Origin of the sequence: Facklamia lactis (assembly GCF_015863205.1) — a bacterium.
In the GTDB taxonomy this organism is placed as follows: Bacteria; Bacillota; Bacilli; order Lactobacillales; family Aerococcaceae; genus Facklamia; species Facklamia lactis.
Genome location: NZ_JACBXQ010000002.1, coordinates 346,028 through 403,698, shown reverse-complemented (window position 1 = coordinate 403,698; position 57,671 = coordinate 346,028). Strand labels below are relative to the sequence as shown.

Here is a 57,671-nt window from a genome sequence, read left to right as displayed (position 1 = left end):
ATGGCGACGATTAATTGTTATTCCCTTTGAGGCAAAGATTGAAGGAAACAGTGATATTAAAAACTACGCGGATTTTCTTTATCAAGAAGCCGGCGAAGCTATCTTAGCTTGGGTAGTTGAAGGGGCACAGAAGGTCATTGCTGAAGATTATAAAATTTCGCAGCCTCAAAAGGTAAAAGATGCGGTTGCTTTTTATAAGGAAACGAATGACTGGTTCCATCATTTCATAATGGATTGCTGTGATGTTAAAGAAGGGCTCATAGAAAAATCAGGAAGAGTCTACGAGGAATATAGAGCCTATTGTCACCGTTCTGGAGAATTCCCTAGAAGCACGACTGATTTTTATACAGCTCTTGCCTCAGCGGGATTTGAACGGAAGAAGACCAATCGTGGTACTTTCATCCATGGATTGAAATTACAAAGTGAATTTTTATAAAGCTTGATACAAAGGGAAAGTGACACCCAGTGACGGCTATTTCTATACCTATTTTATATAGAGCAAAAATTAAAATTATATATAAATAAGAATAGATACAGCCATCACTCACCGTCACTTTATTGATTTATCAAACTATTGAGGGGGTAACATGAGAGAGAAGGAAATTGAACAGCAATTAATTAGAGCAGTCAGATGTCTTGGAGGATGGTGTTTAAAGTGGACGAGTCCAAGTTTAACTGGGATTCCTGACCGAATAGTATTGCTTCCAGGAGGCAAGCTGGCTTTTGTTGAAGTGAAAGCACCCGGTCATAAACCACGTAAACTTCAACAGAAACGGATTAACCAACTTCAATCCTTAGATTTTAAATGCTTTGTATTAGATAGCAGAGAAGATATATCAAGAATACTTGAGGAGGTGATTCGTGATGGAGTTTAAACCACATGGTTATCAACAACAGATGATTGAATACATTGATACTCATCCTGTCGCGGCTCTGTTTTTAGATATGGGACTTGGAAAGACAGTCATTACTTTGACAGCAATTAAGAATTTGATGTACGACTCTTTTGAAGTAAAGAAAGTCTTGGTGATAGCTCCGTTGAGGGTAGCAAGAGATACTTGGCCCAATGAAATAGAAAAGTGGAACCATCTACAGGATCTTCGTTATTCTGTCGTAGTTGGTAATCAAATAGAAAGACAGTCAGCCCTTAAACAAGAGGTCGAAATATATATCATTAATCGTGAGAATGTCACATGGTTGATCGAAAAGAGTGGTTATCAATTTGATTTTGATATGGTCATCATTGATGAACTCTCTAGTTTTAAGTCACATGCCGCAAAACGTTTTAAATCATTGCTAAAAGTTAGACCTTTTATCGAACGAATTGTCGGATTAACTGGGACGCCATCGAGTAATGGTTTAATGGATTTATGGGCACAATTTCGAATCTTAGATAAGGGAGAGCGTCTTGGACGGTTTATCACTCACTACCGCCAGCGTTACTTTGAACCCGATCAACGGAATGGCATGGTCATTTATTCTTATAAACCTAAGCCTGAAGCAGAAGAAGCAATCTACAATCAAATTGAAGACATTACAGTTTCCATGAAGGCAGAGGACTATTTAGATATGCCAGACTTTATAACCAATGAAGTAGTTGTTAGGCTATCAGATAAGGAACGCAAAGTTTATGACGAGATGCGAAAAGAAATGATTGTGGAAGTAAAAGACAAAGAAATTGATGCGATTAATGCCGCCAGTCTTTCCAATAAGTTACTCCAAATGGCCAGTGGATCCGTTTACGATGAGCAAAAAGAGAGTGTCTGGATTCATGACCGTAAGTTAGATGCCCTAGAAGATCTTGTCGAGGCTGCGAATGGAAAACCACTTTTGGTAGTCTATTGGTTCAAACATGACTTAACTCGTATCACCCAACGATTTGATGTGAAGGTATTAAAGACGCAACAAGACTTTCAAGATTGGAATAAAGGATTAATCCCAATCGCTTTGATTCATCCAGCTAGTGCTGGTCATGGTTTAAACTTACAAGCAGGAGGCTCTACTTTAGTTTGGTTTTCATTAACTTGGTCCTTAGAACTTTATCAACAAACGAATGCTCGGCTCTATCGGCAAGGACAAAAGGAGTCAGTTGTAGTCCATCACATTATCACTGAGGATACGATTGATGAGGATGTTATGAAAGCATTAAGGTTAAAAGATAAATTTCAAAATCAATTAATGGAAGCTGTTAAAGCGGAATTGGAGGTAAGTTAGATTGAATGCTAAAGAATATTTACAACAAGCTTTTTACTTAGATCAACGTATTAATTCAAAACTAGAACAAGTCGACCAATTAAGACTTTTAGCGACTAAAGCAACGTCTACTTTATCAGACATGCCAAAGCATCCTCATTCCAAGCAGTCTAGCTTAGAAGAAACCGTTATCAAAATAATGAGCCTCCAAGAAGAAATCAATATCGATATAGATAAGCTAGTGGACTTGAAACGAGATATCATGGTGAGGATAAAGTTAGTAAAAGATTCAGAAGAACAAATGGTACTAGAGAAACGTTATCTATGCTTTCTCCCTTTTGAACAAATTGCTATCGACTTAAATTATAATATCCGCCATATCTATCGGTTACATAATAAAGGATTAGATGATGTGACTAAACAATTTAAATCTTAGCAGTAAATGTCATTGAATGTCAGTTAACTCTTTTGTTAATGTTAAGCTAGGAAAAAAAGATAAGACACGAGCCTATGCAAGCTGAAAACTTGTATGGGCTTTTTCTATGTGGAGGTGAAAGACTGTGCCAAGACAACCTAAGAAACCTTGTTCTTATCCAGGGTGTCCAGAGTTAGTAGATGGGCGGTACTGTGATACACATCAAAAGGAAAGCCATCAAACTTACAATCGATATCAGAGAGACCCTGAAAGTAACAAACGCTATGGAAGACAGTGGCGAAGGATACGACAATTGTATCTGCATCAGAATCCTTTGTGTGAGCAGTGCCAAGCAGAGGGAAGACTGACTGCTGGTCAGGAAGTACATCACATCTTACCGCTGGGACGAGGTGGAACGAATGACTTCTCTAACCTTCAAACATTGTGCAAACCCTGCCACTCCAAGCAATCAATATTAGATGGGGACCGATTTCCAAAGGGAGTTGAGTATAAATATTAGAAATAGGTTTTAGCGACGTCAATATGGTGGAAATATATGAGGGGAGGGGGAGGTTGAATCTCTCTGAAGGTAAGGCGTTCAGCGGGCGGGGACCCTCGCGTAAATTTTTTTGAATTCAAACAGGGTATTACCCCCTTCCTATTTGCCTGACAGTGGGGTTAGTTGAGATGAGGTGAAAGGTGGTTGGCAAAAGATGGTACTAGGCGCGGTGGCGCACGTATTGGAGCAGGACGAAAGAAGAATGCTTTAGTGGACAAGATAAATGATGACCGGTTGAAGGATACTTATGTTCTACCCACACCAGAAGGTTTGGAAGCGACCGATATGCCACCTATTAATGATTATTTAAAACAAGAACAAAAAAACGGTGAAAAGCTTTATGTGGAAGAAATTTATAAGGAGATGTGGCACTGGCTTAAAATGTATGAATGTGAAGCCTTAGTCAATCAACAATTGATTGAACAATATGCGATGACAGTTTCCAGGTGGATTCAGTGTGAGCAAGCTGTTTCAGAATTTGGTTTTCTGGCAAAACACCCGACGACGGGTAATGCCATTGCTTCGCCTTATGTATCGATGTCAAAAGATTACATGAAGCAAATTAATACATTGTGGTATCAGATTTACCAAATTGTCCGAGAGAATGCAAGTGTATCCTATGATGGGCCAATACCTAAAGATGATTTGATGGAAAAACTACTTAGAAAAAAATCTTAATTGGAGGATAGACAATGACAATAATTAAAACAGCAGAGAGTGTTTGTGAGGGGCATCCTGATAAACTCTGTGATCAAATATCGGATGCTATTTTAGATGAAGCACTATCGCTAGATAATCAATCGCGGGTGGCCTGTGAAGTAATGATTACGAAAGGTCATGTATTTATTGCTGGGGAAATAACTTGTAATACAAAAATAGGTATCCGCCAAGTTATTAGACGCGTATTGGAGTCATGTGGGTATGACGCGCGAAAATTAAAAATCCACATGCATATTCAAAAACAAAGTAAAGACATTCAAGATGGTGTTGATATAGCTCTGGAAGTTCGAGAAGGAAGTCAGCATGATCAGCTGGGTGCCGGAGACCAAGGGACAGTCTATGGTTATGCGACGAATGAAACCTATGACCGCTTACCCATGCCGTTATCTTATGCCCATCAATTATGTCAGCGATTAGATTCAGCAAGATGGTTAGGAACGATTGAAGGAATCCACTCAGATGGCAAGTCCCAGGTCAGTGTTGAATACGAAGGTGGGAAGCCGAAAAGGATTGTTGCCATTGTTATTTCGATTCAACATAATGAGGATAAAAATCTCGACCAATTAAAACAAGAAGTTAAATCGCACGTTATTCTACCAGTTGTTCGTCAAGACTTACTGGATGAAGATACATTGATATTAATTAATCCGTCTGGTCGGTTTGTTATTGGAGGGCCTGACGCAGATACCGGACTAACGGGTCGTAAAATTATGGTGGATACATATGGTGGTTTAGGAGCTCATGGTGGAGGTGCCTTTTCAGGAAAAGACCCCACAAAAGTTGACCGGTCAGGTGCTTATATGGCAAGACATATTGCAAGACAAGTGATTGATGAAAGTCTAGCAGAAGAATGTGAAATCGGCATATCCTATGCGATAGGCAAAGCACAGCCAGTTGCCATTTCAGTAAATACGTTTGGAACCGGTAAATTATCGGACGACAAACTTAAAGCAATCATTTTATTATCCTACGATTTAAGTCCGAAGGGAATTATCGACTATTTAAATTTAAGGCATGTTAAATATCAGCGCACAGCTTGTTATGGGCACTTTAATTCGAGTCGGTTTCCCTGGGAGCAAACAGCTCATAAGAAATTAACAAAGGAGGGGATTATCAATGGAGATGAGAAAGTTATCTCTTAAAGAATTAATTCCTGCTGAGTATAATCCGCGAAAAAATTTACAGCCAGGTGATGCAGAATATGAAAAATTGAAACGTTCGTTAGAAACATTCGGTTACGTTGATCCAATTATTTGGAATCAAAGAACGGAGCGGGTAGTTGGTGGGCACCAGCGACTCAAGGTATTAGAAGATTTAGGTTATGAAACGATCGATTGCGTCGTTGTTGACTTAGATGAAGACAAAGAGAAAGTACTCAATGTTGCTTTAAATAAAATTAGTGGTGATTGGGATAAAGATAAACTCGTCATTTTAATATCGGACCTAGAAGCAACAGACTTTGATGTGTCATTAACAGGATTTGACCCGGATGAATTAGATGATTTATTTAAAGATGATTTAAAAGAAGGGATTCAAGATGATGATTTTGATATGGATGAAGTACTTGGTGAGCCCACCATAACGCAGCAAGGAGATATCTGGCAGTTAGGCCGGCACCGCTTAATTTGCGGTGATAGTACCCAAGCCTCCACTTTTGAATCGTTAATGGGGGACCGTCAAGCAAATTTGGTTGTGACAGATCCCCCCTATAATGTGAACTATGAAGGAAAAGCGGGGAAAATTCAAAATGATAACCAAAGCGATGAAGACTTTTATCAGTTTTTATTAGATGTATTTCAACATTCTCATGATGTCCTAGCAGATGATGGATCCATCTATGTCTTCCATGCTGATACGGAAGGACTCAATTTTAGGAAAGCTTTTAAAGAGGCTGGGTTTTACCTATCAGGCACTTGTATCTGGAAAAAACAATCTCTGGTCTTAGGTCGTTCTCCTTATCAATGGCAACACGAACCGATTCTATTTGGATGGAAGAAGAAAGGGAAGCACCTATGGTATACCGGACGAAAAGAGTCCACAATTTGGGAATTTGATAAACCCAAGAAAAATGGCGACCATCCAACGATGAAACCCGTACCTTTAATTGCATATCCAATTCTAAATTCTTCATTAACCAATGGGATTGTACTGGATCCCTTTGGAGGATCGGGGTCAACGCTCATTGCTTGTGAACAAACGGATCGAGTTTGTTATACGATTGAACTAGATGAGAAATACTGCGATGTGATTGTCAAACGGTATATTGAACAAGTTAAAAATAGTACCGACGTCATTCTTTACAGACAAGACAAGAAATTATCATATGATGAAATAAACTAGATGTTTTGTAAGAAATTTGACTCTGTTAAACTAACCGGTAAATTAACTTCGTATTCATAATTTTTACCAAAACAAACGAGAAATATTTTTCCATTAGTTTGTTCGGCTAGCAAAGGAAGATCGTCATTGAAATTATATCTTAGCCATAGCCTTTGGGCGTTAAAAGGTGCTATTGTAATGGGAAATTCATTAATATAAATAGGCTCATGAAAATTCTTATTAACATTTTTCACAGTAAATAATTGTCGAATGTCGTGTACCTCCCCTTTTTTATTATCAATACACAATTTAGAACCTTGGATAACTACTTCCTTACTTGAATTGTTGGTGATAGAAATTTCAACAAATAACATCTTGGGTGTAAGTCTGTAAATACTATTAATGTGAACACTTAGATTAATTTTACTATTTTTATAAGAAATTGACTTATCAATGATTGTAATTATTAAGGTAAATATTGAAACTATTAATGCGACTATATCTCGATTATTGTTTAACCAAGTTAAGATTATTTGGATTGTTTGCACTATTTTATCTCCTTTCATGTAAAACTAATTATAACAGACTCATAAACAGCTAGATATAACAATAATTAACTGGACTTTCACTCCGTTTAGAGTGATATATGTACATGAAGAAAAGGAGGGGAAGTCATGCAAATAATGTATGAGTTAGAAAGTCGTAAACGTAAAGAACTGTGTGAAGTCATAGCAAAAGCAACTGGTGAGGCGATAAAATATCTTGGCACCCCCACATATGCTTATCAAATTGGGGAAATAAAGGTTGAACGAGATGCGACAGTCATTGGTTTAAACGAAAAAGTCCATCAAGCGATTCTGGAAGCCGGATTTAGTGTGATGAATCAAAAAAATGAAACAGGCTTTAGTGTTTCAGTGCCATTAATTGAAGCCGCAGAATTGGTAAAATTAGAAAAGCTATTAACTGCCAAAAGGGTGCTAATTGAAAAAGCCTTAAATGCAAACAGGGTTTGTTTTGAAGTGAAAAGCGATCATTTAGAATTTCCTTGGTTTGATGAACAACCGGATCAAGAAGTCATACAAGCCGCAGTCATATTCATTGAAAAAACCATTCAGTACGTAAAAGAACGGAAATTTATTTCAGCAAAAGAAACGCAAACGGATAATGACAAATATACTTTTAGAACGTTTTTACTGGCAATTGGGATGATAGGACCGGACTACAAAGACGTAAGAAATATCTTACTTAAAGAGTTATCCGGAAATAGTGCTTTTAGATTTCCAAAGGAGGCTCAAAATGGATAAGCGAATTTTAGAAACTATCAAAAAACAATACCCTATTGGCAGTCGGGTTGAATTAGTTCAAATGGATGATGTTCAAGCTCCTCCTTTGGGCACATTAGGAACCGTTGTAGGAGTCGATGATATTGGTTCCATTATGGTTTCTTGGGATAACGGTTCTTCATTAAACGTACTATATCAAAAGGATAAAGTTAAGAATATATATTAACTTCTATTTTTATACAAGATATAATATATTTATAATAAAAAATCATATATTTCTAGGAGGTTAATATGAATTGTGCAAATTGTGGTAATGATGATCAAGATTGGCTTTGTGATGAAGGTGATACAGTGTACTGTCAAAAATGTTATCATAGGACGCTTCTATCGACCGGTGAGTTGGATGAAATCGAGTGTAAATATTGTCATAATATGAGAGATAGAACAGCCTATTATTGTCGACATTGTAATATGGCTCAATAATTTCTAAAACCAGAGGACTCTTAAAGAGTTTTCTGGTTTTTTTTGGGAGGGAGACGATTGAGAAAACTTAAAAAGTATGTACCTACACAATTCAAGGAAAAGACATCAGTATATGATAAAGAAAAAGCGGATTACGCAGTAGATTTTATTGAATGTTTAACGCACACCAAAGGTCAATGGGCAGGCAAACCATTTGAATTAATTGATTGGCAAGAACAAATTGTTAGAGACTTATTTGGAACCATCAAGCCTAATGGGTATCGCCAATTTAACACAGCTTATGTTGAGATACCTAAAAAACAAGGGAAGTCAGAACTTGCAGCAGCGTTAGCGCTATTACTCACTTGTGGGGATGGGGAAGAACGAGCCGAAATATACGGTTGTGCAGCAGACAGACAACAAGCTTCAATTGTTTTTGAAGTGGCCGCTGATATGGTGCGGATGTGTCCTGCCTTAAATAAACGCGTAAAAATTCTTGCCTCACAAAAAAGAATCGTTTTCCATCCTACTAATAGTTTTTACCAAGTTTTATCGGCAGAAGCCTACTCGAAACATGGGTTTAATATTAGTGGGGTTATTTTTGATGAACTCCATACACAACCTAATCGTAAATTATTTGATGTTATGACGAAAGGTTCTGGGGACGCGAGGACACAACCTTTATATTTTTTAATTACAACAGCAGGTAATGATACTCAAAGTATTGGTTATGAGGTTCATCAAAAAGCGGAGGATATTATAGAAGGCCGCAAAACGGATCCTACTTTTTATCCAGTCATTTATGGAGCGAAGGAAGATGAGGATTGGACCGATCCAGATGTTTGGAAAAAAGCGAATCCCTCCTTAGATATTACTGTAGCTATGGAAAAAGTCGAAGCAGCCTTTGAAAGTGCCAGACAGAATCCGGCGGAGGAAAATTCATTTAGACAGCTTAGATTGAACCAATGGGTGAAACAAGCGGTGCGATGGATGCCAATGGATAAATGGTTAGCCTGTGATTTTCCAGTAGACCCAGAACGCTTGAGAGGTAAGGTATGTTATGGCGGATTAGACTTATCTTCTACGACAGACTTATCGGCATTTGTATTAGTTTTTCCCCCAGAAGATGAAGAAGATAAGTATGCAGTGCTACCTTATTTTTGGATGCCAGAAGATAATGTGGCTTTAAGAGTAAGTCGAGACCATGTTCATTATGACCAATGGATACAAAGTGGGGATTTATTAACGACTGAAGGTAATGTCGTTCATTACGGGTATATTGAAAAATTTATAGAAGAACTAGGCACTCAATTTAATATTCAGGAAATAGCCTTTGACCGTTGGGGAGCAATTCAAATGTCGCAAAACTTGGAAGGAATGGGTTTCACTGTGGTTCCATTTGGACAAGGCTTTAAAGACATGAGTCCACCGACCAAAGAGTTAATGAAGCTAGTTCTTGAAGAAAAAATTGCTCATGGTGGTCATCCAGTTTTACATTGGATGGCGGATAACATCTTTATTAAGAAGGATCCAGCAGGAAATATTAAACCAGATAAGGAAAAATCATCTGAAAAAATTGATGGAATAGTGGCAACGATTATGGCATTAGATCGAACTATTCGAAATGCTGGGAAACATGGTTCGGTGTATGAAGATCGAGGTATCTTACTGTTATAAATGAGGTGATAAATTGAAAATGTTTGAACAATTAAAAATGTTATTTCGTTCGAGAGATAAGCCGACCAATTTTACAAATAGTCGCTTATCTTTTTTATTTGGATCAACGCCTTCAGGCCAACAGGTGAATGAAAGTACGGCCATGCAGTCAACAGGAGTTTATGCCTGTGTTCGTATTTTATCTGAGGCTGTTGCGAGCTTACCTTTGCATTTATATCGTTATGAAGACAATGGCAGCAAAGTTAAAGCACGAGAGCACCCTCTCTACTTTCTATTACATGATGAGCCCAATGAAGAAATGACGAGTTTTACTTTCAGAGAAACGATGATGTCACATCTGCTCCTATACGGAAATGCCTATGCTCAAGTGATTCGCAACGGTAGAGGTGATGTGTTAGGAATGTACCCATTGATGCCTAATCAAGTAGAAGTTCAAAGAGCGAAGAATAATGAATTGATTTATGTTTACACCAAAACCTCTGATGGCTCAGGTAGAGAAGAAAAGATATCACTAACTAGATCAGAAGTTCTTCATATTCCGGGTTTGGGCTTTGATGGGTTGATGGGGTACAGCCCCATTGCGATGGCTAAAAACGCGATTGGTATGGCGTTGGCTACAGAAGATTATGGGGCTAGGTTTTTCGCGAATGGTGCAACACCCGGAGGCGTTTTAGAGCATCCAGGGATTGTCAAGGATCCAGAACGGTTAAGAGAAACGTGGCAAGCTCAATTTTCTAAAGGAAACGTTCATCGTGTCGCGGTATTGGAGGAAGGGATGAAATTTCATCAATTAACGATCCCACCTGACCAAGCACAGTTTTTAGAAACAAGAAAATTTCAGTTGAATGAAATAGCACGAATATTCCGAGTGCCGCCACATATGATTGGGGATTTAGACCGTTCTAGCTTCAATAATATCGAACAACAATCCATGGAATTTGTGAAATACACACTAAATCCTTGGCTTGTTCGTATTGAACAAGCAATCCACCAATCACTATTTTTTAAAGATGAGAAAGATACTTACTTTGTAAAGTTTAATGTAAGTGGACTTTTACGAGGTGATTATGAGACGCGGATGAATGGTTATGCTGTAGGACGTCAAAATGGTTGGCTTTCAGCAAATGACATTCGAGAGCTAGAAGACATGAACCATATCAGTGATAAAGAGGGTGGCAATCAATATTTAGTGAATGGCAACATGCTTCCACTGGATCAAGCGGGGGCTTTTTATAGAGAGAGGGTAGATGCAGATGACCGTATTTTGGAATTGGAAGAAGACAAATAATGAAAGTGTAAGGGAGCTGGTCATGGATGGAGTCATTGCAGAGAATTCTTGGTTAGACGATGAGGTCACACCTCAACTATTTAAAAATCAATTAAATGAAGGAGATGGTCCCATTATTATTTGGTTGAATTCTCCGGGAGGTGATTGTATTGCAGCCAGTCAAATTTATACGATGTTAATGAATTATCCCAATGAGGTAACAGTTCGAGTAGATGGGCTTGCTGCTTCTGCTGCCAGTGTGATTGCAATGGCCGGAACAACTGTGGAGATGGCACCAACCTCTCTCATGATGATTCATAATCCATTAACAGCGGTGATGGGAAGCAGTAAAGAAATGAGTCGAGCGATTGTTATGTTAGAGGAAGTGAAAGAATCAATTATTAATGCCTATGAACTAAAAACTGATTTATCAAGAGAAGAATTGTCTAAGATGATGGATGCTGAAACTTGGATGAATGCGAATAAAGCCAAAGAACTCGGCTTCTGCGATGTGATTTATCAAGGTGATAAAGAGCTTGCGTTATCAAATTATTCTTTTTCAACGAAGCAATTAGCTCTTGAATTTGTCGCGAAGTTAGAAACTAAATACACACCGATTCAATCATTTTATGATCGCTTAGAGCGATTGAAATATTAGGAGGAAAATTTAATGAATAAATTACAAGAATTAAGACAAAAACGTGCTAAAGCCTGGGATCAAACCAAGGATTTTTTAGATGATTGCTATAAAGTGTCAGATGTCTTATCAGCAGAAGATACGCAGCGCTATGAAGCGATGGAGGAAGAAGTTATTTCTTTAGGTCATGAAATTGAACGTTTAGAAAAACAACTAGAAATGGATAAAGTGATGAACCAAGCTACTTCACAAGGTATTGTCACATCACCGCAGAGTACAAAAGAAATTGCGTCAGGGAAAGCCAGCCCAGAATATGAACAAGCATTTTGGAATGTAATGCGCGGTAAGAATAGCGGTGTTATACAGAATGCACTGCAGGTTGGAACGGATTCAGAAGGTGGGTATTTAGTCCCAGATGAATTTGAACGACAATTAATAGAAGGATTAGAGTCAGAAAATATCTTCCGCCGCATTGCGAAAGTCATTCAAACGAGTAGCGGTGAACGAAAAATTCCAGTGGTCGCTTCAAAAGGAGATGCTTCTTGGATGGATGAAGAAGGGTCCTATGTTGAGAGTGATTTGAGTTTCAATCAAGTTTTATTAGGAGCTCATAAATTGGGGACTTTAGTAAAAGTATCAGAGGAATTATTAAACGATTCTGCGTTTAATTTACCAAGTTATATTGCGCGTGAGTTTGCTCGCCGATTAGGATCTAAGGAAGAAGAGGCCTTCTTAGTAGGGGATGGGGTTGGAAAACCATTAGGGCTACTTTCTGATAATTCTGTGGAGGTAGGAATTACTACTACTTCTGATAAGGCAATCACTTTCGATAATCTTATTGATTTATATTATTCCGTTAAAGAGCCTTACCGTAAAAATTCAGTATTCATTATGAATGACCAAACGGTCAAAGCCATTCGTCAGCTAAAGGATACTAATGGCCAATATATCTGGCAGCCATCTTTAGTGGCCGGTACACCAGATAAAATTTTAAACTGTCCTGTCCTAACCTCTCCTTATGTTCCGGAAATTGCAGCTGGAGCAACCACTGTGATTTTTGGTGATTTCAGTTACTACTGGATTGCGGATCGAGAAGGACGCAGCTTTAAACGATTAAATGAATTATATGCGACGACAGGTCAGGTTGGTTTTTTAGGGTCACAAAGAGTGGACGGAAAGCTGATCTTACCAGAAGCTGTTAAGTTATTAAAACAAAAAGCAGGAGCATAATAGTTAGTAGGTGAATGTAATGGTAGTTAGTTTAGAAGAAGCAAAGCTATTTTTAAGGGTAGAGAATGAAGTTGAAGATAGTCTGATTACTCAACTCATTCAATCCTCCCAGCAAACTGTAGAAAATACATTAAGACACTCATTGACAGAATATGATGAAGTCCCAGCAGATATTATCATGGCTATCCTTTATGGGGTAGCCTATTTATATGAAAATCGAGAAACTGCAGATTTTAAATCCATGATTCAGTTAATGAGGGCGATTCTGTTTCCTTATCGAAATGAGGTTTTTTAATGAATATTACGATCAATGATTTAAACCAAAGAATTAGTTTTGCAGAGGAACGCACATTAGTGGATGAATATGGGACGCCATATGGGAAAGAGTATGTTGAATTTGGATCCGCATGGGCTCATGTATCAAATCTTCATGGTGATGAGTATTATTCAGCTTTAGGATTATCATTAGAAAAGGAATTAAAATTTACAATCCGGTATCGAGACGACATTTCTGAAGATACTGCGATAACGTTTAGAGACAATGTTTATAACATTACCTTTATCGATAATATCCGCTATCGCAATCGATTTATGGAATTACGTGCATCTTTGAGAGGTGGGTGAAGACGATTGAAAACACTATTAAATTCAAATGTAGTAAATAATACAAGCGCAATTGTTGGCGGCATTTTGGGATGGTATCTGGGGCCAATAGACGGTCTACTGACATTTCTTGTTGCTTTGGTTCTATCGGATTATGTGACTGGTTTATTAAGAGCCTACCATGATCATGAATTGTCGAGTCGAATAGGGCGTAAAGGTATTACCAAGAAATTTATGATTTTCGTCATTGTAAGTCTAGCTAACTTATTAGATGTTCATATTTTTGGAGGAGAGTCCGCAGTGTTGAGAACAACAATAATTAGTTTTTATGCCTCAAATGAAGGATTGTCAATATTGGAAAATGCGATTCAAATAGGGTTGCCAGTTCCTACCAAAATCAAAGAAGCGCTCAAACAAATTAATCAGTCTGAAGATAAAGATTCGGAAAGTTAGGAGGAATTATGGAATTAAATTATCAAGGTGCTACCTTCGCGCTAGAGGTTATTCAGCTTATATTAGACAAATCAAAAACTTACTTAATATTACCTTCCTTATTAATTACACAACTACATGTTGAAAGTATGTGGGGCAAGAGTCCGGTTGCGATTCAAAATAATAACTTATCGGGTATGAGTATGCCTTTTAATGAAGAAAGTTTAGATGTTGTAGTGAGACCTTCAGGGATTACTGTGACCAAAGGAAGTAAGCGACCGGATAGAGAAGGGGGGTATTATTATCGATATCATTCGTTAGAGGACTTTGTTGATGATTGGACCTACTTATTACGTCCTGGAGGAATTTATAACGTGAGTGGTCAAAGAGAGTTTGAAGTAGCTGTTAAAGGTCTATTTAAGGTGGGCGGTGCAAAATATGATTATGCAGCGATTGGCTATAAGAATTACTTAAAACTAATGATTGCTAGAAGAAAAGCAATTAACGCAGCAAATTCAGGGGCGTTGGATATATTAGATGAAGGAGGAATGCAGATGCCTGTAAGTGCATATAATATAATACAAGTAGCAAAAAAATACCTTGGTATGACTAAACAATCAACTAACCATAAAAATTTAATTGACCGTTATAATCAGGTGAAGCCATTACCAGTGGGCTATCCTGTAAAATATACCGATGATTGGTGTGATGGCTTTATAACGGTTATATCCGATGAAGCAGGGGCAACAGACTTAATTGGGCGGGAGTGTGGGGTCGAACGTCATAAAAATATCTTTAAACAAAAAGGGATCTGGTATCAACTTAAATCTTCTGAGAACACATACTTACCTTTGCCAGGTGATATCGTTATTTTTAGATGGGATCATCTACGAACTGACTGGGCACAACACATTGGGCTGGTAGAATCGGTATCTGGAAATAACATCAATACAATAGAGGGGAATGCGATTATTAATGGTGTTTCGCAAGTAGCCAGAAGAAGCTATCATAAGTATTCTAGTACCATTCAGGGCTATGCAAGACCGCGTTATGGTTTTGTGACATCCAACAGAGGACTTCCTATTCAAGAAGTAGCACGTGAAGTGATTCAAGGAAAATGGGGAAATGGAAATGCTCGGACACAACGATTAGAACAAGCCGGCTATGATGCGGTAAAAGTTCAAAAAGAAGTGAACCGTCAAATCCAACCCATTACAAAGGAGCAGTTAGTTGGTGAAATTATTTCCGGAAAGCATGGAGACGGTCAAGAGAGAATTCAAAGCATTCGTTCACTGGGGCATGATCCAGAACTGATACAAAAAGCAGTAAATGAGAAGTTAAAAAATGATAAAGACCTAATTACATTGTCTTCTGAACAAGCAGCAGGTGGTGAGCAGCCTCAACCAAGAAAAGGAGAAGGTGAAGTCGAAGTAGATGGCGTAATATATTTAGTAACCATGAAAGAGAAATAATAAGATGACCTACTAGCATTCTGTGCTGGTAGGTCTATTTTTTTGCCTAAATTTTTTAGACCGTCCGAATTCATTCATTCTCCTGGCTAATAGTAAGAGGGAGACTAACTTACAAAAGAACTCACCTCTATTTTGGCGATAAAGCAATAAGGAGGAGAACGATGAAAGACAAAATAACAACATCACAATTTTATGGTGAAATAGATTATTTTCTGGCTGAACAAGCCTTAAATGAATTAAAGGAAGTCGGTCTAATCACCGAGGAGGAAAAGGCGGAAATACATCAATTAAACTTAGAAAAATTCAATCCATACTTAAAGGATTTACTGGCCTAAAACGTTGATATTATAAGGTTTCAGAGGTAATATGTGACTGCCGAAGGAGGTGAGATTATGAAGAAAGTAACAAAAATAGAAGCGATGCAGCAACCGTTAAATAATAATCGAACTCGTGTAGCAGCTTACTGTAGAGTGTCAACGGATAGCGAAGAACAATTAGGTTCTTTAGAAAGTCAAGTGGCGCATTATGATCAACTCATTGATTCTCATCCAGAATGGGATAAAGTAGGGATCTATTCGGATGATGGTATTACCGGAACGAATATGGAGAAACGGCCAGATCTACAATCTCTAATTGATGATTGCAAGCAATTAAAGATTGACCTTGTGTTGATAAAATCCATTTCACGATTTTCAAGAAACATCTTGGAATGTTTAACCGTAGTCAGAGAATTAAGTGCGTTAAAAATAGCTATTTATTTTGATAAAGAAAACTTGAATACACAACAGATGGATGGTGAATTATTACTATCCTCAATGAGTATCTTAGCGGAGAATGAATCACGAACAATATCCGAAAATATCAAGTGGTCACTGAGAAAGCGCGTTGAGAATAATTCCTATCGACACATTAGTGCACCATATGGTTATAAAGTTATAAATAATAATCTAGAAATAGATGAAAATGAAGCAAGGATTATTCAAGATATTTTTGAAAGCTATCTGGCTGGGGAAGGGACTTATCGCATTGCCAATAAGCTCAACTCTAAAGATATAACTCCGCCTAGGAAAGAGATATGGCGAGATAGTACGATTTTGTATATTTTGACAAATGAACGGTATGTCGGAGATTTTTTGTATCAAAAAACATACACTGACTCGGAATTTCAGCGTCATGTTAACGACGGTGACGTTGATATGTTATACATTCCAGATAATCATGAGGCTATTATTTCAAGAGAAGACTTTGAAAAAGTTAAGGATTTACTCAGTAATCGAAGTGAAACCAAAGTAAGTCGAGGCAATACTGTCTACCCCTTAACGAAGAAAATAATATGCGGTCATTGTGGAAGTAATTATAAAAGGAGAATTCACTATTCCACTAATCAAAGCAATTACATAGCTTGGTGCTGTCCTACGCATATCAGTAACAAGGAACAATGCCCGATGAAATTTATAAAGGAAACTGACATTCAAGCGGCATTCATGACCATGATAAACAAGCTAATATTTGCTAGAGAAGAACTTATTGAAGAAACGATTGACGCTTTTAGTGAAACATCTTTTGTCACTCAAAACCGATTGAATCTTGTAGAGGAAAGAATTATGGATTGTCAGAATAACATCCAAACACTTACGGAACTTAATAGTAGTGGGTTGATAGATGTTGAATTTTATCATCAGCACTTGAACCGAATGGAACAGGAAAAGAAGAATCTGTTGAACGAGAAACGAACTGTTCTTGAGGAAGATGAAAATAAATTAATTCGATTTCAAGAATTAAAGAAACTGAATCAATTATTGAAACGAAGGAATCCATTTAATGAGCATGAGGATAATGTATTAAGTGAATTCTTAGAAAGGGTAAAAGTAGAGAATCGAGAAACCTTTCATTTTTATCTAAAATGTGGTTTAAGATTTACGGAAAGGAGTAGCAAATGAAAACTTATTACGGATATCAGATAAAACATGGTGAAATAACAGTCGATGAAAACGAAGCTAGAATAATTAGGGATTTATTTGAAATATATTTAACTGGAAAGTCTTTGGTTAAAGTGGGTGAAGAAGCGGGTCTCAATAAAACCCATGGATTTATCGGTAGGATTCTGGAAAATCCTATATATATGGGAACAGATTTCTATCCGGCAATTGTTTCAATAGAACTATACGAGCAAGTTCAACAAGAACGTAAAAAACGAAAAAATAAGCTAGGACGAAACTTTGAGTGTAAGCCCCTTAGAATTTCTATCCCCACTAAATTTTGTTGGAAGGAAAAAGCCAAATTACCACGAGACCCACTACGAAAGGCATCGGTGCTGTATGAAAGCATAGAGGTGGAAGTATGAAAGATAAAAGAGTTATGGTAATTCCAGCTCGTAAAAAAATACGAGAGGGTGTATTAGATAAAGAACATCCAAAATTGAGAGTCGCCGCTTACTGTCGAGTATCTACAGAAAGTGAAGAACAAGCTGGAAGTTTCGAGACCCAGGTTAGTCACTATACGAATTATATTAACAAAAATCCTGACTGGCGATTAGTTGATATTTATGCGGATGAAGGTATTTCAGGGACTAATACTAAGAACCGGCGCGAATTTAACCGGATGATAGATGAGTGTTTGACAGGCAATATTGATTTGATTATCACGAAATCAATTTCAAGATTTGCTAGAAATACCTTAGATTGTCTAAAATATATTAGACAGCTAAAAGCAAAGAATGTAGCAGTGTACTTTGAGAAAGAAAACATTAACACTTTGGATTCAAAAGGTGAAGTTCTGATTACCATCATGGCATCTCTTGCTCAGCAAGAAAGTGAATCCATGAGTAAAAATATCAAGTTAGGATTACAATATCGATATCAACAAGGTCAGGTGAAATTTAATACAACCCGGTTCTTAGGCTATGATTCCGATGATGAAGGTACGTTAATCATTAATCAGGAACAGGCAAAGGTGGTCAGGCGCATCTTTAAAGAATACCTTGAGGGGAAAGGGACGGGACGAATTGCACGAGGCTTGATGAACGACAAAATCCCAACGGGATCCGGCAAACTAAAATGGTCGGGAGATAGTATTAACCGCATTATTAGCAATGAAAAATATATGGGAGATGCCTTACTTCAAAAAACCTATACTGTGGACTTCCTCACCAAAACGCGGGTGGAAAATGACGGGACAGTCCCACAGTATTATATCGAAGACAACCATGAGCCAATTGTTTCCAAAGAAACCTTTCATTTGGCTCAACAAGAAAAGGCTAGAAGAAGTAACTTATATTCAGGCAAACGAAAACAGAAGCGAGTGTACCAAGGAAAGTATGCCTTATCAGGCAAAGTAATTTGTGAACACTGTGGGGATATTTTTAGACGAGTAAAATGGAACAGTCGAGGAAGTAAAGCGACTGTCTGGCGGTGTGTGACTCGCCTTACTGACCATATGCAATGTCAGGCGAGAACGGTTAAGGAAGATCTCCTTCATGAAGCAATATTAGAGGCGATTAATGAGTTCATAGGAAATAAGAGTGACTACTTGAAAGTCTTGAAGGAAAATATTACAGGAGTTCTTAACAACAAATATGATGAGACAGTGGAGGAAGTGGATGATCAACTCCACGACCTGCAGAAGAAATTGTATCAGTTTGCGAATCAAAAAGATGACTACGAACGGATTGCAGAAAAGATATTTCAGTTGAGAGAAAAGAAACAGGAGTTATTAATTATCAATGCCACTAATGAAGAAAAACGTAGACGACTATCTGACATTAAAGCCTTTCTAAAAACCCAACATATTCAACTTGAAGATTATGATGAGAGTTTAGTTAACCGATTGGTAGCTGGCATAGTCATTAAAGATAAAGTCATCGAAGTTGAATTGAAAACTGGAGATGCCATTACCATAGAAAAATAAGATAGACAGAGAATTATGCGGCGGTGAAGCATAGATCTCTGTCTTTCAGGGCTATAAAGTACTGTAATTTAGGAATTGGTTATGATATATTTAATATAGATACAAAAAGGGGGTAGATGTTATGGAAGCAGTAGATGTAGCGAAATGGTTTTTAAGCAAAGAATCGATGTCACCCAAAAAAATCCAAAAGCTAGTTTATTATGCTTATTCATGGTACCTTACTTTAATGAACGAAACAGTTGAGGGAATAAATAATAGGTTATTTGATGAAAAAATTAAAGCTTGGGTACATGGCCCAGTGATATATTCAATTTATAATGAATATAGAGAGTATGGATATCATAATGTACCCAAACAAGACACTGATGAGAATTTATATACAGAGGATATGCTGGACGTGTTTCAGCAAGTTTGGGATGTATACGGAGATTACAGTGCTAATGAACTTGAGAGTATTACTCATCAAGAAGAACCATGGCGAGAAGCTAGAGGCGAATTGAAACCTTTAGATAATGGATACGATTCAATCAAAGATGAGACAATTTTTTCTTATTATTTGGAACAAATGGAAGATGAATAATTGGCAAAACGAGTAAAGAATAATAAAAAACCACAAAAGAATATTAAATTAACCAAAACTCCTCTTCATAAACAAGATGTTATTATTTCTTTTTCTTACCCTAATTGGATAAAAGGATTTAAAATTAAAGATTTTACAACTTTTACAAAGGATGAAAATGAGTTTGTAAATAATTTCATTTATATAATGTATGAATTGATTCCATATGTATATGAGAATTGGGGAGATAGACGGTTTGGCCATTGTCACTCGATTAATGAACTAAAGGGAAAAAGAACCGAAGAGGCAAGAAATAAATATATAAGTTTTATTAAAACAATACATTCTGAGATATTCAGTAGTGCTACAGAAAGTTCTCAAACAGATTCAAAAATGGGAAAAGATGAAAGTGAATCCATCGAATACCAAACCGGACAGCTAGAAGATTTGGATTTATACCAAATCGGGTTAAATGGATCTGTCAGAGTGATTTGTGGAAAAGTAGATAATATACTGTACCCGTTACTCATTGATCATTATCACTTAGGTTACGATAGTCAGCATTATAATAGTGATGATACTTCTAAATATAATTATTGTCCCATCGAATCTCGAAACGGTAATTGCTAATAGTAATTACTGTTTTTTATTTATCATCTAAACCACACTTCAAGCACATAATTATCAATTTATACGTGGCCAACATGACATGTTGAGACTGTTGTACTAATGTCTTTTAAATAGTATGAAATTTCAATAAAAATTGGTTTAAACCAGCATGGGATAATTTAAATGTAGAGGATAGATTCGTCATTACAGAGTTTTATCATAAGGATATTAAGGATGAAGAGATCATTTATGAAGTCATTAAAACTTAAATTACATAATTGTTATCTTTAGTTGACAAAATGTTAGATTCAATTGGTGGAGCCAATTACACACCTTTAATAAGATAAAAACATAATATTTAAGGTGGTGTAAAATGGAAAAGTTGAAAAACAAGTCATTAGTTTATTTATTTAGATTTTTGATTATTTTTATGGTCGGAAAACCCTTAATGCAATTTTTAGTTCTATTTTTAAGTCGTTATCTTGTACTTGATGAAACTAGTAAATATTTTAATTTATTATTTTTAGGGTCATTTATTATTTTTATTATTTTACTTTATATAGTGGTAAAGTTAGAAAAAAGAAATTTAAGAGAATTCGGAATTAATTTTATAAAAGATTATAAGATTTGTTTTAAGTATTTAATTTTAGGAATATTTTTACCATTAATAACACTAATTTTTTTATCTTTATGCAAGGTTTATGATTTTAAAGGATTTAATAAAATAGATTTAAAATATATAATAGCTTCAGCTATAGCATATTTTATTCAAGGGTCTTCTGAAGAATTATTAATCAGGGGGTATTTACACAATAGAATAAAAGAGCATAGTAATTATACAATTGCCCTTATTTTAAATACAATATTTTTCACACTTCCCCATATTTTAACAATTGATAATATCTTTACCCTTGAAGTTTTAGTTATCATAATCAACCTAATATTAATTTCTTTTATATTTACGATGATAAATGAAGGAGAAAGACGCTTACTACCGTCCATTGGACTACATATTGGATGGAATTATAGCCTTGGGGTTATTTGTGGGACTCCAATTAGTGGGATTCAACCTAGTAGTGGACTAATTAAGTATGGAAATATAATTGAAAATAATATTATAACAGGTGGAAATTATGGTATAGAAGGAAGCGTATTATTAATTCCAATTTTAATGTTGCTGCTATATTTAAATTTTAGAAGGTTTGATTTAAAGAAGGGTAAGTTAAATGATTCAATTTAATGAAAAATTATATAAATTAAGAAAAGAAAATGGGTATTCACAAGAAGATTTAGCAGAAAAATTAAATGTATCAAGACAAACAATTTCAAAATGGGAAGTTGGAGATACTACACCAGAACTTGAAAGGTTAGTTGATATTAGTAATTTATTTTCTATAACTTTAGATGAATTAGTATTAAGTAAGGAAGATGAAATAAATAAAGAGGAAGAATTACCATTAAAGAAAAATATTGAATACATAAAAAAGGAAGTTTTAACAGAAAATGTAAAAAAGAACTTTAAGATAATGTTTAAATATTCTTTCTATTTTTATTAGTCATATTAACCATAGAATTAATTATAATGATTATATATGTCATAAATAATGGAATTCCAAAGATGTAGCCATTTTTTCTTGAATTGTAAAATAAGCTAGACATTCTGCTACAAAAAAATAGCCGATTATGGAACACTCAATCCAAATTAACAACCACGAAAATAAGGAGAGTAACCATAATGGCTTACACTTTCCAATAGGACATTGAGCATTAAATGATAAGATTATATTTGGTCTAAATGATTATGGACTTAGCCGTCCCTTACAATTACTTTTAATCTTTTTGTTAAGTACAACCACTAGTTTTCTCACACTTGACTACACCATTGATAGAGCAATTCAAATTAAAATGTTAGAATTTATTGTTAATGATTCATTAGAATTAATTTCAAATATAGATAAAAATATAACTGAGGAATTTTATGAGAAACCTAAGTAACTATTTGTACCATAAGAGGTATTGGTATCATATTGAGTGCTCAATATAAATTCCAATAAAGAACCTTAACTCACGACACATGTGGAAACATGTATCCTTTTAATGAAACAAGTGTAAGCATTAGTTGAATATAGAGCACAGTTGGTCTTCGGCGATAGGAGCAGAGTTTCCTCATAAACACTAGATTTATAATATGTGTAATTCTGAATTCAAAATAATAGAAATTTGGTAGTTAAAACATTTAAAACTTGGTAGTTACGATCTTTAAAAATCGGGAGTCAAAATATTTAAAACTTGGTAGTTATGTTGTATAATTAATCTAGGAGGTGTCATATGAAGAACTATTTGCCTAGATTAGTTGATCAACTATTAGAAAAAGAGCTTGAGGCATTCGGTGCGGTTCTAATTACTGGACCTAAATGGTGTGGTAAAACTACAACCGGATTTAATCAAGCCAAGAGCGCTCTCTTCCTTCAAAATCCAGATGAACGAGAACAATACTTACGATTAGCGGATATAAAACCCTCCATATTGTTGGAAGGAAAGAATCCTCGGTTAATTGATGAATGGCAAGATGCCCCCAATTTGTGGGATTCTGTTAGATTCAGTGTCGATCAAAGAGCAGAAACTAGTTTATATATCCTAACAGGATCAACTAGTGTTGATGAATCATTAATAGCTCACTCAGGAACCGGAAGAATTTCAAGATTAAAAATGAGAACGATGAGTCTCTTTGAAAGTGGCGATTCAAATGGTGAAATTCGAATCACTGACCTTCTAAATAATAGGAATCTAGCTAGCAAATCACCACATTCCATAGATGATATTGCGAATCTCATCGTGGGAGGAGGATGGCCAGCTTCTGTAGATAAATCACTAGATATAAAGCAGAGACAAGTCAGTGGCTATTGCCAAGCGATAGTCAATACTGAAATCGCTACGGCTGATGGTATCAGTCGTGATAACGAAAAAGTATTTCAGGTTTTAAGATCATATTCTCGGCACATTTCAACTCAAGCAACGATACAAACAATCACAAGGGATGTCATAAATAATTTTGACTCTATTAACAGAAAAACAGTGGGTGAGTATCTCGAAGCTTTACAAAAAATATTTGTGATAGAAGATTTAAAAGCTTGGAGTCCCAAATTAAGATCAAAAACAGTCATTTCAACTAGTTCTACCAGACATTTTGTTGATCCTGCAATTGCAGCTTACTTTTTAGATGCCAATCCAGAAGATTTAATCAATGACTTAGAAACAATGGGGCTATTGTTTGAGTCCTTAGTAGTAAGGGACTTAAGAATATATACCGAGACTTTGGGTGGAAGGGTCTTTCATTATCGTGATCATAGTGGTCAAGAAGCAGATGCGATATTACATTTTAAAAATGGTCAGTGGGCTGCTATTGAAGTTAAACTTGGAAACAAAGCTATTGAGGAAGGCGCTGAAAGTTTAAAGAAATTAGCTAATAAAATCGATCAAGATTCAATGAATCCACCCACTTTTTTAGCTGTAATCACCGCCAGTGGCTATGGCTATAAGAGAGAAGATGGAGTGTATGTCATCCCGATTGGCTGTTTGAGAAATTAAGATTACAAAACTCGTTAATTCGCGCTAAGAATATGATATTTAAGACAACTTTGGACAAGGAATTCTTACTTACTTTTATTATTAACATTAAACTTCTCAAAATCAATTCAGCTCTTAATAACGACACATGTGAAGTGAGTGGTATTGACTGAAATAAAGAGGATGATAAGAATAAGGGTCCTGGACATTTTTGTGTCTAGGCTCTTTTTTTATGGGGTAAATTTTCAATTCATATGTAAGGTTCAAATGTTAACTATTTTTGGGATGCTTTTAAGAGAATAGATCTATGAATATGTATTGACTTAAATTTTTTTATGTGAATCTATGAGATTGAAATGTACGAGACGACAAGAGTAGAGCTTTAGTAATTAGTATTAATTAATATTAATTGAAACAACTAAATTATAAAGTAAATAACGAGATGTTTAGATAATTTTTGGGAATCTCATCTTATGATTAATTTATACATTTAACGGAACATACGTTTCGCTAAATGCTATAATATTGTTAATTAATGAGTGAAGCTTTAAATAGTTTAAACGGAGGCAACTTATGGATAATGAATCAGATATCATTACTTATCAAGTTGAAGATAGAAAAACAAATACTGATGTTAAGTTAGTTGATGATAAGGTTTGGTTAAATTAAGCTCAACTTGTTGGTCTGTTTCAGACAACTAAATCAAACATGAGTTAACATATAAAAAATATATTCGAGGAAGATGAACTAGAAGAAAATGCAGTTGTTCGGAATTTCCGAACAACTGCCAGTGATGGAAAGAACTACCAAATAAACGCTATAATTAGATTTGATAATTTCTCTAGGTTATCGAGTAAAGTCTAGAACAGCTACACATTTCCGCCGGTGGGTAACTGAGCGCTTATAAAGAATACATCATTAAAGAGTTTACTATGGATGACGGGTGGCTTTAAGGAAATACAGGTGGAAGTTACTGAAAAGAACATCTTGACCGCGTTTTGAGTGTTATAGGTGAATCTATCTTGCAGAATACTGGAACTGTGAGCCATAAATAAGCCATAGAAAAAACTGAACAAGAATATTGAAAATACCAAGAAAATACGATTTCTTCGGTTAAAAAAGATTATTTAGAAACTGTAAAACAGTTAGAGAAGAAATTGAAAGAAAAATAAAGTGAGAGAAAGTTTGCAATACTGATATATATTATAATAATTAGTTTGGTATTTGATCAGATAATAAAACTGAAGGATAGGATTCAGGATTTAATTTATGATGAGGATAAACTGATAGGAACTGCAAGACTTGTTTCAGATGGGGTGCTTAATGTCCAGATGTTCATGAAGCTTGGAGATATAATGGTATTGGCACAGAAATCACTAAAAGAATTTGTAATTTCTGTTTATAACACAAACTTTATCTTCAATCTTTCTGTGAAGAACATTTAGTTGAATATTACAATAATTTAGGTTTTGTTTAGTTTGCTGTGGGGATGACAGCTAGCTAAGTTAGAAGATGTGGAGGTAATGAGAATGAATGACAAAGTAAAAAAGTTTTGGGATGAATTTTGCAATGAAAAGAATTTGCCTAAAGATACTAAATATGAAGCATGGAGTTTTGGTAACACAAAAGAGATGGCGGATGAATTAGCGGAATTAGTGAATAGTGGTATTAAGACTGCCACAACTTCCGCATATGAACTATATGAAATTGAAGAGCAAGCAGAACTACTTCAAGTGGGAGATTATAATATCATTCTAAATGGTTCAGAAGAGCCAGTATGTATTACGCAGACTGCGGTGGTATATATCATACCTTATAACTTAATTTCACCTGAACACGCATGGCACGAAGGAGAAGGTGATAGAAGCTATAAATATTGGAAAAAAGTACATGATGATTTCTTCCTTGAAGAATATCACAAAATAGGGAGACGGTTTTATGAGCAAGCTCCTATGGTATGTGAAGTATTTGAAAAAGTTTATTAGGCAAGGTTCAGTTTGTCGATAAAATTATTTGCCTCGCGTTTTGTTTTCAATAAAGCGGAATTATCACACATAATTTGGTATTAGATAGATGATTTTAGAATATAAATTTTGTAGAGGATACGACTATGAATATTACCTTTAGAAAATGTAATGAGAGTGATTTGAACTTCATATTAAGATTGAAGGAAAAATGTTTTAAATGGTATATAGAAAAAATTTATGACTGGGAATTAAATAAGCAAATTCAATTAACTCAAGATGAGATGAATAAAAACTTAGATGATATGAATATTATAATAGGAGACGGAGAAGATATCGGTTTGATTACTTATTGGTTTGATGAAACTGGTGATATGTGTTTAGGTATGTATGCTATAATGCCAGAATTTCAAAGTAAAGGGATTGGTAGTCAAATATTAAAGGAATTAATAACAAAATATAAAAACGAAAGGATATATTTAAAAACGTATCGAGAAAATCGAGCTATAATCTTTTATAAACGCCTAGGTTTCGAAAAGTATGATGAAACTGCAACCCACTGGTTAATGGAAAAATTACCGGAATTATAATTAGTAAAAATATTATGCTTTTATTCAAATCTAAGTTTTCTAAATAAGTATCTAAGTAATGTACCTCTCTCTAAAAAATTAGATTGTTGTCTAATTTTTGAGGGAAAGATATATTAATGAGAGTTGTTTTATCGGTGAAGACTTTAATGTTTTTCTAAGTTACAAACTTATTCTCTACTATTAGAAAAGTATTTAAAATCTTTTTTTATTTTGATAATTCTAAAATAGATTTTAATCGTTAATTATTATAAACCCCATGCCTTATATATAATTATGTATAATTTTGCTGACTACACATGTTGATACGGTAGTTCTGTTTGACTAGAGTACATAAATAATTATTGTGGACATAAGATAAGTAATTCGATAAATGGACTTAAAGAAAATCAGTCAGTACAGAATCCGATTACATATCTGAATAAATAGAAGTGAGATTAAATTCATATTTTGGAAATCAACACAGAGAAGTTTGGAGGGCAGTTATATGGGAGAAAAATGGGATGCATTTGATAAAGCCTTCAATATAAATATAATAGATAACTTAATACTTATAAGAGAACAAGAGATACCTAAAGATGTTTATCACTTAGTTGGTGAGATAGTTGTTAAGCATATAGATGGAACTTATTTACTAATGCAAAGAGATTTGTGTAAGCAATTGGGCAGTATGTATGAACTTACGGCTGGTGGTACAGCATTGCAGGGAGAAAATCCATTGGAGTGTGCTACTAGAGAATTGAAAGAAGAAATGGCATCATCTAGAGTGTTGAGGATGTTAATTGATCAAAGGGTTTAATACAAACTTCAGTTTGTTGAAATACTGATTGAATGCAAAAATAGGTGTTCTACCATTCTCGTGTACAATGGGTCTTGAATAGGTTCTTCGCTGGAGAACCGAGCCGTGTTAAGGCCGTAGTATTACTTACGAGAGGACAGAAATAAATTATAATTTGTTGAGTCGATATATATATAGGAGAAAAATATGATACAAATAGAAGAAATATCGTCGCAGAATTTAAATGATTTCTGGAGTTCGCACTTAAACTATTTGATTGAAGATGGAATAATTTACGATGAAGAGGATATTGCTTATTTCTCTAGTGCCGAATATCGAGGTGTTCTAGAAAAGCATATGACAAGGGATCAAGATAAACAACATATGGTGTATTTTTGCCGAGATGGAGAAAGAATAGGAGCTGCGTCTTATTGCACTTATCAAAGTGAAGATGGGAAATGTTTTATTCTTGATTATTGGGTGTTTCCGAAGTTTCGAGGGAATGGGACAGGGCATCAGTGTTTTTACGCATTTGAAACATATACAAGGTCCGATGGTGCTAAATATTATGAGCTCAATTCACAAAAAGAAAATTCTATTCGTTTTTGGAAATCGTTAGGATTTGTTGAAAATGGTAAAGACGAGTATGATATGCCGCTCTTTATAAAAAGATGAATTTCAGTTTGTTGTGTAAATAATCTCTCTGAAATAAGAGGAAATTATAGAGAAACTCTTTGATTTTGTTATAAGAATTAATATCTGACTTTTGTGTCATAATTATGACAACGGAAAATAGTAGTGATGGTGACATGGGTTCAAGGCCTCTACTAAAGAATAAAAAACAATTCATAACTTATGCGGGCATTATTTTCAAGTTCAATTTGAAAATAATGCCCAACTTTTTTATAAGATTAACAAGGTAGTAAATTTGCCTGCTTTGTCGGATGATGTAAGTGTTTCGTCTACATCTTTATCTAAAAGGTTATCTGTGCTAGAAGCCTCTTATATTGTATACCGATTTAAACCCTATTTCTCTAATATTACCAAACAACAAATTAACCCCAAAAAATATATTTTGCAGAAGTAGGATTGACAGTTTATCTTTTAGGAATAGAAACTGAGAATCAGGTTAATAGAGATCCTCTAGGCGATAATTTATTTGAAAATTTAATTGGTTCACGAATCTTAAAATCACGCTTAAATGATAATAAAGCTTCAAATATTTTTGTGTGAGAACAGCTAAGGGAGTAGAAGTAGATTTAATTGTCAAGAAAGAAGATAATTTATATCCTTTTGAAATAAAAACATCAATGATGCCAAATAAAACATTTTCTAGACATCTACTAACTTTTGTAAATGCTGAGGAGAATGCATAGAGCTCAAGAATTATTTATACTTGGAAGTCTTATCTAAAATTCAATGATGTTGAATATGTGAATTTCAAGGATTTAGAGAAATATTTGAATAAATTTTAGAGGGAAGGTAATTAGAATTAAAAGGAATAAAAATGTATGGAGCTATTTTCTATGAAAATAGCTTTAGTAGCTGTAGATGTTATAACAAACGATGCAGCATATAATTTTGAAAAGATGGAAACAGTAGAAAAAGAATATTCTGATAAAATTAATTTAATTTTATTTGGGGAAAAGCTTTCTTCAAGGACAAAATTAGCCGTTGCGCTAATAATAATAGTCGTTGCGTGACTTTACTAGACTAACTTCCTAAAGTGAGAGTATAAAATATAGGAGGTTTTAGTTATGTTAGCAACTATGAGAAAAAATAAAAATTACATTTTTGGAGTGCTTACCCTTGGATTATTTGGGCTAATGGGATTGTTAATAGTTTTTGTTGTGAGAGGCATTATAAAGTTAGCAAATCATTACCCAAGAACTTTTAGAAGGATTTCTTTTATCCTTTTTATTATTTTATGTATCTATGGATTTCTATTCTCAAAAGATTGGAATATAATGTTCTTTATAATGTGTATAGCAATAACGCTTGATTTTAGCGATATGAATAATAGGGGTAGAGAATAAGGGATTATGGATATTTCAAAAATAATTAAAGAAGCAAGAATAAAAAAAGGCATGACCCAACAAGATTTAGCAAATTCTGTGTATGTCACCAGACAGACTATTTCAAAATGGGAATTAGGAAAAAGTGTGCCTGATGAGGCATCATTAAGTTTATTGTATAAATGTCTTGAGATTGATGATCAAGAGAACCATAACTTAAAAAAAATCTCTACCAATAAGCAAACAATATTTATTGTGATTCTTGCAACTATATTTTCGCCAGCAGTCATAGGAATCCGCTATTGTTTATTTAAAATGGGGAAACTTGAAGACGAAAAGTTTAAAATATTAATTCAAGCTACTGGGATTGTTCTGTTTTCACTTTACCTCAGGTCTTTAAATGATGAGGTAGCATATATGTTGATTTTCTTGGTATTTATCAGCTATATAATTTATCGTTATTATTTACTAAGTTTGGAAAGAAGCAATGACTAATGTGGAAATTCAAAAATATCAGATTAACGAAACAAGCGTAAGCATTAGTTGATTATAGAGACATAGTTGGTCTTCGACGATAGGAGCCGAGTTCATAATGAAGTTATTTCACAAGAAATAAAACGTCAAAGTAAATTATTATGGAGACTTATGGATGGACTTTCCTAGATGCTATAGGTGTAGGAATGAAGTGAGAGAGTAATTGACAGAGTTCGGCTGCTGAGTGTATAGTTTTGATATCATGTACAGTTTAAAAAGCGTATAATAATAGGATTTCTGAGAACCAATAAAATGTTCGGGAGTCCTATTTTTAGATGAATTGAGTGTTAAAAAATTTCAAGGTTGAAGAATGAAAGTTTGTATGGGGGAAGGTCGATTAGAAGAAGGTCTAATGTAGACATATTTTTAAAGAAAAATTAAAAAGATTCTACTTAGACAATATTTATTAGTCTACTTTGGTATAATGAAGATAGATAATTAATCTGATTAGGAGGACACTGAGCGAAGTGGTTCGGAGAGGAGCTAATTACTTCTCAGAAATTTTCATTAATTCGCATATGAAACGTATAGAGGCTCGTATGAGAACTAGGCTGAAGATGTCTATCTTGAATATGTGGAGAGTTCTTACTCGATTGTAACAGTCTAAAGAGGTTAATAAAGTGTTCAAAAAGAATGGGATTCAAGCGTTGATCCTTGACATTAAAAACACAGTAAACATTTATCAAATATTTAAATACTTTACCAAAGAGAGGCCTCCCATGATAAAAATTTCAGACCACATTATAAATCGAATCTGGTCAGCTGCCAACGAGTTGCGTGGATCCATGGGTGCCAATTACTATAAGGATTAAATGTTCTACAAGTTCTTGACTGATAAAACCTTCCACTCCTTCAAAAATACTGATCTATTCGGTGGAGTCATTAGATTTCTAGCTTTATTGCCCTGGTGATTTTAATATTAAGTGTTCCTTAAACTTTCATAGTGGTAATGCTGGAATAATAAGTGTTTTAAAGTGGATAAAAAATAGCAACTTTTCATTTTGGTTGCCAATAGAAATTTAAGGGGAAATATATGTTAAAACAAATTGCAATTTATACTCGTTATTTTTTTTATGCAAAGTATCGTAATATATTAACAGTGATCATGCAAATTATTGCACCTGTTTCGTTAATGATATTTGCTAATAACGAAGGAACATTAGATGGGTACATTCGATTTATCACATACTTCAGTTCAATGGCGGCTTTATTTGGGGTTATAGAGTTTTTAGTGATTCGTAAAGAAAAATATTTGATTCAATATCATACAATCGTAAAGTCTCCACTGGTATTTTTATTCAGTAAAATTAATATTGAATTATTTATTTTGTTTCAGATTCAAGTTATATATTTTCTTTTCATTAAATGTACTGATACTCACAACCTAATTACATTTAATAATTGGTTAATCGTTTTAATTTCAAGTGTGATTATTACTATTATTATCACTTTTTATTTGTCATTTTTGATTACATTAGAAATTGGGCCATCAAAAATTGACAGCATCAGAAATTTTGGATCCATTATTATATTCATAATATCATTTAGTGGAGAAAGTTTGCCGAAAATGCTAATGCAATTAAATCCAATAAATCAAATTAATCATTTTGTTTCCCTGAATGCAACTAAATTGCAATTTGATATAAATATATACATGATTATGATGATTATTATAGGTGTGATAATTTTTATATATTCAATTTATAACGTTAAAGTTGATGTTAAGGAGTGATTATTTTGGATTTAAAAGTAAGAAATTTTAAATATAAAGATGAGGTAATCATTGAAGATGTCCTTTTTAAGGTGAAATCTAATAAAGTAAATTATTTAATTGGAGAAAATGGTTCTGGCAAATCAACTTTAATACAAATATTCTTAGGATTAATTCAAGGTGAAAATATACATCGAGATTATCAGCTCCGCAACGATTATGTTTATTTTATGCAAGCAATCCCAATGTTAGATTTATCTTGTAAAAAAAATATTCAATTGATTCTTGGAATACTTTTTAATAAATTCAATATTTCCTTGACGGATATTGAAAACAGAGTAGACAAATATATATTTAATTTTTTTGAAAAAAATTGGGAAAAGAAATATTCTGACCTTTCTGGAGGAGAAGCTCGATTATTACAGCTTTTTTGCTATTTACAAACTGAAAAAAAATTAGTAGTACTTGATGAGCCTTCTGCGAATATCGACAGACTTAATGTGACTTATATTTTAAACTATATTCAAAATCAGAATAAAACTTTTTTAATAACTACTCATGATTATAGAGATTTACTTGCAACTGAAAATTATTCTGTTACTTGTATTGAGGATGGGAAAGTTTCTTTTTTTGGAGATAAAAATGAATTTGAAAGCATTGAAACTTTTGAATCTGACTTTTTAAATCAGTTTACTAATAGATGAAAATCAATTTTATTTTTAAATCATAATAGAGTAATTATACAATGTAGAGGGATATAAGGGTTTCAATTGTAATTAAAATTCACTGTTTGTTAGGAAGCAAACGGGTATATTTAAAAACGTATCGAGAAAATCGAGCGAGGATTTTTTTATAAGCGACTAGGTTTCCAAAAGTATGATGAAACTGAGACCCATTGGCTAATGGAAAAATTACCGGAATTATAAATAAGAGACTTAATAGGTTCACGTTAGTGCTCGTTTTTGAAATTATTACGTTGAAGAAATATCTGTTAATGGCTATACTATATAGTAATAAGTTGATGAATGATCAGAATGTTTATAGAAGTATAGACTTGCAAAAGAAAATATGTTTTACATTAAGTGAGTAGATTTTAACATCAAAATAAGGAAGGATAATTAAGATGACTGATTTATTAATAACATTAACCCAAAAAGAAGACAATGCCAATAATGTTACCGTGGCATTTACTATGGGAAAAATGGCTCTTTCAAAGGGGCATTCTGTTAGCTTGATCCTCTTATCAAACGCTGTTCACCTAGCTGAGCGTGGATATGGAAATAAAATCGACATTGGGGAGCCTTTTCAACCAGTTGGTGAGCTGATTTTTGAATTTATAGCCCAAGGTGGTGAAATCAAGGTTTGTTCAGCTTGTATGAAACATAATGGGGTCTCTGAAGATAATTTGATGGAAGATGTGGAGATTATTACAGCGGAAGATGTTATTTCCATCATAATGGACTCTAAGAAAAGTTTACAATTAAATTAAAAGTCATTTAGAATCCATAAAGAGGCTAAGCATGGCTAGAACATTTATTAGTTGAAACTGTAATATAAAGTAGGAAGCATCTGAAACGTTGTGTTTGTTGTGATCACAGGTTAAGGAGCTTCCTATTTAATTTTTGCTAATAGAAGAAAAAATGGATATCAAGGGTTGAGCTCATAATCTTCCTTGAAAACAATTGAACATTGGTGGTTCGATTGAAAAGTAAATTTAATTGTTAAAGACTCATTGGGGATAATATCAGATATTGGAGAGTATAACAGCTTAATATTATATTCTATTTTTACTTAGAATTTAGGGAGGTGTTTTATGAGAATATGTATTCGTTGTAATACTAAGATGGTAGAGAATTGTGGCATAAAAGTAAAAGGTGCAAGATACGGTGTTGTCCTCACAGATGATGAAGATAAATGGTTTGGAGGTAGACTAGGAGAACCAAAGGTAGCTATTTGTCCAAGTTGTGGTGAGGTATCGATTTATCTAGAAGATGTCAATAAATTAAAGAATCAAGAAAGATAATTGCCAGTGTGTATAAAATAGATATCAGAAAATATTCAATGAATGAGATGAAATATAAAACAACCGAAAGTCGTAAGACTTTTGGTTGTTAATTTAAAAAAAACATATGTCTTTTGATAAATAGTTAATAAGAGAGGTGAGCTTATGAAACGTTCAATAATGAAAGACTTTGTAAGCTGGAAAGAAAAAATCTTAAACCTTTATTATTAACAGGAGTTCGTCAGTCGGAAAGACTTATATTTTACAGAAATTTGGTCGAGAACACTTTTTAATAAGGTTGTTTATTGAAATTTAGAAAAAGAACCGCAAATTGGCCAAGTTTTTGAACGTAATTTTAACATTACACGAAGAGCAAGTGAATTATCAAATTTTTTAGAACAAGCAATTGATGTAAATAGTACTTTATTGATTTTAAAAGAATCTCGATTTTTCTCTAAATAGATTAAATATGCGATTGAACTCTTGACCCTATCCTTGGATGAAGATTGCAATTCAAAAACTAGAACCTATTAGTACGGCTTAATTGAGAAAGTCGAAAATGATTAAAAAAACCTTACTACGGTAAAGATTCTTATCGAGGAAAATGAGCGATCATAATTTCTAAACAAGGTGGCCCTGAATGATTCCATCTGTTGAATTTTCGCACAGGACTTAGGGTTGTTAAGTATCCATTGAAGTTATCAGGTGTATCAAAAATATTTTCCTATCAATTAGATAAACTAAATTTAAGTAGTTTTGAACATGATGACTATAATTGTCGAGTAGAAAAGCTAATCAATAAAATGTTTTCAAGACATGTTGAGGGTGGGGACTCTATGTGGGGACAGCCTAAGAATAGTCGGAGTTTAGAACCTATAAAATCTTTATTCAATGAAATAACCGGAAAAATGCAATTTTATGACGTTTTTCCGGTGTTTATATAGTACATTTTCCTTATATTTAGTAAGAATATAGGAAGGCTAGATTCCAAAACGTAATTTGTAGGGGAACATATTTAGTTGTAAATATTGTAGAGCTAAATAGTATATTTTTCTAATGAATACACACTAATATGTTTACCAATATAATTCCTATTCTTAGCTTCATCTAATATTGCAATTGCAAAATCAGCATAGCTAATCTCACTTGTTCCATAATTTAACACTGGTAATTCATCTGTTCCGGTAACATAATTGCCTGTTCTATCTCCTTCAAAAATAAAATGTTCTACTGGGCTAACATATGTCCAAAGATTGTAGTCGGAAGATTTTAGAATTGTTAAAACATCATTGCCAGCATTTGCAACTGGTAATAAATGACTTGGATAGTCTGATGTATCCTTAAGTTTTATTTGTTTTTTCTTATTCACAAATAAAGCTCCAGCTCCTCCCACGACTAGAAGTCTAGTGGTGTCATTAATAATTTTCAACAAATGTTCCATCACCTCTTTATGAAGATGTACATTTTTTCCCCAAGAACCAAAAGCATGAATAATTACATTAAAATCTTGCAAAACTTTTGCTGTTAAGTTTAAAGCATCGACTTCTATAAATGGAATGTCATTCCTTCTTAATTTTTTTGCATCTCTTATAATAGCAACTACGTCATGACTATTTCGAATAGTTTCTTCAAGAATTAGAGACCCTGAGCGGCCCGTAGCACCAATTATACCGATTTTCATATCAATTTTTCCTCCTTAAATTTTCCAAAATAATTAGTTCCAATAACACCAATTAGAATGGTCACAATACCGACAATATGGTTAATATTAATGATTTCGTTTAAAAATATAGAGCCAGCTAACAAGGTTATTATAGGAGTAATGTTCATTAGGACACTAAATTTGGCAGTTTCAATTTGAGATAGCGCAAAATTCATTAATAAAGAACTACTAAAACTTGATAATACACCTAAGTATAGTGTTGAAAATAAGAATGAGTAATTGGTTAACGGTTCTAAAATAGAGATGCCAGTATTATAAATAGTATGATCCAGAATTTGGATTGTTAAGAAAGTAATAAAACCTATTAAAGTCATAACAAATGTCAGTGTGTCGTATGGGTAATTGCGTGAAAGTTTTCGAGATAGTACATTATAAAATGAACTTGCTAAAGTTGATAGAAGTAGCAATGTAGTACCAAACAAAGAAAAAACTTCCATCCCCGTTGCATTGACAACTGTGATATAAACTACACCTGCTATTGAAAGCAAAATCAAAACATTTTGATATAGATTTGTTCTCTCTTTTAAAATATACATTGCAAGAATTGCAGTGAAGATGGGTGCAGTTGCTGTTAATATCCCGGCTTCTGTTGATGATGAGTAAACCAGACCAAACGACTGTAAGCTAAAAAACAGAATTGGGTAAAATAAAGCAAGTGGAGCTATTTTCGTAAAATCACTAAAATTTAAATGTATTTTTATACGTCGCAAAAGTAACCAGAATAATGATGCTAATGTTGCAAAAAAGAATCGGTAGGTTAATAAGGCTAGTGGAGTTACGTACTTGAGAGCTATTTTTACGAATAAGAAAGAAAATCCTATAATTATCACTTGAATTAAAGCAGCAATATATGCTTTTGTCTGATTAGTCATATAAAAACCTCCTTAATCTAATTCTAATTTCTTGAACAAGTGTATTCAATTCAATAAAATAGCATCTGTACAAGTACAGATGTTAGGAGGTATAGGGTGTATAAATATCAAATGATCGCTAATACTATTTACAATAGAATTCAAGAAAATATTTATGAGTCTGGAGAAAAATTGCCTTCTATAAGAGACCTAGCTAAAGAATTTAACACAAGTAAACAAACAATACTACAGGCATTTAAAACAATAGAGCAGAGGCATCTTGTATATAGTCAATTAAAAAGTGGTTACTATGTTGTTGATAAAAAGTTGACCATTAGTCCTGAACAAGGCAGGACAATTAACTTTACAAATGCATCGCCAAATATAATAAATTTTCCATATAAAGATTTTCAGCATTGTATTGATAGAGCTTTTGACACATATCAATATGAGCTTTTCAATTATAATTTGTCAAAAGGCTTAGATCCATTAGTGAAGACGATAAAGAATTATTAATGGATTATCAAGTATTTTCAAGCGAAGAAAATATATTTATAACAAGTGGTATTCAACAAGCTCTTTATCTTTTATGTAATATGATTTTTCCTAATTCAAAAGAAAAAATACTGATCGAAGAACCTACTTACCCGCAAATTATTGAATTAATAAAGCTGATAAAATTACCTTATTTAACGATTCAAAGAGCTGATAATAAACTCGATCTTGAAAAAATTGAAACCCTTTTTTCAGAAGAAAATATTAAGTTTTTTTATGTCTCATCACGATTTCAAAATCCTTTAGGCTTTAACTTAACGAAAGAGGAAAAGAAACGAGTGGCAGAGTTAGCGAGTCAATATGATGTTTATATAGTTGAAGATGATTACATGGCAGATCTTGATTCAGATGATAAGAATGATCCTATCTTTTATTATGATATTAGTGATAAAGTTATTTACTTAAAAAGTTTTTCTAAAATTATGTTCCCTGGGCTAAGAATAGGAGTTGCTGTCATCCCAACTGAATTAATATCAGAATTTTCAAAACATAAGAAAAATTCAGATATAGGTAGTTCTGTATTTTCTCAAGCGGCCTTAGATATTTATATAAAGAGTGGAATGTTTCAAAACTATAAGCATAATATTAAAGCTTCTTCGTTAGATCGGATAAAAAGTTTTATTGATTCTATTGAAAAGCATTCTATAAAAGAAAAGATTGATTATTTGCCGCCGAAAGCATTGAAGACACATATTAAGTTACCAACTAATGTTCATGAGAATGAAATAATTAGTAGTGGTCTAAATAATAAAGTAATATTGATCAATTCTAATGATTTTTATATTAATATAGAGAATAATCCAAAAGATATTTTGTTGATTGAACTAACCAATCTGACAAATTCACAGATAAAGAGAGGTGCAAATATAATTTTAGATATATTAAGCAAAAAAATTAAATAATTCAATTTAAGAAATAAATTATTAGAGATAGGAGGTTGCATTACAATAAATATGAATTTTTCGAGGTATAGAATACGATAGCAACAAATATCAATAGTAATCAAGAAAATTCAATAAAGTTTGAAAAAACAAAAGTATTTTCATTTGTCTGTGGTGGAAGCTATTGTTTATTGAATATATAAAAAGTAATTTCCAGGACAGAATCATTATGAAAATTCATAAATAATTGTTCTTAAGATATAAGTACAAGAAGTAGAAAAATAAATAAAGATTCTTGGAGGTCATAATGAATAAAATCACTTGTATTTGTTTAGGTGTGAAAGATATGGAAAGGTCAATAAAGTTTTATAGAGAAGGCTTAGGATTTAAGACTGATTGCAAGGAAGATAATCCGCCAGTATGCTTTTTTAATACAACGGGCACCAAATTTGAATTGTTTCCTTTAGAGCAATTAGCAAAAGATATTGATGAAAACAACCCACCAAAGGGAAATGGGTTTTCCGGAATGACATTAGCGTACAATGTTGAACATAAAGAAGATGTTGATTGTGTAATTGAATTAGTACGAAATGCTGGCGGAAAAATTGTAAAAGAACCACAAGACACCTTTTGGGGTGGTTATCATGCATATTTTTCGGATTTAGATGGATATTATTGGGAAGTCGCATGGGGTTCGAATTTTCAGTTTGATGAAAATGGACTATTGAAATTTTAGTAATTAAGGAAGATATAAAAATGGCTTCAAGTAAAGAATATTTAGATTTCATTTTAGAACAACTATCAGAGTTGGAAGAAATAACATATAGATCAATGATGGGAGAATATATTGTTTATTATCACGGAAAAATTGTTGGTGGAATTTATGATGATCGATTTTTAGTGAAGCCTGTTAAATCTGCAATAGCATATATGCCAAATGCAAAGTATGAGTTACCATATGATGGAGCAAAGGAAATGCTATTGGTAGATGATGTTGACAATAAAGAATTCTTAACTGGCTTATTTACTTCAATGTATGATGAGTTGCCTGCACCAAAACCAAAGAAAAAGAAATAATCAAATCTCAGTTTATCGAGCTAGATTTCAGATTTGATTCGGTGGGTTGTATATGTATGTCGATATTTAATCGGGGAAAGTTCGGGGTATGTATTTTAAGGTTAAAGGCTTGGTTGATAGCTGTAAAATAAGTTGTTGGATGGTGTATTTTTTCGATTGGAGATAATAGGAGGGAAAATGGAAAGAAAATTAGAATTAAAAGAGTATACAAATGAATGGATTGAAAGGTTTTTGAAAGCCCGAAAAGAAATCAAAAATATACTAGGTGCTGAAGTGATTGAGATTCACCACATCGGTTCAACATCGATACCAAACATGTCGGCTAAAGATATTGTAGATATCTTGGTTTTGGTAAAAGATATAATAAAAATCGACACATTCAATGACGATATGAATTTAAACGGATATAATGCCAAAGGAGAAAATGGTATACAAGCTAGGAGATACTTTCAAAAACTTTCAGATGATGGGGTCAAGCATCGTATCCATGTTCATGTCTACCAAATAGGTAATAAAAAAGCCTACGAGGAGCTGAAATTTAGGGATTATTTAAGATTAAATAATAGTGCGTTTAGTAGATATTTAAATGCAAAAAAAGAAGGTATACAATTATGCAAGAATTCGATAGAAGAATATCAAAAATATAAGGCGAAAATTATTAGAAAATTATTAGAAGAAGCAGATGTTTATTTTAACGATTCTATAAAAGCAGAGGTTGACTGTTCTTTTTCAAAAGAAAAAACATGGTTTAGATATAGAGCGGCTGCTATAATTGTTGATGATAGTAAGGTTCTTTTAGCTAAAAATTCTAGAGATAATTATTATTATTCAGTTGGAGGAGCTGTCCATTCAGGTGAAACTTCATATGAGGCAGTAATACGAGAAGTTTATGAAGAAACTGGAGTTGTTTTTGATATGGATAGACTTGCTGTCATTCATGAAAACATATTTTGGGGTAAAGATCCAGGATTTGAAGGGAAAATTTGCCATGAAATATGTTTTTATTATACGATGAAGGTTCAAAATTCATTGGAAATTGCTCATTCTTCGACAACTTCTTGTGGATATGACGAGTGGGTAGAGTGGGTGGCAATTGATAAATTAGAACAAGTTATAGCTTATCCAGTATTTTTAAAAGATTATTTGAAGTCAAATCAAGAAGAAGTTATTCATATTGTAACAAACAGGATAGAATAAGAGATTTGTGTAGATGTTTTATAATATAACAACATCTTGTCCTAACGTATATAGAATTTATGGAAGATACAAGATAGTGAAGTTGGATTTCTAGTTTAAGGTGATTAATATCACCTCAATAAACAGGGAGTGACTAGGGCTTGACTATATTGTAATTTGATTTTGAAAGTGAAGGCTTAATAATAGAGTCAGTTAAAAAGCATTCTTTTCTTACCGGGAATATTCGAAGCTATGTTATAATCAGTAAAAAGTAAACGCTCGAATCCGAGGAGGAATATAAATGAACTTTAAAAATGTTGTTTATGTTAATGAGTTTACTAATGGTGTGCTCGATCCCGTTGTTGAGATGCAGTACTTTGTGAAAGATGGTGGTCATATAATTGCCAATACAGCACCTGGTTGTTGGGGACCTATGATTACGCCTAAATTGCAAGGTGGACATGAGGTTACTAAACCAGTCTATGTTGAAGGTGCTGAGGTTGGAGATGCGATTATAATTCATATTGAAGATATACATGTTACTTCTTTAGCAACTGCCTCTGGTAGTGATCAAGCGGTCAAAGGAGCGTATACGGATGATGCTTTTATTGATGCGAAATGTCCTCATTGCGGTATTTTAAACCCTGAAACTTATATTGATGGATATGGTAAAGAAGCTATTAAATGTAAGAATTGTGATAAGTCATTTTTACCATTTGATTTAACGAATGGTTATACAATAAAATTTGATAACGATAGTCAAATTGGAATAACATTAAATGAACATTCAGCAAACGCGGTGGCCAAAGAGGCAAAAGCGTATATGAATACGCCAGAAAATTCTATTCAAAATCCCATCGCCACTTTAGCGCCACATGATATTGTTGGGGCAATTGCCCGTATGCGTCCTTTCTTGGGACAATTAGGGACAACACCATCTCAAGCATTTCCCGATTCGCATAATGCGGGAGATTTTGCTCAAGCTTTACTAGGAGCCTCTCATGCTTTCGGAAAAACAGAAGAAGATTTAAATCATAGGACAGATGGACATATGGATATCAACCGAGTTCGGGTAGGAGCGAAAGTAATTGCACCCGTAAAAGTGGCAGGTGCAGGTGTTTATCTTGGAGATATGCACGCTATGCAGGGAAATGGTGAAATTGCAGGTCATACAGCCGATGTTTCTGGTGTAGTTCGCTTGAAAATAGAAGTGATAAAAGAATTGACCATTGAGGGGCCAATCTTACTATCAAATGAAGATGATTTACCTTATTTAGCTAAACCTTTAACAGAAAAGGAAAGAGCTCTAGCTAAAAAAATGGCTGATCAATTGGGAATAGAGTTAGAAGAGTCTTATCCTATTTCGTTTATTGGAACAGGGGCTACACTCAATGAAGCGACCGACAATGCGGTTACGAGAGCGGCTAAATTATTTGGTGTTTGTAAAGAGGAGATATTAAATCGTTGTACAATCACAGGTAGTATTGATATTGGTAGACATCCTGGTGTGGTAACAGCTACTTTTTTAGCGCCGAAAGGCTATCTAGAAAAGATAAAAATGCTGGAAGTTGTGAAGAAGAAATAATCTTAGAGATTCGAAAAGAAAATTTGAAAAGCCGAGTAAGTTATTTATACTTACTTGGTTTTTTGTTTCGATAAAAATTTGGAAAGGAATAGAAATCAAGGAGCTTAATCAAAAAAACATAATATATAATATTTTTTCGATAACGAGAAGATGAATAGAATTCTTTCCGACGATTAAAAAGTCATTAAAAACTGTAAGAATAGTGGTTTTTCAGTATTTAAGTGTACGAGGTAAAATGGGGTTATGCTATAATAAAAACAAAAAATTTTAAATGTTTGGCTATAAAAAAGGGGGAATTTTATGAATAAAGATTTGAAGTTTATTTTGATAATTGTGGTGGCAGTTTTTGTGGCTAGCTTTTTCTATGAGAATATCTTTGCTAAGATGCCTTTAAATATTTGGTTAGCGAGAGCGTTAGGTGCGATTATAGCGGGTGTTGTGGGCCTAGTCCTTTCTAAAGTTTTTAAATTGGATTATGTTGATAAACAGAACTAGTTTGTAATTGGTTGAAATTTGAATTCTTTTGCGGTTTAAATTTTGTCAGTGAGGGGAGTAGTTTGGAATTTTTACATTGTAATAGATGAAAGTCTTTGTTCATTATAATGTGGGACTGTGCGCAAAGTTAACTTTAAACACCACTGATATACTTATTTCAAATTAAAATTGTCTTCTTGGTGAGATCCAAGAAGACAATTTTTAGACTCTTTTTTGGTAATACTTTTTGCTTTTCAGAGTACAATCTCTTTATTCTTCAATTGTAGATTCTTGCGATATTTCTTCATCTGAGCTTTCGGTCTCTTCAGTTTCTTCCTGTGATTCTTCTTCCGATTCGTCTTTTGACTCTTCCTCTGTTTCATCTTCTGATTCGTCTTCCGATTCTTCAGCTTCTTCTTCGGGTTTTGTTTTTATTTCAGTTTTGGGAGTAGATAGTTTTAGTCCTTCTCCTAATAAGAATTTATCAGAGTTAATACTATACAATGCATTTGCTAACAACCGATATAGGTGGCGAGTGTGAGCTTTATTGGTTACATCACTTGCAAAGAAGACAAAGTTTTGCTTATCAATTCTATCAGTAAAGCCTAAGACTTGCCCTTTTACGAAGTCATGGTCTGGCCACCAGCCTTCTATGTAAAAGTCATCCTGATCAGAAACTTTTGCGAATACTTTTGCTTCTTTACGGGGTTGATTCATTATACTTCCAGAGGAAATATAGGCAATATCTTCGGATAAATAAGAACCGCTGATTGGATTACTTGGATCATAATTTGCTTTTAATAAACCTTCATTGGTCCATCCTTCTTCATTCATTTGGAATTCTAAAGGATATAAAGATTTTTCTTTAACGGCTGATAGGGCCATTGAGCCAATTCCTATATAATGTTTGTCTTTTAAATCATCCGTTTCAAACATTCCGGAAGAGTCAACCACCACATTTGCGTCTTCGAGCTTATCAACGATATTAAAGCCTAAGTTTTTCAAGACAAATTTTGTAGAATCTGCGAGCTCAGAGTAGTTTGAACTGGAAGGTGTTAAGAAAATTTTAGGTTGTTCAATTTTCATAGTTTCCAATTTGTCTGGAGCATTCGTGAGTTCTACCAATAACCCCTCTAAATTAGATTCTAAATCTGATGTTTCAACGACATAGTCTCCAATATTAACCTCTTCGGTACTCTTAGTGACCATGTGGACTGGTTTGTCTTCATCTAATAACTTATTGATTAATAGTAAAGCATCATTATTTGAAGCTTTTACAACCGCTTGATCGGTATCGACTGTAATGATGGTTTCAGGTTTGGGAATCTCTTCTGTTATTTCAGTCATTTTATCCGTAAATAAGTTAGCCTCTCGAACCGGAATTGAAGTAAAACCATGCATCATCGGATAGTTTAACACAATTTCAGCATACATTGCTTTCCAAGCGGATTCGTCCATTCCTTTATATAGTGAAACATTGACCAATGAACGTTTAGCTTGATTCATGGGGATAACAATTGAACCAGCTGGATATTTTTTCTTATTATAGGTGACTTCTTCGTCTGATTGATAAACTTTAACACCATTTCTAAGGAAAAATTCCACCATATTGTATACTTCATTGACATTTTTTTGGTTATCAGCATCTAACGGTAAAATATAATAATCTGGGAAGAAATTTTCATTATCACCACGAGGTCGGCTTCCTAGACTACCATCTGCTTGGATTAACCATGTATCGACAGATTTATTATCTTCATTTTCCACTCCACGACGGAAAATCTCTAATTGATTCTTATAAAGTTGTGTTTTATTATCGAGAGCATAATTAATCGATCCAATTACGGCATGTTTAGCTGCAATCAAACTTTGCTCATTTTGAGCAGGGATTTCTACCGTGTGTCCTAGAGCCCCATGCATCATAGAGAAAACAGCTGTATAACCTAAGAAAGCATCGTCCCAACCATCCTCATAATCAAACATTGGAATAATGTAGGAAGAATAGTCGCTATTTGCAACGCCTGTATCTCCCATAGCACGTGCGTTTCCAATGGCTCCAGGTTGATTGTCCTTAACATCTTTCGTTTTGGGATCCATTTCTCCTCCCATTAATAAATCGTATTCAAAGTTAGGTTCGTGAGGAGGCGTAGTAGGTTCGATGAGGAATTCTGGAACAAAGCCATGTAAATCGATAAAAATAAGTGGATTATACTTTGCGATTGTCGCAGACATTGATTTTGTTTCTGCTTGTGTTTGATAGATGTTATCACGGTTTATATCCATTTTGTGTGAATTTTCCCGCGAGTTATTAAATTTACCATCCGGGTTTTGTGTGATACAGAAAATAAGAATAAAATTATCTAAAACCTCAGATAGTTTTAAACTATCTAGTTTATCTTTTTCAGAGCTATTAAAGATAATTTCATCTTTATTAGCCAAATCTTTCAATAAATCTATCTGAGCGTCAACACCAGGAGATTCATCAGGATGAGTATTATTGATAAAAATTGGGATCTGATAATTAGCCTCTTTTTTGGCTATTTCTTCTGATAAGGCTGCAGGATCGTTTAAAGCTTTTGGAAGTGTATTATTTAAGTAATTATCTATACTGGCTTCATCCTTCGCTATAATGACTAAAGGAATTTCTCTACCTTCATCACTCTGACCGATGGATTCATATTTGAAGAAACGGTCTTCCTTTTCATTACCAGCTTGAATAATTTTATCAAGTTCAGGTTGAATATCTTCATATTTATGAAAACCTTGATAATTGTCTATTTGAATATCAATAGTCGCTTCCTTTCCACTAGCTTTATCTTTTACGGTTAGTGGATAGGTTCCTAGTAGCTCTTCAAATGTCCACCGTGGGTAGGGTCTCAAATCAGTAGCATCTATTCCATAAGGAAGGGCATTCGTTAATTTACCTTTAAGGGTTGTTCCCTCAAGTGAAAGATCTTCTACTCTGATCCATGGTTCAAGATCATATTCTTCAGTTTCCATATTAAACCCTTTCCATTCACTTAGTGGTTTATCACCTAAATGGAATGATAGGTTCTCAACTGAAATGTCTGATCCTAAATCCACTTCAAAATCTAATGATTTCTTTTCTGTTAATAGTATTTGAGTATCTTCCATTGTAATTGATTGGGCATAAACATTTATGATCGGCAGTATAAATGTATTTAAAGCTAGTATCAGTGAAAGTACCAATTTAAATATTTTTTTCATTGAAAACTCCTTTCTTATTTTGCGAACATAAAGGGATCTGGCTTAATATAAAGATTGCCATTTTCGTTTAAAAGGGTGAAAGTATACTTTACGATGTTATGATGTATAAGGATTTTACAGCTTACTTTGATCTCGTGGTTCGTGATGTCAATCGTTTCAATCTCTTTAAGTCTACCGATATCGATCAATGCATATTGACGACGTTGATTAAACGCTTCAAAGCTTATCCGATTTCTAAAAGAATTAGATAGCATTCGGTAAAATTGACCCCTATCATTAGTGTAATAGGCATGATAGAAGTCATGAATGAACTTCTCAATAATTTTTTTCTCCATAAACAGCCCCTTTCTTCAGAACTTAAAATAGCGCTTACATCGTTCAATATAACACTTTGTATGGGGAGGATCAAATGAACCGTACCTGCTTTATAGTAGAAGCAGTAATGATCTAGAAACTCTTTAAAATTTGAATTGTGACTTTGTTTTTGAAGGTTCAGTTCGGGCTATCTAGTAAGAAGAAATTATCTCTAAATATTTTTATAGGTATGGAGTGGTCAAAAGTTTTACTAGCGGGAAAATCTAAGATATACTATGAGCAGTAACTAGTTACCACAGGGTGAATAAAGGAGAGCAAGATGGAAGCAGAAATAAAAGAATTATTTGCTAGTATTTTTATGGTGGAGAAGCGTTTGACTTCAGTTTGTGAGAAGCTCCAGGTTGAGATTACGATGAAGCAATGGCTACTTTTAGCCCTAGTGATGCATAGTGAGGAGAAAATGAACTTTACGGAATTGGGTAAATTGATGGGATGTTCTAGACAAAATATAAAGAAACTTGCAAGTATGCTTGAAGAGAAAGGATTTATAATGTTTGAGGAGGGGGTTAATAATTCGCAGTACATTCACGTTCTTGACAAGGCTTATCAGTACGGTCAGGAAATGGGAGCGAAATATGACAAGACTTTGGCTATCTTGTTTCAAGATTTTTCGCAGCAGGAGATTCAAAGCTTTCTCAAATTTTATCAGCGATTAACAGAAAATATTGAATACTTGGAGGGACAAGTGGATGAAATATGCTAAAGTAGTTCTGATTATGCTCATCATGATTATTGGCGGAGTACTGATCTTGAGTCGTTTACCGTCTAAAATGCGTGACAAATATCAAAAAGATCAAGAGGACTATTTTTTCAATCATCGACAAACTGAGCAAGGAAAGTTTAACTTAGATGAATTGGCTGAGTTCCCGCAACCGATAATAGAATATCTTCAAAAAATGGGTTATTTAGGTCAAAAAAAAATGAATGGTATCCGTTTATTTTTTAGGCTATGTTAAAGTTTATTGTTGATATAAGGTAAAAAATTAGAACTTCCATTTTTCTGGAAGTTCTATTAAATAATAATGTTTTAATCAACTAAAGCACCCGTTTATGAAAAATGTAAATAAGTTAAACAGCTTGTTTCACTTAAAGATTTATAGGTGAAGATCTTTTTCTGTACAAGTAATTTCTATCGTATGATTCATTGGATCTAAAACAGGAAAACTCCAATACCCTTTCCATTTTGGCTCAATAAAATATCTTGGTATTTGATTACTTAATATGGAATGGACAATGTCATTAAAATCTTCTCTATCACACTCTAAAGACCAACCTATTCTAGGTTCTGTTCCACCTTGCCAACCTGGTTGAATGGCAAACTTATTTGATGGTGGATTAAAATCTTCATTGTAATCTATACTTAATTGGTGTTCACCAATCTTAAATGCAATCGAACCTTCATCATCCCATATGAGGTTTAACTGTAGTATATCTGAGTAAAACCACTTCATTTTCTTCAAATCGTTACAAAATAGATACGTAAATCCCCATCGCTTTGCCATATTAAATCTCCTTCTTCAGAAAATTTGCTTCTTCCACTATCCTGCCCCGTTAGTTGAATAAGAAACACTGTTTAAACAGCAAATTTAGTTAACCTAATTGTATCATAAGTTTCTGAATTCTGTACTAAATTCCCTCTGATTATCAAATCATTCATTGTTACTTCATTTCTTTGATGTTGGATACTTTCTAAGACCTGAAACCAAGCAAGGTAATTGTTTAAATACTTGGTCGCAACACCATTAAATCGTTGTATCCAACCTTTTAGTCTTCTATGATAATTATTCACGTTCTGGATGTGGTAAAGCCCCTTTGTACGAATTTTACCATCGGACTTGAATTGGTAAATATCCATTCCCTTTTCAGCAGCATATGTTTTAAATGCACGCCAAGAATCCGTGCATAGTATATTTTCATTTGAAAGCTTATGCCCGATGGCTTTATCTAACTGTACTTTCGTTAATCTACCCATACCTAATATCTGCGAAATAGTGGTCTTGTCACGGTCTCTTGCAACTAATACACACACTTGTTCATTACTTATGCCACGTTTCTTTGCTGAACCACCACGTTTGCGAGGTTTTCTACCTTTAATTTTTCTTTGTCCTTTTTCTGAGTACAAGAAATAGGTCTCGTCCATTTCAACGATACCTTCAAAATTTGGTATTTCCATTTGCTTTAACGATGATAATAGTTTGTGCCTCCAATAAAATAAAGTGACGTGAGTAATGTTGCCGATTAAGTTAGCAGACTTCCGAAGAGAATAACCTTCAATCATACACTCAATAAATTTAATCCACTGGTTAAGGTGACGAGTTCGATAGAGAACGGTATTTGTGAGGTCGGTAAATGTCTTTTTACAAGCCTTATAGCGATAGCGTTGCTTTTTAACTTCTTCACCATCAACGATTGTTGTATATTTACCGAAGCGAACAATATGTTCTGATGTACAATCAGGACATTCATACCCATTCTTATTCTTACGTTCAGATATTTCGTGAAGAACGGTTCCAGTCGAACTTGATGCTCTTAGTGCATCAATTAAATATTCACGCAATCTGTGCTTCTCTGCGGGATTTAGTTTTTGAATGGCTTTAAGGATTTCAGTCGCTCTCACAATCATCACCAACCCTAATGTAGTTAGTTCAATTATCAACAACTAACTTTAACAGAGCCATTTTTTAAAGGGGCTGATTTTTATTTGGACAGAGATAAGCCTAAAATGACGATCGATTATGATGTGACGGAAAGTTGCCTAGCTTCTAAGCGAATTGCTTATATTGAGAGTCAGTTGTATTCTCTGAAGTTTAATGGCTATGATATCTTTCTGGACCATGAAGCAAGTATGCAAGGGGAACTATTGAATCGATTTAAGTTGTTTAAACAGGAAGGAGACCACTTAAAACAGGGGGAAATGTTAACCTATCTGTCAGAAGTGTTCTTGATGCCGAATGCGTTATTTAATGATGCGATTAATTTTAAAATGTTAGATCGTAAGCGTGTCTCAGCTACTATTACTCATAAGAATGAGCAATTAGAAGGTGTTTTTGAGTTTAACGAGGCGGGCGAAATGGTTCGCTTTACGACGGAACAGCGTCCGAATGTGGATGCCAAAGGAAATACTACTTATCGAACTTGGATAGCAGAATGTCAAGATTATCAAGTTAACGAGCAGGGAATTAAAGTTCCAACACGTTTTATTGCCAGTTGGCTGATTGAGGGCGAAAAGTTTGAATATTTCGACGGAGAAATTTCCGCTATTGAGTATTATTGACCGCTTTATTGATGAAATAAAATAAGAGTAACACGCTTATCCCAAGTGTACTCATCTCTCTGGTCAAAATTTTGGGGGGAGATTTAATTTTTACATTAATTAATTAGTTTCTTTTGCGTGGTAAAAATTTTAGTTTAGGTGTGTTATTTTTTAAAGAATCTTTTAGATAGTATATTTAAAAATATAAGACGATATGAATGTGTTTGAATTTTTTTATTAAAGATAGATAAGCTGATTAGTATATAGAATAGTAGATATCATTTAACATTTTTGATATAATGATGATAGAGATAGGGCGTTAGAATCTGTCTATCTAGAGAGGGTGAGACGATGAAAAATATAAAATACAAAGAACTTTTCATTAATCTCATGCTGAACTTTGCATAAAACTTAATTTATTATGATGGACTCATTTTTGAAATTTTCTTTGTGGTCGTGACTAACAGACTGAGAGAATTTTGAAGATGAGTTTTTTGATGAAAAGGAGAAATTATGGATTTTGAAATTAAAAGTTTTTGCAAAGAAAATCATTTGAATAGTCAAAATGTGTCAAGAGTGATTACCAAAAATCGAAATGTATACGGTCTAGTAAATGTTTTGAATGAACGAATGACGGTTACTATCACAAATGGACAGAAATTTTATGTTGGAGATTTTGTTGAGTATATGATTTTTGAGGGAGAGGTATATATAAGGCAGAGTCTACCAAGAAAAAATATCATTTCAAAGGCATATAACACCACTCAAAAGGCATATAATACGACTCAAATAGAAGAACAAGTACTAGCAACCAATGTGGATCAGCTTTTTATTTTGATTGCGGCAGACCAAAGGTTTACTCTAAGTAAATTTGAGCGTTATGTGTTAGTCTTTTCTGGAATGTCAGAAGATGTTCACGTACTCATTACAAAAAGTGACTTTACAAAGGAGACGGATTTAATCTTGAAGCAAATTAGAAGTGTATACCCACAGCTTCGTGTAATTGCTTACTCAATATATAATGAAGAGAGTTTAAAAAATGTATATCAGTTGATTAAGGAAGAAAAGACCGCTATTTTGGTTGGAGCATCTGGAGCAGGTAAATCTTCATTAGTGAATAATTTGTTAGGTCGTGATGACATTTCTACGCGTAAGGTCCGAAGAGATGGTAAGGGTAAACATACAACCACTAGTTCTCAACTTTATTATGTGAAGAAAACTAATTCGTATTTAATAGATAGTCCAGGATTTAAAGGAATAGAAACCTCACGTGAAATTAATACAGCTGTTTTATTTGAAGAGATTGAAAATCTCTCTTTGAGGTGCAAGTTTAATGATTGTAAGCATCAGAGTGAACCAGGCTGTGCAATCAAAAATGCTATTAAAGATGGGGATTTAGAAGAAACGTTATTTGAAAGGTATTTATTACAAACGAAAAAGAGAAAAGCTTATGAACAATATTTAGAAGAAAAAAATCGAAAGAAAAAACATTAGATGGAGAATAAATAGCTTAAAAGAAGAACTATTTATAGATTATAGAGATATGGCTTTACAATATAAGAAAAATCGAAATGATTATTTACAGGGTGGGTTAATGCTAATGATTTTATTTATTTTATCTGCTGTCAATCCTTTTAATACATCGGGTACAAAAGAAATGTTTCTGGCTATCCTAATTCTCATTATTTTATTATGGCTATCATGGTTGACTGTTAAAAATCATAAAAATTATAGAAAGTATGACCAGCTTTCAAATCTACAAGAAAGGTAGAAAAGTCATCTAAAGTTATAATGATTAGTTGAATTATTAAATAGTTAAGAAGAATGATCGATATATATGAGTGTTTGAAGGAATCCATTAGGGAAGAACCTTTCAAATGCTCTTTTTTGACGTCGGAATAGTATTAGACGACCAATCCTTGTTTTCATTTGAGTGATAAGCCAAGTAGTAACCAGTCTAGTTATCATTAGTTGGTGAAGCAGTGATAAAATGCAATCATTTATTCTATTAAATATTCTTAATAACTTTATGAAAGCGATAAAACAGCAGTCAACAAAGGATTTATATCATTAAAAATTTATACTCTTAAATTACTGATTTGAAAAAGTAAAATGATTTAGGAAGGATTTTTGAATCGATCGAAAGATATTCTCTGATTTTGCAGCTTGCATTTCATTAAAAATTAAATTAAAATAAAGGGGAACCGACAAGCTGTCGGTTCGGAATAAATAAATGACAGGAATAAAAATGATGAAAAAAAAGATCGTATTGGGGAATATAAATAAGAATAAATTGAGTTATGGTATCATTGGATTTTTTATTTTTATGTCATCATTATTAATGACAGTCTCTGCTAATTTAGGATTGAATGTTTTTTATTCGGTAGAAAAGGTTATGCAAAATGCGGAAACCCCTCATGTTTTACAAATGCATCGAGGTGAATTAGATAGGAAAGACTTTGAAACTTTCAATGAGCGCATGGTAAATGTCGATTTATTTCAATTGATGGAAGTGTACAATTTCAATGAGCAAGAGATTGAGACAGAATCGGGCAACCTTACGGGAACTTCGCAAGATAACGGCGTCGTTGCAGATGATATGAAATTTGATTATCTTCTTGATGACAATAATGATAGATTAGTGGTTGAGGAAGGTCAGATCTATATTCCCAATATGTATCGGGATAGAATTAGAGTTGGAGGTCAGTTAACCATCGCAGGTACGAAATTTAAGGTCGCTGGAATTCTAAGAGACTCACAAATGAGCTCACCTCTGGCGTCCTCTAAAAGATTCTTAGTATCTAAGCAGGATTTTGATCAATTAAAAGACAAAGGAACGCTGGAATACTTAATCGAGTATCGGCTGAAGGATGATACAAAAATTACCGACTTTCAGACAGCTTACGCTTCAGAGGGACTGCCATCCAATGGTCCTTCCGTGACCTATCCTTTATTCAAATTAATGAATTCTATTACGGAAGGAATCGGTATTATCATTACTTTTTTTACTTCCATTGTGGCTTTACTTATTTCATTATTAGCGATGAATTTAACGATAAAATCCTGCCTGTATGAAGATATTCATGAGATTGGCATCATGAAGTCGATTGGAATCAGAGAGAAAGTTATCAGTTCGATCTATGAAAAACAGTATTTGCTAATTACTATTCCTGCTTGCATTTTAGGGTATATCGTGGCTCATATGAGCCAATCTTTATATTTAACGAATGTCTATGAAAGTTTTGGGAAAAATCAAGAAACGAGTCGAATTTTAATCTACTCAATGTTGCCTTTATTGATTCTGATAACCGGTCTTTATTTATTCATCAAAAAAATGTTGAATAGAATCAAGAAGATCGAGCCTGTGAAGGTTCTGAGAGGAGAATTTGAGGGAAGTGAAAAGCCTTCTTTTATCAAAGTTTCTGCCCGACCAGGAGCTTTTACCCTTAATAATTTATTGTCCTCTTTCAAGGTTTACTTTCCTTTGATGCTATTGATTACTTTATCTGTTTTTATGATTGCAGTTCCTTCAACCGTATTAGATATGGTTGGGAATAAGGATTTTGCGATGAATCTGGGGATTGCTTCTGCTGATTTGCGAGCGGATATTGTTTTTGCTGGAAGTTCGGAGAATGATCAGCATAATCTATTACGAGAATTTGATCAAGATTCGAGTATCGAAACTATTGGGGCCTATTATAATTTTATGCTTCAAGTTAAAGATCATGAGAATAAACTAACGGCAATCAATACCGTCGAAGGCGATCATGATTTATTTAATCTTAATTATCTTGAAGGAAAAGGTCCCGCTAGTCATGAAATAGCCATATCAAAATTTGTGGCAGAAGATATGAATTGGAAGATAGGGGATCAAGTAGTGACTGAGAAGGATGGGACGCTAACGGTATCGGGTATTTATTCAGATATAACAAACGGAGGCAAAACCGCAAAAGTTAATTTTGAAAAGAAGCCAGAAGATTTTATGGCGATGACTTGCTATATTAATTTGAAAGAGGGATACACTGAGCAAGAATTTATTAATAAATATCAAAAGAATGAGACATTAAGAATTAGGTCCATTGTAAACTTTATGAGGGATACATTGAAATCGACCTTAGAGACACTTAGTGTCGCCTATACCACAGCAGCTGTTTCAGCAGGGGTCATTGTTTTCTTAATTACCTATTTATTTCTTATGATGGTATTAGAAAAAGAAAAAGCTAAATTAGCGAGTATGAATGCGGTAGGAATTTCTTGGGGGTTTCTGAAAAAAGACTATTTTTTAAGAAATCTGATTGTGTTGTTGTTTTCTATCATCTTAACCATGATCTTGACGAAGACATTAGGTCAAAAAATAATTGCATCCTTATTTGCCTTACTTGGAACGGGTAATTTAAAATTTGCTTCTATTGGTGGAAAAGGATTGTTAATGAGTATGGTTATTATTACTCTGGCAAGTATAATGGCAACGTTGCTAGGACTCAAAGGTATTGAAAAATATGGTTTTATTCAATCAAGAAAGGTTAGGAATGGAAGATGAAGACTCAGATATTAAGTGCCAACAGTATTAGTAAAAGTTATGATGGTCAGACAGCCGTACTCAAAGAGATCGATTTAAATATTGTCAAGGGTGAATTTGTATCGATTATGGGCCCTTCAGGCTCGGGCAAATCTACTCTTCTTTATTTACTTTCATCTTTAGATAAGATTGATAGTGGGGATGTAAACTTGTTGGGGACCGAACTTTCGACCTTAAAAATGAACGATTTGAGCGACTTCAGAAGAAAAAGGATTGGATTTGTCTTTCAAAATTCGACTTTTCTATCCAATTTAACCCTATTTGATAATATTCTTCTTCCAGCAATGGGCGAAAATAACACAACCGCCTTAAGAAATCGAGCGCTCGATATTATGGATAAACTCGGGATAAAAGAATTAGCGGATCGGAATTTGCAAGAAGTCTCAGGTGGCCAACTGCAAAGAGCAGGAATTGCTAGGGCCTTAATGAATAACCCTCAAGTATTATTTGCTGATGAACCAACAGGAGCCTTAAATTCTAAAACAGCAGATGAAATATTAGCAATTTTTCTTGAGCTTAACCAGGCAGGAATGACCATTATACTTGTTACTCACGATGCAACAGTGGCATCAAAAGGGAGTCGCGTTCTCTTTCTAAAAGATGGTAATATTTCTAAAGATGTTTCCTTCGGTGACAAGGAAGAAGCAGAGAAGCTCCATCAAATCAGAACCATTATGGAAGAATTAGGAATCTAGACGTATTTTAGAGACTGACAAGCAGGAAGAGGCTTTAAATATTTATCAAAGAGTGGGATATTTATTTGTGATTGAGGCATCTGTTAGTCTGAAAATAGTTATTTGAGGAAAAATCACTTTATAAAGAGGAGAAAAGATGACGATCCATTTAAGAAAGTCGAATGCCATAAAAATTAGTCTAGAAGAACATCAGTGGAAACAGATCTCAGCGCCTCAAAGAATTAAAAGCGGATGTCAAGAAGAGAATGTGATCGCTTTTGATATTTATGATGATCAATATTTGATTGGGTTCGCTATGGTTAAGCAATTTGCAAAAGACTCATGGTTTCTATGGAATTTTGCCATCGATAGGAATTTTCAAGGTAAAAAATTGGGATATGAGTCACTTAAGACATTAATAGATATAATGAAAACTCATTACCAGGCGAAAAGAATGACGACCACTTATACTTATGGCAATGAGATTGCTAAAGGCTTATATGAGAAAATCGCTTTTGTAGAAATGGATAGAGTGGAAGAAGCCGATTGCCATGAAGTCAATATGATGATTAGCTTATAGAAAATGAGAATATTTTGTAACTCATAGCCATCTCTTGTGTTCAATCATTTGGAATGGCTATGGGTATTTTTTATGTGTTTTAAAATGCTGTTTTATATTAAGACCGATGAAAGAAGGGGAAGTAGATGGAAATCGTTAATTTAAATAATGAACAGATCGAAGAACTTGAGAATCGTTTAGAGGAATATGATAAAGACTATATCCCTGATCAACTTGATGGAAGCATTTCGATTGGGATTGAAGAGAATGGCAAGATCATTGCGGGGCTGGATGCCACCATGACAACTTTTAAAATAATGTATTTATCAACCATATTTGTGGATGCTGCTGATCGAAAAAAAGGGTATGGGAAAATTTTAATGGAAGAATTGGAACGACGGTCTAAGCAACTTGGGGCCAATACGATCAGGCTAGATACTTTTAGTTGGCAAGGAAAAGAGTTTTATGAGGCTTTAGGCTATCAACAGGTAGGTTACTATCATAACGAGGAAGATCAATATGAAGAATATTTCTTCCTGAAAAGACTTTAGGAAAAATGTGAATATATAGAATGGTATTAATCAAGTAACTATATGTCTGTTATTCTTGTATAAAAAAGTTATGAGAGAGAAAATTCACTAATAAAATATCCTTAGATAAGAATTGAATGAATGATGAATATTAGTGATAAATATCATCAATAAATCTGAAAAGATTTTTTGTATATTTATAAATACTACTATTAACAGAATTTCAAAATAATTTATTTGAAGATATTCTTTTTATAATAATAATGTAAAAACAAAAAACCTCGGCTATTTTCTTTTATAATTGTCGAGGTTTAGTTTTTTATTTAAATGAAGTTCGTTTTGAGATAGTCTTTGACTTGAAATAAATCCTCTAAAACTGCTAGAGCCATTTCTTTCATTTCTAAATCAGGTTCTATTAAATCTGGAACAATAATAGTTTTTAATCCTGCCTTATTAGCAGCGACAACACCATTTTTAGAGTCTTCAAGTACAATGACACTGTCTTTTGATGAAGCTTGACTTAACTTATAAGCTTTCTCGAATATGTCAGGAAATGGTTTAGTTCTCTTGACTTGATTCCCAGCAACATAAGCTGTGAAGTAACTTTCTATTTCAAAAATTTTTGTATATCTTACTATTTTGTTAGCAAATGAACTAGAGGCAATAATAAGATTAATATTTTTATCTTTTAAGAAGTTTAATAATTCAAATAATCCTTTTTTAGGGATAATATTTTCTGGTTGAGCGATTGCTTCATGTTGATAATGTTGACTTAATTCAATGAACTTTTCAACCGAAGGATGATTTGGAAAGAGTTGATGGATATAGCGCAACTCTTCTTCGCCGTTCATTCCGATATTCTTTTTAAACATTTCTAAATTATATTCCATGTCTAATTCATTAGCTGCCCGTTGATTAGCTTGGTAGGAAATGATTTCAGTATCAAACATTAAACCATCCATATCAAAAATAACAGTGTCAAGTTTCTTCATAATAACCTCGATTCTATTTTTAACAGGATATATTGATATCCTGTAACAATAAATATGATAACTTTATCAAAAATAACTTTAATTTGCAGGTACAAAAGCTTGGAAAATTTGTTTCTGTGCTAGAACATAGATTACTAAAATTGGAAAAACTAAAATAATATTTGCAGCCATGACTAAATTCCAATCTGGAAGTGCATCACTCATTCCTAGAGCAGTAACACCAATAGGTAATGTTCTGACATCATCCTTTGTTGTCATCATCAAAGGCCAAAAATAATCATTCCAACGTCCAATAAAAGTCAACATAGAAATGGTAAGAATTGATGGCTTAATCATTGGAAAAACAATTCTTCGGATAATTTTAGCTTCACCGGCTTTATCCAGTTGAGCAGCTTCAATAATTTCATTTGGAATTCTCATGATCGATTGTCTTAATAAAAATATTCCAAATATACTAGATGTAAAAGGTAGAATCAAAGACCACAATGTATTTATAAGACCAAAAGAGCTAAAAAGTAAGTAGATAGGTAAAAAAGTTAAGGTCCCTGGTATCATCATGGTAGATAAAGATAGATACCAAAAGAATTTTTTGCCAAAGAAGTCATATCTTGCATAGGCATACGCAGCAGGTATTACGGTTATCAATTGAAGAGCTACAATTGATAAAGCAACAATAAGACTATTGATAGTATATTTAAAAAATGGGCCGGATCTCCATGCAACAATGAAATTCTCAAATTGCCATTGTTGAGGAAACAATGTTGGTGGTACCGCAACAATTTCAGATGAAGATTTAACGCTTGAGAAGAACATCCAAATAAATGGGAATCCAAATAAGATAATAAATACCAATGCTGAAAGAATCTCTAAAATTTTAGTGAAATTTATTTTTTTCATTCAATCACCTACTTATAATGAACACGTTTGCTGAAAAGAATAAAGTACAATATACTTAATATCATTAGAAATAATAATAATATAATACCTGTAGCAGCAGCGCCCCCTATATCAGAAAATTTAAAGGTTTGTTCGTATAAATAATAAACTAGAGTTGTAGTTGAATTAGCGGGTCCACCTTGAGTCATGATATTTATAGTGCCAAATACTTGTATACTGTTTATTAATGCAACAATTATGATAAAGAAAATAGTTGGTGAAAGTAGCGGTAGGGTTATTCGACGTAATACTTTATGCTTTGGAATATTGTCGATGGAACAAGCTTCATAAATATTTTGAGGTAAGTTTGTGACGGAGGACATCATAATCAAAGTATAATATCCAATACCCTTCCATACGGCCACGATAATTACTGAATTAAGTGCAACTTTTGAATCGGTTAGCCAGCCGATTGGTTCAAGACCTATTAGTTGTAAGAACCAATTTAAAATTCCATTTTCTGTATCCATTATCCAGGTAAATATTAATGCAATTGAAACGATTGCTGTTACATGAGGACTGAAGATAAAACTGGTTGTTATTTTATAAATAGAACCATTTTTACTAAGCCATAATGAAAGTGGGATAGAGATTAATACAATGGATAAAACGAATATTCCTGCATAATAAAAAGTATTTTGAATGGCTTCAATAAAAGAAGGATCCAAAAATAATTCTTGATAATTTTTAAATCCTATAAACTCAATTGCTGGTTTTACAAT

The 57,671-nt window shown here is 33.8% G+C and carries 67 protein-coding genes and 1 pseudogene (2 of these 68 running past the window's edge); 58 read left to right on the top strand and 10 right to left on the bottom strand.

The features are described from left to right. The 8 genes from HZY91_RS04960 to HZY91_RS04925 all read left to right on the top strand — a co-directional run. On the top strand, positions 1-436 hold the 3' end of the coding sequence (locus tag HZY91_RS04960; protein ID WP_197115156.1) for a phage/plasmid primase, P4 family. Its footprint begins 1,799 nt before the window's first position; 436 of the gene's 2,235 nt are visible here — the last part of the coding sequence; its start codon lies beyond the left edge, outside the window; its stop codon occupies positions 434-436. 151 nt (positions 437-587) lie between these two features. After that, entirely contained in the window at positions 588-875 is a 288-nt protein-coding gene (locus HZY91_RS04955) for a VRR-NUC domain-containing protein (RefSeq protein WP_197115155.1), read from the top strand. Continuing rightward, entirely contained in the window at positions 865-2,214 is a 1,350-nt protein-coding gene (locus HZY91_RS04950) for a DEAD/DEAH box helicase (protein ID WP_197115154.1), read from the top strand. The genes HZY91_RS04955 and HZY91_RS04950 overlap by 11 nt, the downstream gene beginning before the upstream one ends. Position 2,215: 1 nt before the next feature. Beyond that, complete coding sequence (locus tag HZY91_RS04945) at positions 2,216-2,629, top strand: hypothetical protein (RefSeq protein ID WP_197115153.1); 414 nt, start codon at positions 2,216-2,218, stop codon at positions 2,627-2,629. Positions 2,630-2,753: 124 nt separating this feature from the next. Next, positions 2,754-3,128, top strand: coding sequence for an HNH endonuclease (locus HZY91_RS04940; protein ID WP_197115152.1), 375 nt, complete (start codon positions 2,754-2,756; stop codon positions 3,126-3,128). Between the two features lie 183 nt (positions 3,129-3,311). Next, positions 3,312-3,845 carry a P27 family phage terminase small subunit gene (locus tag HZY91_RS04935; RefSeq protein ID WP_197115151.1) on the top strand — a complete coding sequence of 178 codons (534 nt, stop codon included), beginning with the start codon at positions 3,312-3,314 and terminating at the stop codon, positions 3,843-3,845. Positions 3,846-3,859: 14 nt separating this feature from the next. Beyond that, on the top strand, positions 3,860-5,029 hold the full coding sequence (metK, locus tag HZY91_RS04930; RefSeq protein ID WP_197115150.1) for a methionine adenosyltransferase: 1,170 nt from the start codon (positions 3,860-3,862) through the stop codon (positions 5,027-5,029). After that, the gene (locus HZY91_RS04925; RefSeq protein ID WP_197115149.1) at positions 5,004-6,227 is read left to right on the top strand and encodes a site-specific DNA-methyltransferase; all 1,224 of its coding nucleotides are present in this window, start codon (positions 5,004-5,006) and stop codon (positions 6,225-6,227) included. The genes metK and HZY91_RS04925 overlap by 26 nt, the downstream gene beginning before the upstream one ends. Here the strand turns inward: HZY91_RS04925 and HZY91_RS04920 are convergent. After that, positions 6,224-6,754: a hypothetical protein gene (locus tag HZY91_RS04920; protein ID WP_197115148.1), complete on the bottom strand. Its 531-nt coding sequence runs from the start codon at positions 6,752-6,754 to the stop codon at positions 6,224-6,226. The genes HZY91_RS04925 and HZY91_RS04920 overlap by 4 nt on opposite strands. Before the next feature lie 126 nt (positions 6,755-6,880). Here HZY91_RS04920 and HZY91_RS04915 point away from each other — a divergent pair, with 126 nt between their 5' ends. The 34 genes from HZY91_RS04915 (at position 6,881) to HZY91_RS04760 (ending at position 33,522) form a co-directional block, all read left to right on the top strand. Continuing rightward, positions 6,881-7,510, top strand: coding sequence for a hypothetical protein (locus tag HZY91_RS04915; RefSeq protein WP_197115147.1), 630 nt, complete (start codon positions 6,881-6,883; stop codon positions 7,508-7,510). Continuing rightward, complete coding sequence (locus HZY91_RS04910; protein ID WP_197115146.1) at positions 7,503-7,715, top strand: DUF4314 domain-containing protein; 213 nt, start codon at positions 7,503-7,505, stop codon at positions 7,713-7,715. The genes HZY91_RS04915 and HZY91_RS04910 overlap by 8 nt, the downstream gene beginning before the upstream one ends. Positions 7,716-7,780: 65 nt before the next feature. Next, positions 7,781-7,972 (top strand): hypothetical protein, encoded by a 192-nt coding sequence (locus HZY91_RS04905; RefSeq protein ID WP_197115145.1) that lies wholly within the window; start codon positions 7,781-7,783, stop codon positions 7,970-7,972. A 57-nt stretch (positions 7,973-8,029) separates the two neighbouring features. Then, positions 8,030-9,628, top strand: a complete 1,599-nt coding sequence (locus HZY91_RS04900; RefSeq protein ID WP_197115144.1) for a terminase large subunit — start codon at positions 8,030-8,032, stop codon at positions 9,626-9,628. Between the two features lie 19 nt (positions 9,629-9,647). Then, complete coding sequence (locus HZY91_RS04895; protein WP_197115260.1) at positions 9,648-10,916, top strand: phage portal protein; 1,269 nt, start codon at positions 9,648-9,650, stop codon at positions 10,914-10,916. Continuing rightward, positions 10,882-11,553: a head maturation protease, ClpP-related gene (locus HZY91_RS04890; RefSeq protein WP_197115143.1), complete on the top strand. Its 672-nt coding sequence runs from the start codon at positions 10,882-10,884 to the stop codon at positions 11,551-11,553. Before HZY91_RS04895 ends, HZY91_RS04890 begins: the two co-directional genes overlap by 35 nt. Positions 11,554-11,565: 12 nt before the next feature. Beyond that, the gene (locus HZY91_RS04885) at positions 11,566-12,762 is read left to right on the top strand and encodes a phage major capsid protein (protein ID WP_197115142.1); all 1,197 of its coding nucleotides are present in this window, start codon (positions 11,566-11,568) and stop codon (positions 12,760-12,762) included. A gap of 19 nt (positions 12,763-12,781) precedes the next feature. Continuing rightward, positions 12,782-13,057 carry a head-tail connector protein gene (locus tag HZY91_RS04880; protein ID WP_197115141.1) on the top strand — a complete coding sequence of 92 codons (276 nt, stop codon included), beginning with the start codon at positions 12,782-12,784 and terminating at the stop codon, positions 13,055-13,057. Continuing rightward, on the top strand, positions 13,057-13,386 hold the full coding sequence (locus HZY91_RS04875) for a phage head closure protein (RefSeq protein ID WP_062467893.1): 330 nt from the start codon (positions 13,057-13,059) through the stop codon (positions 13,384-13,386). Before HZY91_RS04880 ends, HZY91_RS04875 begins: the two co-directional genes overlap by 1 nt. 6 nt (positions 13,387-13,392) lie before the next feature. Then, on the top strand, positions 13,393-13,818 hold the full coding sequence (locus tag HZY91_RS04870) for a phage holin family protein (RefSeq protein WP_218958242.1): 426 nt from the start codon (positions 13,393-13,395) through the stop codon (positions 13,816-13,818). Between the two features lie 8 nt (positions 13,819-13,826). Further along, positions 13,827-15,269: a glucosaminidase domain-containing protein gene (locus HZY91_RS04865; RefSeq protein WP_197115140.1), complete on the top strand. Its 1,443-nt coding sequence runs from the start codon at positions 13,827-13,829 to the stop codon at positions 15,267-15,269. Positions 15,270-15,430: 161 nt separating this feature from the next. Further along, on the top strand, positions 15,431-15,604 hold the full coding sequence (locus HZY91_RS04860; protein ID WP_197115139.1) for an SHOCT domain-containing protein: 174 nt from the start codon (positions 15,431-15,433) through the stop codon (positions 15,602-15,604). A gap of 57 nt (positions 15,605-15,661) precedes the next feature. Further along, the gene (locus tag HZY91_RS04855) at positions 15,662-17,209 is read left to right on the top strand and encodes a recombinase family protein (protein ID WP_197115138.1); all 1,548 of its coding nucleotides are present in this window, start codon (positions 15,662-15,664) and stop codon (positions 17,207-17,209) included. Beyond that, positions 17,206-17,613, top strand: a complete 408-nt coding sequence (locus tag HZY91_RS04850) for a recombinase family protein (protein ID WP_197115137.1) — start codon at positions 17,206-17,208, stop codon at positions 17,611-17,613. Before HZY91_RS04855 ends, HZY91_RS04850 begins: the two co-directional genes overlap by 4 nt. Continuing rightward, a complete protein-coding gene (locus HZY91_RS04845) occupies positions 17,610-19,175 on the top strand; it encodes a recombinase family protein (protein WP_197115136.1) in 1,566 nt (521 codons plus the stop codon). The genes HZY91_RS04850 and HZY91_RS04845 overlap by 4 nt, the downstream gene beginning before the upstream one ends. A 121-nt stretch (positions 19,176-19,296) precedes the next feature. Beyond that, a complete protein-coding gene (locus HZY91_RS04840) occupies positions 19,297-19,755 on the top strand; it encodes a Panacea domain-containing protein (RefSeq protein WP_197115135.1) in 459 nt (152 codons plus the stop codon). After that, complete coding sequence (locus HZY91_RS04835) at positions 19,756-20,364, top strand: UU032 domain-containing protein (RefSeq protein ID WP_197115134.1); 609 nt, start codon at positions 19,756-19,758, stop codon at positions 20,362-20,364. A gap of 352 nt (positions 20,365-20,716) precedes the next feature. Then, positions 20,717-21,583, top strand: coding sequence for a CPBP family intramembrane glutamic endopeptidase (locus tag HZY91_RS04830; RefSeq protein ID WP_197115133.1), 867 nt, complete (start codon positions 20,717-20,719; stop codon positions 21,581-21,583). Further along, a complete protein-coding gene (locus HZY91_RS04825; protein WP_197115132.1) occupies positions 21,570-21,899 on the top strand; it encodes a helix-turn-helix domain-containing protein in 330 nt (109 codons plus the stop codon). The genes HZY91_RS04830 and HZY91_RS04825 overlap by 14 nt, the downstream gene beginning before the upstream one ends. A 772-nt stretch (positions 21,900-22,671) precedes the next feature. Next, on the top strand, positions 22,672-23,931 hold the full coding sequence (locus tag HZY91_RS04820; RefSeq protein WP_197115131.1) for an ATP-binding protein: 1,260 nt from the start codon (positions 22,672-22,674) through the stop codon (positions 23,929-23,931). Between the two features lie 808 nt (positions 23,932-24,739). Beyond that, positions 24,740-24,817, top strand: a complete 78-nt coding sequence (locus HZY91_RS11200; protein ID WP_369122503.1) for a hypothetical protein — start codon at positions 24,740-24,742, stop codon at positions 24,815-24,817. Positions 24,818-25,439: 622 nt separating this feature from the next. Then, on the top strand, positions 25,440-25,895 hold the full coding sequence (locus HZY91_RS04810) for an ASCH domain-containing protein (RefSeq protein ID WP_197115130.1): 456 nt from the start codon (positions 25,440-25,442) through the stop codon (positions 25,893-25,895). Positions 25,896-26,020: 125 nt separating this feature from the next. Then, positions 26,021-26,464 (top strand): GNAT family N-acetyltransferase, encoded by a 444-nt coding sequence (locus tag HZY91_RS04805; RefSeq protein WP_197115129.1) that lies wholly within the window; start codon positions 26,021-26,023, stop codon positions 26,462-26,464. A gap of 484 nt (positions 26,465-26,948) precedes the next feature. Then, on the top strand, positions 26,949-27,260 hold the full coding sequence (locus HZY91_RS04800; protein WP_197115128.1) for an NUDIX domain-containing protein: 312 nt from the start codon (positions 26,949-26,951) through the stop codon (positions 27,258-27,260). Between the two features lie 186 nt (positions 27,261-27,446). Then, positions 27,447-27,914, top strand: coding sequence for a GNAT family N-acetyltransferase (locus HZY91_RS04795; protein ID WP_197115127.1), 468 nt, complete (start codon positions 27,447-27,449; stop codon positions 27,912-27,914). Between the two features lie 169 nt (positions 27,915-28,083). Next, complete coding sequence (locus tag HZY91_RS11245; protein ID WP_499797665.1) at positions 28,084-28,326, top strand: DUF8612 domain-containing protein; 243 nt, start codon at positions 28,084-28,086, stop codon at positions 28,324-28,326. 142 nt (positions 28,327-28,468) lie between these two features. Next, on the top strand, positions 28,469-28,615 hold the full coding sequence (locus HZY91_RS11240) for a DUF4143 domain-containing protein (RefSeq protein WP_499797664.1): 147 nt from the start codon (positions 28,469-28,471) through the stop codon (positions 28,613-28,615). A 150-nt stretch (positions 28,616-28,765) separates the two neighbouring features. Continuing rightward, entirely contained in the window at positions 28,766-28,942 is a 177-nt protein-coding gene (locus HZY91_RS04790; protein WP_197115126.1) for a hypothetical protein, read from the top strand. Between the two features lie 54 nt (positions 28,943-28,996). Continuing rightward, entirely contained in the window at positions 28,997-29,275 is a 279-nt protein-coding gene (locus HZY91_RS04785; RefSeq protein ID WP_197115125.1) for a hypothetical protein, read from the top strand. A gap of 6 nt (positions 29,276-29,281) precedes the next feature. Beyond that, a complete protein-coding gene (locus HZY91_RS04780; protein ID WP_197115124.1) occupies positions 29,282-29,749 on the top strand; it encodes a helix-turn-helix transcriptional regulator in 468 nt (155 codons plus the stop codon). A 1,072-nt stretch (positions 29,750-30,821) separates the two neighbouring features. After that, positions 30,822-31,520, top strand: a complete 699-nt coding sequence (locus HZY91_RS04775; RefSeq protein ID WP_197115123.1) for a hypothetical protein — start codon at positions 30,822-30,824, stop codon at positions 31,518-31,520. Positions 31,521-31,525: 5 nt separating this feature from the next. Beyond that, entirely contained in the window at positions 31,526-32,203 is a 678-nt protein-coding gene (locus tag HZY91_RS04770; RefSeq protein WP_197115122.1) for an ATP-binding cassette domain-containing protein, read from the top strand. A gap of 419 nt (positions 32,204-32,622) precedes the next feature. Continuing rightward, positions 32,623-32,988: a DsrE family protein gene (locus tag HZY91_RS04765; protein WP_197115121.1), complete on the top strand. Its 366-nt coding sequence runs from the start codon at positions 32,623-32,625 to the stop codon at positions 32,986-32,988. 324 nt (positions 32,989-33,312) lie between these two features. After that, positions 33,313-33,522: a nucleic acid-binding protein gene (locus HZY91_RS04760; protein ID WP_197115120.1), complete on the top strand. Its 210-nt coding sequence runs from the start codon at positions 33,313-33,315 to the stop codon at positions 33,520-33,522. A 1,015-nt stretch (positions 33,523-34,537) separates the two neighbouring features. On the opposite strand, the gene HZY91_RS04755 is transcribed toward HZY91_RS04760, so the two are convergent. Next, positions 34,538-35,182, bottom strand: a complete 645-nt coding sequence (locus tag HZY91_RS04755; RefSeq protein ID WP_197115119.1) for an NAD(P)-dependent oxidoreductase — start codon at positions 35,180-35,182, stop codon at positions 34,538-34,540. Next, positions 35,179-36,096, bottom strand: a complete 918-nt coding sequence (locus HZY91_RS04750) for a DMT family transporter (RefSeq protein WP_197115118.1) — start codon at positions 36,094-36,096, stop codon at positions 35,179-35,181. The genes HZY91_RS04755 and HZY91_RS04750 overlap by 4 nt, the downstream gene beginning before the upstream one ends. Positions 36,097-36,192: 96 nt before the next feature. Between HZY91_RS04750 and HZY91_RS04745 the strand changes: the two genes are divergently transcribed. From HZY91_RS04745 to HZY91_RS04715, 7 genes are all read left to right on the top strand, one after another. Next, the gene (locus HZY91_RS04745) at positions 36,193-36,591 is read left to right on the top strand and encodes a GntR family transcriptional regulator (RefSeq protein WP_197115117.1); all 399 of its coding nucleotides are present in this window, start codon (positions 36,193-36,195) and stop codon (positions 36,589-36,591) included. Beyond that, complete coding sequence (locus HZY91_RS04740; RefSeq protein WP_197115116.1) at positions 36,591-37,532, top strand: aminotransferase-like domain-containing protein; 942 nt, start codon at positions 36,591-36,593, stop codon at positions 37,530-37,532. The genes HZY91_RS04745 and HZY91_RS04740 overlap by 1 nt, the downstream gene beginning before the upstream one ends. A gap of 286 nt (positions 37,533-37,818) precedes the next feature. Further along, complete coding sequence (locus HZY91_RS04735; RefSeq protein ID WP_197115115.1) at positions 37,819-38,247, top strand: VOC family protein; 429 nt, start codon at positions 37,819-37,821, stop codon at positions 38,245-38,247. A gap of 20 nt (positions 38,248-38,267) precedes the next feature. After that, on the top strand, positions 38,268-38,588 hold the full coding sequence (locus tag HZY91_RS04730; protein WP_197115114.1) for a TfoX/Sxy family protein: 321 nt from the start codon (positions 38,268-38,270) through the stop codon (positions 38,586-38,588). A 177-nt stretch (positions 38,589-38,765) separates the two neighbouring features. After that, positions 38,766-39,785, top strand: a complete 1,020-nt coding sequence (locus HZY91_RS04725) for a GrpB family protein (RefSeq protein ID WP_197115113.1) — start codon at positions 38,766-38,768, stop codon at positions 39,783-39,785. 280 nt (positions 39,786-40,065) lie between these two features. Then, positions 40,066-41,349, top strand: a complete 1,284-nt coding sequence (locus HZY91_RS04720; protein ID WP_197115112.1) for an acetamidase/formamidase family protein — start codon at positions 40,066-40,068, stop codon at positions 41,347-41,349. Positions 41,350-41,649: 300 nt separating this feature from the next. Further along, entirely contained in the window at positions 41,650-41,844 is a 195-nt protein-coding gene (locus HZY91_RS04715) for a hypothetical protein (RefSeq protein WP_197115111.1), read from the top strand. Between the two features lie 249 nt (positions 41,845-42,093). Here the strand turns inward: HZY91_RS04715 and HZY91_RS04710 are convergent, their stop codons facing one another. Both HZY91_RS04710 and HZY91_RS04705 read right to left on the bottom strand, forming a co-directional pair. Beyond that, entirely contained in the window at positions 42,094-45,051 is a 2,958-nt protein-coding gene (locus HZY91_RS04710) for a M14 family zinc carboxypeptidase (protein ID WP_197115110.1), read from the bottom strand. 14 nt (positions 45,052-45,065) lie between these two features. After that, positions 45,066-45,386, bottom strand: coding sequence for a hypothetical protein (locus HZY91_RS04705; RefSeq protein ID WP_197115109.1), 321 nt, complete (start codon positions 45,384-45,386; stop codon positions 45,066-45,068). Positions 45,387-45,685: 299 nt separating this feature from the next. Here HZY91_RS04705 and HZY91_RS04700 point away from each other — a divergent pair, with 299 nt between their 5' ends. Beyond that, positions 45,686-46,129 (top strand): MarR family winged helix-turn-helix transcriptional regulator, encoded by a 444-nt coding sequence (locus HZY91_RS04700; protein WP_197115108.1) that lies wholly within the window; start codon positions 45,686-45,688, stop codon positions 46,127-46,129. Further along, on the top strand, positions 46,116-46,382 hold the full coding sequence (locus tag HZY91_RS04695; protein WP_197115107.1) for a hypothetical protein: 267 nt from the start codon (positions 46,116-46,118) through the stop codon (positions 46,380-46,382). Before HZY91_RS04700 ends, HZY91_RS04695 begins: the two co-directional genes overlap by 14 nt. A 138-nt stretch (positions 46,383-46,520) precedes the next feature. Here the strand turns inward: HZY91_RS04695 and HZY91_RS04690 are convergent, their stop codons facing one another. Further along, positions 46,521-46,928 (bottom strand): VOC family protein, encoded by a 408-nt coding sequence (locus HZY91_RS04690; protein WP_147667900.1) that lies wholly within the window; start codon positions 46,926-46,928, stop codon positions 46,521-46,523. 71 nt (positions 46,929-46,999) lie between these two features. Continuing rightward, the gene (locus tag HZY91_RS04685) at positions 47,000-48,043 is read right to left on the bottom strand and encodes an IS1595-like element ISBsp6 family transposase (RefSeq protein WP_197115258.1); all 1,044 of its coding nucleotides are present in this window, start codon (positions 48,041-48,043) and stop codon (positions 47,000-47,002) included. Positions 48,044-48,124: 81 nt separating this feature from the next. Here HZY91_RS04685 and HZY91_RS04680 point away from each other — a divergent pair. The 7 genes and pseudogenes from HZY91_RS04680 to HZY91_RS04650 all read left to right on the top strand — a co-directional run. Next, positions 48,125-48,700: pseudogene (locus tag HZY91_RS04680) on the top strand (DUF6544 family protein); the annotation flags it as partial. Positions 48,701-49,192: 492 nt separating this feature from the next. Next, the gene (rsgA, locus tag HZY91_RS04675) at positions 49,193-50,173 is read left to right on the top strand and encodes a ribosome small subunit-dependent GTPase A (protein ID WP_197115105.1); all 981 of its coding nucleotides are present in this window, start codon (positions 49,193-49,195) and stop codon (positions 50,171-50,173) included. A 100-nt stretch (positions 50,174-50,273) separates the two neighbouring features. After that, positions 50,274-50,450, top strand: a complete 177-nt coding sequence (locus HZY91_RS04670; RefSeq protein ID WP_197115104.1) for a hypothetical protein — start codon at positions 50,274-50,276, stop codon at positions 50,448-50,450. A gap of 480 nt (positions 50,451-50,930) precedes the next feature. Further along, a complete protein-coding gene (locus HZY91_RS04665) occupies positions 50,931-53,219 on the top strand; it encodes an FtsX-like permease family protein (protein ID WP_197115103.1) in 2,289 nt (762 codons plus the stop codon). Next, positions 53,216-53,953 carry an ABC transporter ATP-binding protein gene (locus HZY91_RS04660; protein ID WP_197115102.1) on the top strand — a complete coding sequence of 246 codons (738 nt, stop codon included), beginning with the start codon at positions 53,216-53,218 and terminating at the stop codon, positions 53,951-53,953. The genes HZY91_RS04665 and HZY91_RS04660 overlap by 4 nt, the downstream gene beginning before the upstream one ends. A 136-nt stretch (positions 53,954-54,089) precedes the next feature. Further along, positions 54,090-54,512, top strand: coding sequence for a GNAT family N-acetyltransferase (locus HZY91_RS04655; RefSeq protein WP_197115101.1), 423 nt, complete (start codon positions 54,090-54,092; stop codon positions 54,510-54,512). Between the two features lie 125 nt (positions 54,513-54,637). After that, a complete protein-coding gene (locus tag HZY91_RS04650; RefSeq protein ID WP_197115100.1) occupies positions 54,638-55,042 on the top strand; it encodes a GNAT family N-acetyltransferase in 405 nt (134 codons plus the stop codon). A gap of 302 nt (positions 55,043-55,344) precedes the next feature. Here HZY91_RS04650 and HZY91_RS04645 read toward each other — a convergent pair whose 3' ends face one another. The 3 genes from HZY91_RS04645 to HZY91_RS04635 all read right to left on the bottom strand — a co-directional run. Then, positions 55,345-56,013, bottom strand: coding sequence for an HAD family hydrolase (locus HZY91_RS04645; RefSeq protein ID WP_197115099.1), 669 nt, complete (start codon positions 56,011-56,013; stop codon positions 55,345-55,347). Between the two features lie 78 nt (positions 56,014-56,091). Then, entirely contained in the window at positions 56,092-56,910 is an 819-nt protein-coding gene (locus HZY91_RS04640; protein ID WP_197115098.1) for a carbohydrate ABC transporter permease, read from the bottom strand. Between the two features lie 8 nt (positions 56,911-56,918). Beyond that, positions 56,919-57,671 carry the 3' portion of a carbohydrate ABC transporter permease gene (locus HZY91_RS04635; protein WP_197115097.1) on the bottom strand. The gene runs 114 nt beyond the window's last position, so the window shows 753 of its 867 coding nt (coding positions 115-867); its start codon lies off the right edge, out of view — the gene reads right to left on this strand; its stop codon occupies positions 56,919-56,921.

Bases quoted from the DNA above. Each gene is read 5' to 3' on its own strand.
- HZY91_RS04955 (WP_197115155.1), top strand. From the start codon at position 588: ATGAGAGAGAAGGAAATTGAACAGCAATTAATTAGAGCAGTCAGATGT.
- HZY91_RS04950 (WP_197115154.1), top strand. From the start codon at position 865: ATGGAGTTTAAACCACATGGTTATCAACAACAGATGATTGAATACATT.
- metK (WP_197115150.1), top strand. From the start codon at position 3,860: ATGACAATAATTAAAACAGCAGAGAGTGTTTGTGAGGGGCATCCTGAT.
- HZY91_RS04925 (WP_197115149.1), top strand. From the start codon at position 5,004: ATGGAGATGAGAAAGTTATCTCTTAAAGAATTAATTCCTGCTGAGTAT.
- HZY91_RS04915 (WP_197115147.1), top strand. From the start codon at position 6,881: ATGCAAATAATGTATGAGTTAGAAAGTCGTAAACGTAAAGAACTGTGT.
- HZY91_RS04910 (WP_197115146.1), top strand. From the start codon at position 7,503: ATGGATAAGCGAATTTTAGAAACTATCAAAAAACAATACCCTATTGGC.
- HZY91_RS04905 (WP_197115145.1), top strand. From the start codon at position 7,781: ATGAATTGTGCAAATTGTGGTAATGATGATCAAGATTGGCTTTGTGAT.
- HZY91_RS04895 (WP_197115260.1), top strand. From the start codon at position 9,648: ATGTTTGAACAATTAAAAATGTTATTTCGTTCGAGAGATAAGCCGACC.
- HZY91_RS04890 (WP_197115143.1), top strand. From the start codon at position 10,882: ATGACCGTATTTTGGAATTGGAAGAAGACAAATAATGAAAGTGTAAGG.
- HZY91_RS04885 (WP_197115142.1), top strand. From the start codon at position 11,566: ATGAATAAATTACAAGAATTAAGACAAAAACGTGCTAAAGCCTGGGAT.
- HZY91_RS04880 (WP_197115141.1), top strand. From the start codon at position 12,782: ATGGTAGTTAGTTTAGAAGAAGCAAAGCTATTTTTAAGGGTAGAGAAT.
- HZY91_RS04875 (WP_062467893.1), top strand. From the start codon at position 13,057: ATGAATATTACGATCAATGATTTAAACCAAAGAATTAGTTTTGCAGAG.
- HZY91_RS04865 (WP_197115140.1), top strand. From the start codon at position 13,827: ATGGAATTAAATTATCAAGGTGCTACCTTCGCGCTAGAGGTTATTCAG.
- HZY91_RS04860 (WP_197115139.1), top strand. From the start codon at position 15,431: ATGAAAGACAAAATAACAACATCACAATTTTATGGTGAAATAGATTAT.
- HZY91_RS04855 (WP_197115138.1), top strand. From the start codon at position 15,662: ATGAAGAAAGTAACAAAAATAGAAGCGATGCAGCAACCGTTAAATAAT.
- HZY91_RS04850 (WP_197115137.1), top strand. From the start codon at position 17,206: ATGAAAACTTATTACGGATATCAGATAAAACATGGTGAAATAACAGTC.
- HZY91_RS04845 (WP_197115136.1), top strand. From the start codon at position 17,610: ATGAAAGATAAAAGAGTTATGGTAATTCCAGCTCGTAAAAAAATACGA.
- HZY91_RS04840 (WP_197115135.1), top strand. From the start codon at position 19,297: ATGGAAGCAGTAGATGTAGCGAAATGGTTTTTAAGCAAAGAATCGATG.
- HZY91_RS04830 (WP_197115133.1), top strand. From the start codon at position 20,717: ATGGAAAAGTTGAAAAACAAGTCATTAGTTTATTTATTTAGATTTTTG.
- HZY91_RS04825 (WP_197115132.1), top strand. From the start codon at position 21,570: ATGATTCAATTTAATGAAAAATTATATAAATTAAGAAAAGAAAATGGG.
- HZY91_RS04820 (WP_197115131.1), top strand. From the start codon at position 22,672: ATGAAGAACTATTTGCCTAGATTAGTTGATCAACTATTAGAAAAAGAG.
- HZY91_RS04810 (WP_197115130.1), top strand. From the start codon at position 25,440: ATGAATGACAAAGTAAAAAAGTTTTGGGATGAATTTTGCAATGAAAAG.
- HZY91_RS04805 (WP_197115129.1), top strand. From the start codon at position 26,021: ATGAATATTACCTTTAGAAAATGTAATGAGAGTGATTTGAACTTCATA.
- HZY91_RS04800 (WP_197115128.1), top strand. From the start codon at position 26,949: ATGGGAGAAAAATGGGATGCATTTGATAAAGCCTTCAATATAAATATA.
- HZY91_RS04795 (WP_197115127.1), top strand. From the start codon at position 27,447: ATGATACAAATAGAAGAAATATCGTCGCAGAATTTAAATGATTTCTGG.
- HZY91_RS04790 (WP_197115126.1), top strand. From the start codon at position 28,766: ATGAAAATAGCTTTAGTAGCTGTAGATGTTATAACAAACGATGCAGCA.
- HZY91_RS04785 (WP_197115125.1), top strand. From the start codon at position 28,997: ATGTTAGCAACTATGAGAAAAAATAAAAATTACATTTTTGGAGTGCTT.
- HZY91_RS04780 (WP_197115124.1), top strand. From the start codon at position 29,282: ATGGATATTTCAAAAATAATTAAAGAAGCAAGAATAAAAAAAGGCATG.
- HZY91_RS04775 (WP_197115123.1), top strand. From the start codon at position 30,822: ATGTTAAAACAAATTGCAATTTATACTCGTTATTTTTTTTATGCAAAG.
- HZY91_RS04765 (WP_197115121.1), top strand. From the start codon at position 32,623: ATGACTGATTTATTAATAACATTAACCCAAAAAGAAGACAATGCCAAT.
- HZY91_RS04760 (WP_197115120.1), top strand. From the start codon at position 33,313: ATGAGAATATGTATTCGTTGTAATACTAAGATGGTAGAGAATTGTGGC.
- HZY91_RS04755 (WP_197115119.1), bottom strand. From the start codon at position 35,182: ATGAAAATCGGTATAATTGGTGCTACGGGCCGCTCAGGGTCTCTAATT.
- HZY91_RS04750 (WP_197115118.1), bottom strand. From the start codon at position 36,096: ATGACTAATCAGACAAAAGCATATATTGCTGCTTTAATTCAAGTGATA.
- HZY91_RS04740 (WP_197115116.1), top strand. From the start codon at position 36,591: ATGGATTATCAAGTATTTTCAAGCGAAGAAAATATATTTATAACAAGT.
- HZY91_RS04735 (WP_197115115.1), top strand. From the start codon at position 37,819: ATGAATAAAATCACTTGTATTTGTTTAGGTGTGAAAGATATGGAAAGG.
- HZY91_RS04730 (WP_197115114.1), top strand. From the start codon at position 38,268: ATGGCTTCAAGTAAAGAATATTTAGATTTCATTTTAGAACAACTATCA.
- HZY91_RS04725 (WP_197115113.1), top strand. From the start codon at position 38,766: ATGGAAAGAAAATTAGAATTAAAAGAGTATACAAATGAATGGATTGAA.
- HZY91_RS04720 (WP_197115112.1), top strand. From the start codon at position 40,066: ATGAACTTTAAAAATGTTGTTTATGTTAATGAGTTTACTAATGGTGTG.
- HZY91_RS04715 (WP_197115111.1), top strand. From the start codon at position 41,650: ATGAATAAAGATTTGAAGTTTATTTTGATAATTGTGGTGGCAGTTTTT.
- HZY91_RS04710 (WP_197115110.1), bottom strand. From the start codon at position 45,051: ATGAAAAAAATATTTAAATTGGTACTTTCACTGATACTAGCTTTAAAT.
- HZY91_RS04705 (WP_197115109.1), bottom strand. From the start codon at position 45,386: ATGGAGAAAAAAATTATTGAGAAGTTCATTCATGACTTCTATCATGCC.
- HZY91_RS04700 (WP_197115108.1), top strand. From the start codon at position 45,686: ATGGAAGCAGAAATAAAAGAATTATTTGCTAGTATTTTTATGGTGGAG.
- HZY91_RS04695 (WP_197115107.1), top strand. From the start codon at position 46,116: ATGAAATATGCTAAAGTAGTTCTGATTATGCTCATCATGATTATTGGC.
- HZY91_RS04690 (WP_147667900.1), bottom strand. From the start codon at position 46,928: ATGGCAAAGCGATGGGGATTTACGTATCTATTTTGTAACGATTTGAAG.
- rsgA (WP_197115105.1), top strand. From the start codon at position 49,193: ATGGATTTTGAAATTAAAAGTTTTTGCAAAGAAAATCATTTGAATAGT.
- HZY91_RS04670 (WP_197115104.1), top strand. From the start codon at position 50,274: ATGCTAATGATTTTATTTATTTTATCTGCTGTCAATCCTTTTAATACA.
- HZY91_RS04665 (WP_197115103.1), top strand. From the start codon at position 50,931: ATGAAAAAAAAGATCGTATTGGGGAATATAAATAAGAATAAATTGAGT.
- HZY91_RS04660 (WP_197115102.1), top strand. From the start codon at position 53,216: ATGAAGACTCAGATATTAAGTGCCAACAGTATTAGTAAAAGTTATGAT.
- HZY91_RS04655 (WP_197115101.1), top strand. From the start codon at position 54,090: ATGACGATCCATTTAAGAAAGTCGAATGCCATAAAAATTAGTCTAGAA.
- HZY91_RS04650 (WP_197115100.1), top strand. From the start codon at position 54,638: ATGGAAATCGTTAATTTAAATAATGAACAGATCGAAGAACTTGAGAAT.
- HZY91_RS04645 (WP_197115099.1), bottom strand. From the start codon at position 56,013: ATGAAGAAACTTGACACTGTTATTTTTGATATGGATGGTTTAATGTTT.
- HZY91_RS04640 (WP_197115098.1), bottom strand. From the start codon at position 56,910: ATGAAAAAAATAAATTTCACTAAAATTTTAGAGATTCTTTCAGCATTG.